48 protein-coding genes (2 of these 48 running past the window's edge) are annotated in these 57,671 nt (G+C 68.5%); 33 read left to right on the forward strand and 15 right to left on the reverse strand.

The window, feature by feature from the left end; translation table 11 throughout:
* A protein-coding gene (locus HV798_RS14980) for a MarR family winged helix-turn-helix transcriptional regulator (protein WP_175192983.1) crosses the window boundary here: on the forward strand, positions 1-374 show its 3' portion. Its footprint begins 109 nt before the window's first position; only the last 374 of its 483 coding nucleotides appear in the window; its start codon lies beyond the left edge, outside the window; its stop codon occupies positions 372-374.
* Between the two features lie 129 nt (positions 375-503).
* Positions 504-1,820 carry an NAD(P)-binding domain-containing protein gene (locus tag HV798_RS14985; RefSeq protein WP_175192982.1) on the forward strand — a complete coding sequence of 439 codons (1,317 nt, stop codon included), beginning with the start codon at positions 504-506 and terminating at the stop codon, positions 1,818-1,820.
* Between the two features lie 7 nt (positions 1,821-1,827).
* Here HV798_RS14985 and HV798_RS14990 read toward each other — a convergent pair whose 3' ends face one another.
* The gene (locus tag HV798_RS14990; RefSeq protein WP_175192981.1) at positions 1,828-2,907 is read right to left on the reverse strand and encodes a type VI immunity family protein; all 1,080 of its coding nucleotides are present in this window, start codon (positions 2,905-2,907) and stop codon (positions 1,828-1,830) included.
* Positions 2,908-3,639 (reverse strand): GntR family transcriptional regulator, encoded by a 732-nt coding sequence (locus HV798_RS14995; RefSeq protein WP_175192980.1) that lies wholly within the window; start codon positions 3,637-3,639, stop codon positions 2,908-2,910.
* A gap of 218 nt (positions 3,640-3,857) precedes the next feature.
* On the opposite strand from HV798_RS14995, the gene HV798_RS15000 reads away from it, so the two are divergent.
* The 9 genes from HV798_RS15000 (at position 3,858) to HV798_RS15040 (ending at position 11,757) form a co-directional block, all read left to right on the forward strand.
* Positions 3,858-4,724, forward strand: coding sequence for a fumarylacetoacetate hydrolase family protein (locus HV798_RS15000; protein WP_175192979.1), 867 nt, complete (start codon positions 3,858-3,860; stop codon positions 4,722-4,724).
* Complete coding sequence (locus HV798_RS15005; protein ID WP_175192978.1) at positions 4,717-5,715, forward strand: ornithine cyclodeaminase family protein; 999 nt, start codon at positions 4,717-4,719, stop codon at positions 5,713-5,715. Before HV798_RS15000 ends, HV798_RS15005 begins: the two co-directional genes overlap by 8 nt.
* A gap of 52 nt (positions 5,716-5,767) precedes the next feature.
* Entirely contained in the window at positions 5,768-6,868 is a 1,101-nt protein-coding gene (locus tag HV798_RS15010; protein WP_175192977.1) for a cupin domain-containing protein, read from the forward strand.
* Between the two features lie 35 nt (positions 6,869-6,903).
* Positions 6,904-7,395, forward strand: coding sequence for an aromatic-ring-hydroxylating dioxygenase subunit beta (locus HV798_RS15015; RefSeq protein WP_175192976.1), 492 nt, complete (start codon positions 6,904-6,906; stop codon positions 7,393-7,395).
* A 22-nt stretch (positions 7,396-7,417) separates the two neighbouring features.
* Positions 7,418-8,686: an aromatic ring-hydroxylating dioxygenase subunit alpha gene (locus HV798_RS15020; RefSeq protein ID WP_025138630.1), complete on the forward strand. Its 1,269-nt coding sequence runs from the start codon at positions 7,418-7,420 to the stop codon at positions 8,684-8,686.
* Positions 8,687-8,688: 2 nt separating this feature from the next.
* Complete coding sequence (locus HV798_RS15025; protein WP_025138631.1) at positions 8,689-9,009, forward strand: non-heme iron oxygenase ferredoxin subunit; 321 nt, start codon at positions 8,689-8,691, stop codon at positions 9,007-9,009.
* Positions 9,006-10,235, forward strand: a complete 1,230-nt coding sequence (locus HV798_RS15030; RefSeq protein ID WP_175192975.1) for an NAD(P)/FAD-dependent oxidoreductase — start codon at positions 9,006-9,008, stop codon at positions 10,233-10,235. Before HV798_RS15025 ends, HV798_RS15030 begins: the two co-directional genes overlap by 4 nt.
* Before the next feature lie 5 nt (positions 10,236-10,240).
* Positions 10,241-10,666, forward strand: a complete 426-nt coding sequence (locus HV798_RS15035; RefSeq protein ID WP_343038563.1) for a nuclear transport factor 2 family protein — start codon at positions 10,241-10,243, stop codon at positions 10,664-10,666.
* A gap of 134 nt (positions 10,667-10,800) precedes the next feature.
* On the forward strand, positions 10,801-11,757 hold the full coding sequence (locus HV798_RS15040; protein ID WP_025138634.1) for a Bug family tripartite tricarboxylate transporter substrate binding protein: 957 nt from the start codon (positions 10,801-10,803) through the stop codon (positions 11,755-11,757).
* A 6-nt stretch (positions 11,758-11,763) separates the two neighbouring features.
* Here the strand turns inward: HV798_RS15040 and arsH are convergent, their stop codons facing one another.
* The 4 genes from arsH to HV798_RS15060 are packed head-to-tail and all read right to left on the reverse strand — an operon-like array spanning position 11,764 to position 15,198.
* Positions 11,764-12,501: an arsenical resistance protein ArsH gene (arsH, locus tag HV798_RS15045; protein ID WP_175192973.1), complete on the reverse strand. Its 738-nt coding sequence runs from the start codon at positions 12,499-12,501 to the stop codon at positions 11,764-11,766.
* Positions 12,498-13,793, reverse strand: a complete 1,296-nt coding sequence (locus tag HV798_RS15050) for an MFS transporter (RefSeq protein ID WP_175192972.1) — start codon at positions 13,791-13,793, stop codon at positions 12,498-12,500. Before HV798_RS15050 ends, arsH begins: the two co-directional genes overlap by 4 nt.
* Before the next feature lie 5 nt (positions 13,794-13,798).
* Complete coding sequence (locus tag HV798_RS15055) at positions 13,799-14,875, reverse strand: ArsO family NAD(P)H-dependent flavin-containing monooxygenase (RefSeq protein WP_175192971.1); 1,077 nt, start codon at positions 14,873-14,875, stop codon at positions 13,799-13,801.
* The gene (locus HV798_RS15060; protein ID WP_175192970.1) at positions 14,872-15,198 is read right to left on the reverse strand and encodes an ArsR/SmtB family transcription factor; all 327 of its coding nucleotides are present in this window, start codon (positions 15,196-15,198) and stop codon (positions 14,872-14,874) included. Before HV798_RS15060 ends, HV798_RS15055 begins: the two co-directional genes overlap by 4 nt.
* A 71-nt stretch (positions 15,199-15,269) precedes the next feature.
* Between HV798_RS15060 and HV798_RS15065 the strand changes: the two genes are divergently transcribed.
* The 3 genes from HV798_RS15065 (at position 15,270) to HV798_RS15075 (ending at position 17,501) form a co-directional block, all read left to right on the forward strand.
* Complete coding sequence (locus tag HV798_RS15065; RefSeq protein ID WP_175192969.1) at positions 15,270-15,626, forward strand: ArsR/SmtB family transcription factor; 357 nt, start codon at positions 15,270-15,272, stop codon at positions 15,624-15,626.
* Positions 15,627-15,641: 15 nt separating this feature from the next.
* A complete protein-coding gene (locus HV798_RS15070; RefSeq protein WP_025138640.1) occupies positions 15,642-16,148 on the forward strand; it encodes an arsenate reductase ArsC in 507 nt (168 codons plus the stop codon).
* Positions 16,149-16,220: 72 nt separating this feature from the next.
* Positions 16,221-17,501: an arsenic transporter gene (locus tag HV798_RS15075; protein ID WP_175192968.1), complete on the forward strand. Its 1,281-nt coding sequence runs from the start codon at positions 16,221-16,223 to the stop codon at positions 17,499-17,501.
* Here HV798_RS15075 and HV798_RS15080 read toward each other — a convergent pair.
* Positions 17,428-18,516 (reverse strand): site-specific integrase, encoded by a 1,089-nt coding sequence (locus HV798_RS15080; protein ID WP_425486147.1) that lies wholly within the window; start codon positions 18,514-18,516, stop codon positions 17,428-17,430. The genes HV798_RS15075 and HV798_RS15080 overlap by 74 nt on opposite strands.
* A 301-nt stretch (positions 18,517-18,817) precedes the next feature.
* On the opposite strand from HV798_RS15080, the gene HV798_RS15085 reads away from it, so the two are divergent.
* Positions 18,818-19,828, forward strand: coding sequence for a DNA-binding protein (locus tag HV798_RS15085; protein ID WP_175192966.1), 1,011 nt, complete (start codon positions 18,818-18,820; stop codon positions 19,826-19,828).
* A gap of 69 nt (positions 19,829-19,897) precedes the next feature.
* Positions 19,898-21,121 (forward strand): hypothetical protein, encoded by a 1,224-nt coding sequence (locus HV798_RS15090; protein WP_175192965.1) that lies wholly within the window; start codon positions 19,898-19,900, stop codon positions 21,119-21,121.
* A gap of 139 nt (positions 21,122-21,260) precedes the next feature.
* Here HV798_RS15090 and HV798_RS15095 read toward each other — a convergent pair whose 3' ends face one another.
* The 3 genes from HV798_RS15095 to HV798_RS15105 form a co-directional block, all read right to left on the reverse strand.
* The gene (locus tag HV798_RS15095) at positions 21,261-22,472 is read right to left on the reverse strand and encodes a hypothetical protein (RefSeq protein WP_175192964.1); all 1,212 of its coding nucleotides are present in this window, start codon (positions 22,470-22,472) and stop codon (positions 21,261-21,263) included.
* An 87-nt stretch (positions 22,473-22,559) separates the two neighbouring features.
* Positions 22,560-23,714, reverse strand: a complete 1,155-nt coding sequence (locus HV798_RS15100) for an MFS transporter (RefSeq protein ID WP_175192963.1) — start codon at positions 23,712-23,714, stop codon at positions 22,560-22,562.
* 10 nt (positions 23,715-23,724) lie between these two features.
* A complete protein-coding gene (locus tag HV798_RS15105; protein WP_175192962.1) occupies positions 23,725-24,951 on the reverse strand; it encodes an MFS transporter in 1,227 nt (408 codons plus the stop codon).
* 232 nt (positions 24,952-25,183) lie between these two features.
* Between HV798_RS15105 and HV798_RS15110 the strand changes: the two genes are divergently transcribed.
* The 3 genes from HV798_RS15110 (at position 25,184) to HV798_RS15120 (ending at position 35,679) form a co-directional block, all read left to right on the forward strand.
* On the forward strand, positions 25,184-33,715 hold the full coding sequence (locus HV798_RS15110) for an autotransporter-associated beta strand repeat-containing protein (RefSeq protein ID WP_175216468.1): 8,532 nt from the start codon (positions 25,184-25,186) through the stop codon (positions 33,713-33,715).
* 153 nt (positions 33,716-33,868) lie between these two features.
* Positions 33,869-34,477: a TetR/AcrR family transcriptional regulator gene (locus HV798_RS15115; RefSeq protein WP_175192960.1), complete on the forward strand. Its 609-nt coding sequence runs from the start codon at positions 33,869-33,871 to the stop codon at positions 34,475-34,477.
* Complete coding sequence (locus HV798_RS15120) at positions 34,474-35,679, forward strand: multidrug effflux MFS transporter (protein ID WP_175192959.1); 1,206 nt, start codon at positions 34,474-34,476, stop codon at positions 35,677-35,679. Before HV798_RS15115 ends, HV798_RS15120 begins: the two co-directional genes overlap by 4 nt.
* 78 nt (positions 35,680-35,757) lie before the next feature.
* Here HV798_RS15120 and HV798_RS15125 read toward each other — a convergent pair whose 3' ends face one another.
* From HV798_RS15125 to HV798_RS15145, 5 genes are all read right to left on the reverse strand, one after another.
* Positions 35,758-36,132, reverse strand: a complete 375-nt coding sequence (locus HV798_RS15125) for a copper-binding protein (protein ID WP_175192958.1) — start codon at positions 36,130-36,132, stop codon at positions 35,758-35,760.
* Entirely contained in the window at positions 36,129-39,359 is a 3,231-nt protein-coding gene (locus HV798_RS15130; RefSeq protein WP_175192957.1) for an efflux RND transporter permease subunit, read from the reverse strand. Before HV798_RS15130 ends, HV798_RS15125 begins: the two co-directional genes overlap by 4 nt.
* The gene (locus tag HV798_RS15135; RefSeq protein WP_175192956.1) at positions 39,356-40,627 is read right to left on the reverse strand and encodes an efflux RND transporter periplasmic adaptor subunit; all 1,272 of its coding nucleotides are present in this window, start codon (positions 40,625-40,627) and stop codon (positions 39,356-39,358) included. The genes HV798_RS15130 and HV798_RS15135 overlap by 4 nt, the downstream gene beginning before the upstream one ends.
* Before the next feature lie 11 nt (positions 40,628-40,638).
* On the reverse strand, positions 40,639-41,931 hold the full coding sequence (locus HV798_RS15140; protein ID WP_175216469.1) for a TolC family protein: 1,293 nt from the start codon (positions 41,929-41,931) through the stop codon (positions 40,639-40,641).
* A 97-nt stretch (positions 41,932-42,028) separates the two neighbouring features.
* Positions 42,029-42,415 carry a hypothetical protein gene (locus tag HV798_RS15145; protein WP_175192954.1) on the reverse strand — a complete coding sequence of 129 codons (387 nt, stop codon included), beginning with the start codon at positions 42,413-42,415 and terminating at the stop codon, positions 42,029-42,031.
* 187 nt (positions 42,416-42,602) lie between these two features.
* Between HV798_RS15145 and HV798_RS15150 the strand changes: the two genes are divergently transcribed.
* The 14 genes from HV798_RS15150 to HV798_RS15215 all read left to right on the forward strand — a co-directional run.
* The gene (locus HV798_RS15150; RefSeq protein WP_175192953.1) at positions 42,603-43,409 is read left to right on the forward strand and encodes a citryl-CoA lyase; all 807 of its coding nucleotides are present in this window, start codon (positions 42,603-42,605) and stop codon (positions 43,407-43,409) included.
* On the forward strand, positions 43,406-44,380 hold the full coding sequence (locus HV798_RS15155; RefSeq protein WP_175192952.1) for a Bug family tripartite tricarboxylate transporter substrate binding protein: 975 nt from the start codon (positions 43,406-43,408) through the stop codon (positions 44,378-44,380). The genes HV798_RS15150 and HV798_RS15155 overlap by 4 nt, the downstream gene beginning before the upstream one ends.
* Positions 44,380-45,528 (forward strand): acyl-CoA dehydrogenase family protein, encoded by a 1,149-nt coding sequence (locus tag HV798_RS15160; RefSeq protein ID WP_175192951.1) that lies wholly within the window; start codon positions 44,380-44,382, stop codon positions 45,526-45,528. Before HV798_RS15155 ends, HV798_RS15160 begins: the two co-directional genes overlap by 1 nt.
* Positions 45,529-45,544: 16 nt before the next feature.
* Positions 45,545-46,240, forward strand: coding sequence for a dienelactone hydrolase family protein (locus tag HV798_RS15165; protein ID WP_175192950.1), 696 nt, complete (start codon positions 45,545-45,547; stop codon positions 46,238-46,240).
* The gene (locus tag HV798_RS15170) at positions 46,237-47,403 is read left to right on the forward strand and encodes a CaiB/BaiF CoA transferase family protein (RefSeq protein ID WP_175192949.1); all 1,167 of its coding nucleotides are present in this window, start codon (positions 46,237-46,239) and stop codon (positions 47,401-47,403) included. The genes HV798_RS15165 and HV798_RS15170 overlap by 4 nt, the downstream gene beginning before the upstream one ends.
* A 22-nt stretch (positions 47,404-47,425) precedes the next feature.
* Positions 47,426-48,400 (forward strand): Bug family tripartite tricarboxylate transporter substrate binding protein, encoded by a 975-nt coding sequence (locus HV798_RS15175; RefSeq protein ID WP_175192948.1) that lies wholly within the window; start codon positions 47,426-47,428, stop codon positions 48,398-48,400.
* Positions 48,400-49,515 carry a mandelate racemase/muconate lactonizing enzyme family protein gene (locus HV798_RS15180; RefSeq protein ID WP_175192947.1) on the forward strand — a complete coding sequence of 372 codons (1,116 nt, stop codon included), beginning with the start codon at positions 48,400-48,402 and terminating at the stop codon, positions 49,513-49,515. The genes HV798_RS15175 and HV798_RS15180 overlap by 1 nt, the downstream gene beginning before the upstream one ends.
* Positions 49,512-49,973 (forward strand): MaoC/PaaZ C-terminal domain-containing protein, encoded by a 462-nt coding sequence (locus tag HV798_RS15185; protein WP_025138663.1) that lies wholly within the window; start codon positions 49,512-49,514, stop codon positions 49,971-49,973. The genes HV798_RS15180 and HV798_RS15185 overlap by 4 nt, the downstream gene beginning before the upstream one ends.
* Positions 49,970-51,541, forward strand: coding sequence for a long-chain-fatty-acid--CoA ligase (locus HV798_RS15190; RefSeq protein ID WP_175192946.1), 1,572 nt, complete (start codon positions 49,970-49,972; stop codon positions 51,539-51,541). Before HV798_RS15185 ends, HV798_RS15190 begins: the two co-directional genes overlap by 4 nt.
* A 34-nt stretch (positions 51,542-51,575) precedes the next feature.
* Positions 51,576-52,562, forward strand: coding sequence for a Bug family tripartite tricarboxylate transporter substrate binding protein (locus tag HV798_RS15195; RefSeq protein WP_175192945.1), 987 nt, complete (start codon positions 51,576-51,578; stop codon positions 52,560-52,562).
* 46 nt (positions 52,563-52,608) lie between these two features.
* On the forward strand, positions 52,609-53,781 hold the full coding sequence (locus HV798_RS15200) for an acyl-CoA dehydrogenase family protein (RefSeq protein WP_175192944.1): 1,173 nt from the start codon (positions 52,609-52,611) through the stop codon (positions 53,779-53,781).
* A 51-nt stretch (positions 53,782-53,832) separates the two neighbouring features.
* Complete coding sequence (locus HV798_RS15205) at positions 53,833-54,798, forward strand: LysR family transcriptional regulator (protein WP_029954053.1); 966 nt, start codon at positions 53,833-53,835, stop codon at positions 54,796-54,798.
* 190 nt (positions 54,799-54,988) lie between these two features.
* Positions 54,989-56,428 (forward strand): amidase, encoded by a 1,440-nt coding sequence (locus tag HV798_RS15210; RefSeq protein WP_175192943.1) that lies wholly within the window; start codon positions 54,989-54,991, stop codon positions 56,426-56,428.
* Between the two features lie 86 nt (positions 56,429-56,514).
* A protein-coding gene (locus HV798_RS15215) for an ABC transporter substrate-binding protein (protein ID WP_175192942.1) crosses the window boundary here: on the forward strand, positions 56,515-57,671 show its 5' portion. It continues 433 nt past the right edge of the window; the window shows 1,157 of its 1,590 coding nt (coding positions 1-1,157); the start codon lies at positions 56,515-56,517; the stop codon falls past the right edge of the window.

Genomic DNA, 57,671 nt, shown 5'->3' on the forward strand with positions numbered 1-57,671 from the left:
GCTACGACGTGTCGGTGGCACAGTGCTATGCGCTGGAAACGCTGGTCAAGCAAGGCCCGCTGCGGCTGCAGTCGCTGGCACAAGAGATGTTTCTGGATAAAAGCACCGCCAGCCGGGTGGTCGATTCGCTGGAACGCAAAGGCTATGTCACGCGGGTGGCCGACGCCGCCGACCGACGCGCCGTGCAACTGGCGCCCACCGCCAAGGGCAGGGCGCTGTACCAGACCATCCGCGCGGATCTGGTCGCCGAAGAGGCCGCCATGATCGAACACATGCCGCCCGAGGTGCTGGACGGCGCCTTGGATCTGCTGGGCCAGCTGACCCGCGCGGCGCAGGCGCACTGTCGCGCCGAGGCGACCCGCCCGGCTGAATAACGCATCCCAAAACAGAATCGTTGCAGGTCCGCCGTGGCGCAAGCGCGGCATTTTTTTCAGTCAAATAGTTGTTAGTACCAATCAATAGTGGGAATCCCCCCACGTGTCTTGAAAGAAGAGGTGTCAATCATGAGCATGGATCATCTACCCATTGCAATCGTCGGCGCGGGGCCGGTCGGCCTGGCTGCCGCGGCCCATTTGCTGGAAAGGGGGCTTGCGCCCCTGGTGTTCGAAGCTGGCGCCACGGCAGGAGCCAGCATCGGCCGTTGGGGCCATGTGCGCATGTTTTCCCCGTGGAGCTTCAACATCGATGCCAAGGCCGCGGCATTGCTGGCGCCGACGGGCTGGGTGGCGCCGCCGGCCGACGCGTATCCCACAGGGCGAGACCTGTTGACGCAGTACCTGTGGCCACTCGCCGAGGTAGCGCCAATTCGCGAGCGCCTGCACCTGAACAGCCGCGTGGTGTCGGTCAGCCGCGCGGGCCACGACGTCATGCGCACTGCGCAGCGCGGGCAGGCGCCGTTCCTGTTGCGGGTGGCGGGCCCCGAGGGCGAGCGGGACGTGTTGGCGCGGGCGGTGATCGATGCGTCCGGCACCTACGCAACGCCCAACTGGATGGGCACGCACGGAATTCCTGCCTTGGGCGAAATGGCGTCGGCGGACCGCATCGCCTACGGCGTGCCCGACGTGTTGGGCGAGGCGCGCCACCGCTATGCCAACCGGCGCGTGCTGGTGCTGGGCAGCGGCCATTCCGCGTTCAACGCACTTCACGACCTGGCCGAACTTGCCGCCGCCGAGCCACGCACCCAGGTGTTGTGGGCGATTCGCGGCGTGTCGCTCGAACGCATCCTGGGCGGGGGCAAGAACGACCAATTGCAGGAACGCGGCAAACTGGGCCTGGTGATCGGGCGGCTGCTGGATGAAGGCAAGATCGCGCTGCATACCGGCGTTCATGTCGACCGGATCGCCGAATCGCCTGAAGGGTTGCGCCTGCATGCCGCCAGCCAGGTTCTGCCGCCGGTGGACGAAGTCATCGTGGCCACGGGCTTTCGGCCCGAGTTGGGGTTGCTATCCGAACTGCGCCTGGAACTGGACCCGGCTACGCAAAGCCCGGTCCGGCTGGCCCCGCTGATCGATCCGAATGTGCATAGCTGCGGCACCGTGCGGCCGCACGGTGCCGCGGAACTGTCGCATCCCGAAGACGGGCTGTACGTGGTGGGCATGAAAAGCTACGGCCGGGCGCCGACGTTCCTGATGTGGACCGGCTACGAGCAGGTGCGCTCGGTGGCAGCGGCGCTGGCGGGCGACTGGGAGGCCGCCGGGCGGGTCGAGCTGGTGTTGCCCGAAACCGGCGTCTGCCACACGCAGTTTCGCCGGCCTGACGCGGTGGCCGAACGCGGACCGGGGTGCGGCACCACCGCATGCGCGAGCGGACGGCAGGGCTAGGGGACGGTCACTGCGTACGGTCCAGCGTATGGACTTGATCCAGCCGTGGCGTGTCCAGCAGCCGGGCCTTGGCATCCAGCAATTCATCGTCGGTCACGTCGAAGCGCTGGAGCCAGGCCTCCCCCTTGAAATCGGTCAGGCGTGGCTCGCCTGCCGCGCTGGCAATCAGATGCAGCCAGAATTCCGCGCTTCGTTGTGCCTTGAGCGCGGCATTGGGCAGCACATACTGGGGCGGCTTGGGGTCGATCAATGTCGCGGCGGTATCCGGTTCATTGCCCGCCTGTATCACGATGCCTGTGCCGTAGTCGTAGAACGCGAACCAGTCGGGGGGCAGCGCCGAGCGCAGCGTATGCAGGCCGCCCGCCTGCTCGACCATTTCGTGATTGATCGCCGTCAGCCAGGAAACGGTCTTGAAGGTGTCGCGCTTGAGCTTGGAGGCGGAAAACACCGGTGCGCCGACATCGACGCCGCGGAACTGGTCGGACACGACGGCCTCGGTCGGCTGGCTGCTGTTCCATTCGGTAGGCGACAGCACGAAGCCGAAGCCGCCGTGTCCGTGAAACGCGTGCAGCCGGCGGGCGAAGGCCACGAACAGGCGTTGAAATGCCTGAGGCTGTTCGACGACTTTCGCAAACGGCAGCGCAAAGCGCAGCACATCCAGCCGCGGGCGTTTCTTGACCTCCCAGGCCGGCGCGGTATCGACACAGAAGGCATACGGCCCGGCGTCCTGACGCTTGGCGCCGCTGGTGTAGCTCAAATCGATCTCTTCGTCTTCGTCGAGGGCATTGAACCAGTCGCGAATGGCGGGCGCCTTGGCGTAGCGCAGGCAGGGCGGGCCGGAAGGAGGTTCGCCGCGCCACAGCCAGGTGAATACGTCGCCGGCCTGGGCCAGGTAATCATCGAAACACTGGGCAATCGCGGCCCGCTTGGCGAGCGTGAAGCCGCCATCGAAGTACAGCGTGCCGGTGACCGTGACCACGGCGCCCACATAGTCTTGTGGACCCCCGCGCATCAGCAGGCCGCCGGGAAACGGGAGCCCCTCCGGGTTCTCGCGCAGCGTGGCGGCAAAGGCTTCCGGGTTCATCATCTACGCCGCACTGTCCGCCAGCAAGGGCCGCGCCGCTGACGCGCCGCGCAGCGATTCCAGCAGCACGCGCTTGTTCTCGCGGCTGCGGTAGGCGTGTTCGCGCATCAGGTTTTCGGCGCGCACGGCTTCGCGCCGGGTGATGGCGCGCAGCAGGTCTTCGTGGTCTGCCTGCGCGCGCAGCACAAACGGCGTTTCCAGCAGGGAAGGGGTGGACGGCAGCGTCAGCGCGGCGGGGCCGGCCAGCGGGGTCTTGTTGTTGTGTTCCAGCGCGGACAGCAGGGCGCGGTTGCCGGCGGCCTCGCACAGGATTTCGTGAAAGCGCCGGTTGATCTGGCCCCAGGCGCGCGCATCGACGGTGGTGTTGGGATCGCGCCTGGCGGGCGCCAGCAGCGCGCGGCCTTCCTCGACGGCTTCGGACAACTGGGCCAGCACGGCCTCGGGCGCGCCGCGTTCGGCCAGCAGCCGGGCCGCCATGCCTTCCAGCACGCCGCGCACATCCACGGCGTCGCCGATTTCTTCCACGGTGAACGCCCGCACCCGGAAGCCCCGGGACGGCAGCCGTTCCAGCAGGCCTTCCTTTTCCAGTTCCGTCAGCGCGATGCGCAGCGGCGTGCGCGACACGCCCAGGCGGGCGGAAAACTGCAATTCGACCACGCGTTCTCCGGGCTGCAAGGCGCCCGAAAGCACCATGTCCCGAAGTTCGGAAATCACTTTGTCGATCTGTGCGGCCATAGCGGAGCGTCGGCTGAAGATTGTCTGAAAGGGGGCTCCAGTGTACCCAGAAAATTGCATGCAATCGCGCAGAGAATTTGGATTTCTACCTTGCGATTAATCAAAATTGCATGCAATAATCCAGAAAAACAGCGTTCAAGCCGCAAATAATTGCCTGAATGCATGCAAAGAAAACTCAATTGCATGCCGTCGGGCACTGCAAAAGCCCAGGAGACAAGATGAAGCTGATCAGCTTCCTGCACGCAGGCCGCCCCGGCTGGGGCGTGTTGCGCGGCACCGAGGTGGTGGTGCTGACCCCCGTATGGCCCGATGTCATCGCCGCGCTGGCGGCCGGCCCCGAGCAGATCGCGCAGGCCGCCCAGGCGCCGGGCCTGTCCTGTATTGCGCTGGCGCACCTGCAATGGCTGCCGCCCGTGCCCGCGCCCCGCAAGATTCTGTGCGTGGGGCTGAACTACGGCCGCCACGTACAGGAGGCCGGACGCGAGCTGCCCGCACACCCCTCGCTGTTTCCGCGGTTCGCGGACAGCGTGGTCGGCCACCGGGAAGCCGTGTGGAAGCCGCGCGCGTCCGACAAGTTCGACTACGAAGGCGAACTGGTGGTGGTGATCGGCCGGGGCGGACGCCACATCGCCGCGGCGGATGCGCTGTCGCACGTCGCCGGCTACACCTGCATGGCCGAGAACTCGGTACGCGATTTCCAGAAGCACAACGCCCAGGTGACGCCGGGCAAGAACTTCGAGCGCAGCGGCGCGATCGGCCCCTGGCTGGTGACCGCCGACGAGATCGGCGACCCCGCCCGCCTGCAGGTCATTTCGCGGCTGAACGGCGAAGTCATGCAGCACGGCGACGTGTCGGACCTGATTTTTCCCATTCCCGAGCTGATCGCCTACATCAGCGCCTTTACCCCGCTGTCCACCGGCGACCTCATCGCCACGGGCACGCCGGAAGGCGTGGGCGCCAGCCGCAAGCCGCCGCGGTTTCTGGCGGCGGGCGATCGGCTGGAAGTGGAAATTCCCGGGATCGGCACCTTGAGCAACATCGTGGCGGACGAACCCGCCGCGCAACCAGGAGACGCGCATGGCTGATGCGCTGCGGTACCTGACGGAACGCGATGTCGTGTCCGTCCTGGATATTCCCCGGGCCATCGACGCCTTGCACGACATGCTGATCGCGCAGGGCCGGGAACAGGCGCGCAATCTGCCCAAGACGCTGGCCACGTGGGGCGACGGCAGCTCAATGCATGCATTGGGTTCGGTGCAGACCGGCGCGGCAGGCTATGCCGGCTTCAAGACGTGGGTGCATACCAAGGCGGGCGGCGGATCGCTGTTCAGCCTGTTCGATGCCGGCTCGGGCGCGCTGCGCGCCATCATCGAGGCACGCGCCCTCGGCATGCTGCGCACGGCGGCGATCAGCGGGGTGGCCACCCGGGCGCTGGCGCCGGCGGATGCCACCCGCGCCGCGCTGATCGGCACCGGTCCGCAGGCCGTGACCCAGCTGGCCGCGCTGGCGGCGGTGCGTCCGCTGCGCCAGGTTCGCGTCTACAGCCCCACGCCCGAGAAGCGGCGCGCCTTCGTGGCCAGCGTGGCGGGCAAGTATGCCTTCGACATCCAGGCGTCGGACACGCTGGAACACGCCCTGGCCGGCGCCGAGATCGTCACGCTGATCACGCGCGCCGTCGACCCGTTCGTGGACGCGGCGCGGCTGGCGGACTGCCGGCACTTGAACGCGGTGGGCGCGATTTTGCCGAGCAAGGCCGAGTTCGCCCAGGACGTGTTCGAGCGCGCGGATGGCGTGGTGGTGGACGACCTGGAAAACGCCCGCCGCGGGTCGCGTGAACTGCGCGAGCGCTATGGCGCCGACGGTGCGCCGTGGCCGGGCGTGACCGTGCTGAGCGACTGGCTGGCGCAGGGGCTGGCGCGGCCTTCGGACGCCCGCCTGACGATCTTCAAGGGCATGGGCATGGGCCTGTCGGACCTGGCGATGGCCCGGGTGGTCTTTGAGCACGCTCGCGACCAGGACCTGGGCCTGGCGCTGCCGCCCCAGACCCGCGAAAACCTGCTGCTGGCGCAGCCCTGATCCGCATTCAATCAACCAAGACCGCCGACGCCGGCGGCAAGAGGAGACAAGCATGTTCGTCGACGTCAGCGGGGCGGCGCCCCGGGAACAGAACAAATGGCCGTCGATCGTGATCCCCAAAGAGGACATCGATCTGGAAATCGCACGCCTGATCGACGCGCCCCGGCCGGACAACGGCCGCCGCGCATCGCTCATCACCCATCCTGAGGCGAGCGCGCCGGGCCTGGGTCTGGCCCCCGGCACGGACGTCACCATCAACGTGGTGAACCCGGGCGAGCGCAGCTTCAACCTGCGCAAGAATTCCAACATGCTGGAAATCTGTATCAGCGGAGAAGGCGTGGCCACGGTGGCGGGCCGCGACATCCGCGTGGGCCATTGGGACGTGTGGAATACGCCCGCCATGCAGGTGCATTCGTATCGCAACGAGGGCAAGACGCCCTGGGTGCGGCTGTCTTATTCCAACGCGCCCCTGTTGGAAAAGCTGGAGATCCATTACGTCGAAGAGTTCGACGGCGCGGTGCCGCCGGCCGACGCCAATACCCGGCCCGCGCCGCCGCGGGCGCCGGACGCCGCCCGCTCGCGCGACCTGGCGCTGCGCGAACAGATCACGCCCGAGGGCGCGTGGCTGCTGGGCTACGAATGGCTGATCGACATCGACGTGCTGGACTCGAAGGCGCTGCACTGGCCCTGGCAGGCGGTGTCGCGCCACCTGCCCACGGTCGAGGACATGGCGCGGGGCTACAACGGCCGCCGCCTCTTCGTGTTGTACAACCCGGCGACGGAACGCCGCATCGGCACCACGCACAGCTTTTTCGCGACCATCTCGTCGTCGCCGCCCGACAACCACCATGTGCCGCATCGCCATAGTTCGTCGGCCATCAACTATTACCTGCGCGGCAATGGCTACAGCAAGGTCAATGGCGTGCGGCTGGACTGGAAGGCGGGCGACCTGATCCTGTCGGCCCCCGGCTGGGCCATGCACTCGCACCACTCGGGCACCGAGACCACGTCGGCACTGACCGTGCAAGACCACCCGCTGCAGATCGCGATGGAATCGCTGATCTGGCAAGAGCGCATGCAGGAACCCATCCTGGCGCTGGGCAGCCAGAGCGGCTTTGAAAGCAACCGCGCGCAATTGGCCGCCGCCTCTTGACCCCGCGCCCCGACGAATCCATATCCGGACCCACCATGACCCTGACTGAACTGTCCGACGCGCCGTCGTTGCGCGCGCGCCTGCGGGACTTCTACGACGACTACGCCTTCTGCCTGGACGAAGGCCGGCTGGAGCAATGGCCGGACTTCTTCACCGAAGACTGCCATTACCGCGTGCTGTCCCGCGAAAACCACGATGCGGGCCTGCCGCTAGGCCTGATCTACTGCATGAATCGCAACATGGTGCGCGACCGCGTGACCGCGCTGCGCGAAACCACCATGTTCGAGCCGCGCTCGCTGCGCCATTTCATCAGCGGCGTGCGCGTGATGGACGTGCAGGGCGAGCACATCGTGTCCCAGGCCAATTTCGCCGTGATGGAGTCGCTGTCCGACCGCGAGCCGACCCTGAACATGGTCGGCCGCTACCTGGACGTGCTGCGCGTCACGCCTGACGGCATTGCGATCAGCCGGCGCGACTGCGTGTACGACAACTATCGCGTGCGCACGTCGTTGATCGTTCCCATCTGAATCCGCTGCAAGGAAACCTGCCATGACCTGTTCCGACTCCGCCGTGCTGGACACGCCTGCCGCGGCCCCCATTCATCTTGAGCGCCGCTGGCCCAAAGAGGGCTACACGCGCATTCCCAACTGGGTCTATACCGATCCGGCCATATTCCAGAAGGAAATGGACGTGTTCTTCGCCGGCCAGACCTGGAACTACGTCGGCCTGGAATGCGAAGTGCCCGACGTGGGCTGCTACAAGCGCAACTGGATCGGCAACCGTCCGGTGATCATGGTGCGCACCGACACCGGTGAAGTCGGCGTGCTGGAAAACCGCTGTGCGCACCGCGGCGCGCAGATCTGCTGGCACAACACCGGCAAGGTGACCGACTTCACCTGCCCCTACCACCAGTGGAACTACGACCTGAACGGCAACCTGCAGGGGGTGCCGTTTCGCCGCGGCGCCATGGGCAAGGGCGGCATGCCCAAGGACTTCGACCCCAAGCAGAACGGCATCCGCAAGCTGCGCAGCGTGAACCGCGGCGGCTCGATCTGGGCCACGTTTTCCGAGGATGCCCCCAGCTTCGAAGACTATTGCGGCCCGGAAGTGCTGGCCGAGATCGACCACATGCTGCCGGGCAAGCCGCTCAAGCTGCTGGGCTACAGCCGCCAGCTGATCCCCAGCAACTGGAAGATGTACCTGGAAAACCTGAAGGATCCGTACCACGCGACCTTGCTGCACACCTTCTACATCACCTTCGGCCTGTGGCGGGCGGACTCGAAGTCCGAATGCATTCCGACCGGCGGCGGCGCGCACAGCGTCATGGTGTCGCACAACGAAGGCAAGAAGAAGACGGAAGCCACCACCGAGATGAGCCGCTTTCGCGACGACCTGGAACTGCTGGACCTGGAAACCGTGACGCCGCGCGCCGAGTTCAACCGCGGGCGGGTGGGCGGCGCCTGGGTGTTCCCGGCGGCCCAGTTCGGCATCCAGGCGAACTCGCTGAAAACCCGCCACGTCATTCCCCGCAGCCCCACCGAACACGAACTGGTGTTCACCTATTACGGGTACGAGGACGACGATGAGGAAATGACCCGCTTGCGGCTCAAGCACGCCAACCTGCTGGGGCCGGCCGGGTTCGTGTCGATGGACGACAGCGAGATGCTGAACCAGGTGCAGATCGGCGTGACCGGCTATCCCGAGGCGCGCGGCATCGTCGAAATGGGCGGCCGCGACACGGAACCGGCCGACTACATGGTGACCGAGGTGCTGATCCGGTCCTTCTACGACTACTACCGCAAGGCAATGGGGCTGTGACCATGGATATCTGGAAACCTGTCGCCCGGCTGGCGGAGATCTCGCCGGACACGGGCACCCTGCGCGTGGTGCACGAGGGCGAGGCGGTCTGCCTGTACGACCTGCAAGGCGAGATCTGCGCCACCCAGGATCGCTGCCCGCACGGCAATGCCAGCCTGGCCGACGGCTACCTCGAAGACGGCAAGATCGAGTGCCCGCTGCACCAGGGCGTGTTCGACATCCGCTCGGGCAAGCCGCAGTGCCCGCCGGTCACGACCGACCTGCGCCGCTACGACGTGCGCGTCGAGGCCGATACGGTCTACCTGAAGGCGCAAGCAACGTGAGCGCGGACGCCATCGTCATCGTCGGCGCCGGCCAGGCGGGCGGCTGGGCCGCGACCACGCTGCGCAGCCGGGGCTTTGTCGGCCGGGTGGTGCTGCTGGGCGACGAACCGCATGCGCCCTACGAGCGGCCCCCGCTCAGCAAGGCGGTGCTGGGCGGACAGGCGCCTGCCGAGAGCACCGAACTGTTTTCGGCGCAGCGCCTGGCGGAACTGGACATCGCCTTCCACCCCGGTATCGCCGCCACGCGGCTGCGGCTGGCGGACAAGCGGGTAGAGACGTCAGATGGCGCCTCGGTCAGCTATGCCAAGCTGATCCTGTGCATGGGCGGCCGGCCCGTGGTGCCGCCGCTGCCCGGCGTGGACAGCCCGGGCGTACACGTGCTGCGTACCCGCGACGATGCGTTGCGGCTGCGGGCGCGGCTGGGGCCGGACCGGCATGTCGTCATCGTGGGCGGCGGATGGATCGGCCTGGAAGTGGCCGCCACGGCGCGCCAGGCCGGCAGCAGGGTGACTGTGCTGGAACAGGCGGCGCGCCTGTGCGCCCGCAGCGTGCAGCCCGGCGTGTCTGCCCATCTGGCCGCCCTGCATGGGGCGCATGGCGTCGACCTGCGGCTGGGCGCCAGCCTGTCGGCCATCCATACGCTGCCCGATGGCCGGCCGGTCGCCGAGCTGTCCGATGGCACCCGGCTGACGGCTGATGCCGTGGTGCTGGGGGTCGGGCTGGCCGCCAACGATGCGCTGGCGCGCGAAGCCGGCATTGCCTGCGACCGCGGCGTGCGGGTCGATGCGCATTGCCGTACGTCGGCGCCGGATGTCTATGCGGCCGGCGACGTTGCCGTGTCGACGCATCCCGCCACCGGTGACGCGATGCGCCTGGAATCGTGGCAGAACGCCCAGGACCAGGGCATGGCGGCGGCCCTGGCGGCGCTGGGCGAGTCCGCCCCGTATGCGCCGACCGGCGCGGTCTGGTCGGAGCAGTACGGCGCCATGGTGCAGATCGTGGGGTTTCCGGCGCTGGCGCAATGCGAAGTGCTGCGTCCGCAAGCCGATCGCCGGATGCTGCTGTCGGTGTCGCTGGATGCCGCCGGCCGCGCCGTGGCCGGCGTGGCGGTGGATGCCCCGCGGGAATTGCGCCAGCTGCGCAAATGGATCGCGCAGGGCGCAGTCCTGGACCCGGCGTTGGTGCAGCGGCCAGACGTGCCGTTGGCCAGCGCCCAGATCGGATGACGAAAATGATGGATCACACCTCCCAGCAAGCCCACGCGGTCAAGGCCGCCTGCGAAGCCGTCGTGCTGACGTTTTTCCACGCGCTGGACACCCGCCGCCATGACGCCGCCGCCGCCTTGATGGCCGCCGACGGCGTATGGCTGCGGCAAGGCCAGCGGCTATGCGGGCCCCAGGAAGTGCTGGACGCGCTCAATGCCCGGGCGCCGGACCGCAGCACGTGCCACGTCATCACCAACCTGCGCCTGCTGGAGCATGGCGAGCGCGGCGCCACCGTGGGCTACTTCCTGATCGCCTACGACAGCGTGCCGCAAGCGCAGGACGGGGCGCCGCGGCTGGCCGCCATTCGGGAATGCCGCGATGTGCTGGTGGACACGGCCGATGGCTGGCGCCTGGCCGACAAGAGCAGCCGCCGGCATCTGCCGCCGGAATAGCCCTATCCAGGAGAGCGACCGAACCGATTTTTCGCATCACAAGAGCGTGCCCGATACACCTAAAACGCCGCGGGCGCGCGCAACAGCATCCCAAAGGAGACAACCTCGTGAATACCCCCAAGATATTGATCTGCATGACGGCCGCCGCAGGCGCGTGGCTGATGACGGCCCCCGCCTCGGCGCAACAGGCCGCCTGGCCTACCCACGCCATCACGCTGGTCGTGCCGTTCGCGGCCGGCGGCGGCGGCGACACGCTGGCGCGGCTGGTGGCCGAACCGCTGTCGCGCGAGCTGGGCCAGTCCATCATCGTCGAGAACCGCCCGGGTGCGGGCGGCAACATCGGCACGTCCATCGCCGCGCGCGCCAACCCGGACGGCTACACGCTGTCGTACGGCACCAACGGCACCCAGGCCACCAATCACTGGCTGTACAAGTCGCCCGGCTACAAACCCAATGATTTCGAGCCGATCTCGCGCTTTACGGTGATTGCGGCGGCGCTGGTGGTCAATGGCGCCGACGAGCGCTTCAAGACCTTGGCGCAGCTGGTGGACTACGCCAAGTCGCACCCTGGCGAGCTGACCTGTGGCTCGGCCGGCAACGGCACGTCGTCGCATCTGGCCTGTGAACTCTTGAACCAGATGGCCGGGCTGAAGGTCATGCACATTCCGTACAAGGGCGGCGGCGCCGCCATGACGGACCTGATGGGCGGGCGGATTTCCTTCCTGATCGACGTGATGCCCAACGTGTCGGGCCAGATCGCCGCGGGCAAGCTGCGCGCGCTGGCGGTCACCACGCCGGAACGCGTCGCGTCCAATCCCGATATTCCCACCATGAGCGAGGCCGGGGTGAAGGGCTACGAGTTCTTCGCCTGGGACGGCCTGTACGCGCCCAAGGGCACGCCGGTTGCCGTGCTGGACAAGCTGAATGCCGCCGTCAACAAGGCGCTGCAGCAGCCCGAGGTGAAAAAGGCGCTGGAATCGCGCGGGGCGATTCCGTCGCCCACCTCGCGTCAGTCGCTGGCGGAGTTCGGCGCCGAGGAATACACCCGCCTGGGCAAGGTCGTGAAAACCGCGGGCGCCGCCATCGACTGATCGGACTCAGGGCGCCATCGCCTCGCGCGCCAGCCGCGCGACTTCCTGCGCTACGCCTTTGCGTTCGCTGTAGCGGTCCGTCAGGTAGTCGCTGCGGTCGCGCACCAGCAGCGTGAACTTGATCAGTTCTTCCATCACATCGACGACCCGGTCGTAATAGGGCGACGGCTTCATCCGGCCGGCGTCGTCGAATTCCTGGAAGGCCTTGGCCACCGACGACTGGTTGGGGATGGTCACCATCCGCATCCAGCGGCCCAGCACCCGCAGCGCATTGACGGCGTTGAACGACTGCGATCCCCCGGATACCTGCATGACGGCCAGGGTGCGGCCCTGGGTGGGGCGGACGCTGCCGGTTTCCAGCGGCAGCCAGTCGATCTGGCTCTTGAAGACGCCGGTAAGCGTGCCGTGCCGCTCGGGGCTGCACCACACCTGGCCTTCGGACCACAGCGACAGCGCACGCAGCTCGGCCACCTTGGGATGGTCGGCGGGCGCGCCGTCCGGCAACGGCAGGCCATGGGGGTCGAAGATGCGCGTTTCGGCGCCCAGCCGGGTCAGGATGCGGGCGGCTTCTTCCGTGAGCAGCCGGCTGTACGAACGCTCGCGCAGCGAGCCGTACAGCAGCAGGATGCGCGGCGGATGCGTGGCGCCGCCTTGCAGCGCCAGGTGGGCATGGTCGGGGGTGTCCAGCAGGGTGTCGTCCAGGCTGGGCAGGGTCAGATCTGTAAGAGAAGCGGGGTGTGTCACGGTGTCGGGTGGTGGGGGGATGGGAAAGAGGGAATCGCGGTGGGGCGGCTGAACCAGGCGGCGAGCCAGAAGCTGGCCGCCAGCACCAGGGCCACGACGACGATGGCGCTCAATACGGTGCCGTAGGACGCGCCGACCGACCACAGCAGCGCGGCCCCGACCGGCGCCGCGGCGCGGGCCAGGGTCATGGGCACGGTCAGCAGGCCGTTGATTGCGCCGTAGGCATGGCGGCTGAGCATCTCGGGCACGACCATGCCGCGCACGATGGTGAATATGCCGTTGGCGCCGCCGTAGACGACGCAGATCGCGGCCACGGTGGGGAAATCGGCGCCGAGAAATGCCAGCACGCCAAACGCCAGCGGAAATACCGTGACGACGGCCGCGCCGACAGCGCGCATCGACGCCTGCGCGGCGAACAGGCTGACCACGATGCGGCCGGCGACCTGGGCCGGTCCGATCAGGGCAATGGCCTGCACGACCGATGCCGTGTCCAGCCCGCGTTCGCGCAGCAGCGGATACATATGGAAGGTGAAGGCGGAAAAAGCCGCCGCGTAGGCGGTCAGCGACACCAGCAGGGCCCAGAACACGGGGCGGCGCAGCGCCTGCCGGACGGCCTGGCGGTTGTGGTCGCGCTGCGTCTGGGCGGTGGCGCCTGCGGCGGGCGGCAGGTCGCGCGCCGGGTCGATGAACAGCAGGTAGGCGCCGGCGCACACCAGTGCGTTCACGGCGGCCAGCACCATCAGGGCCTCGCGCCAGCCCCAATGCGTCAGCAGCCACTGCACCAGCGGAATGAACACCGTGCTGGCAAAGCCGCCCCATAGCGTCAGCGACGTGATGCCGGCACGGGAATGGGCCGGGCCGACGCGGCGCGCGACGACGGCGAAGGCCGGCTCGTACAGCGTGGCCGCCTGCAATGCGCCGATGCCCGCTACCAGCGCGTAGAACGCGGCCAGCGACGTCACCTGCGACCACAGCAAGAGCAGCGCCCCGGCCAGCAGCGACGACAAGCCCATTACCCAGCGGCCGTGGCCGCGGTCAACGGCCACGCCGACCGGAAACGCCGCCAGCGCAGCCAGGACCAGCCCCAGCGTGGCGGCGCCGTACAGATCCGGCTTGCTCCATCCCAGTTCGGCGCCCATGGCTTCGGCGATGAGCGGAAAGCTGTAGTACAGCGACCCCCACGAACAGATCTGGCCGATGCCCAGCGCCGTGATCAGGCCGCGGGCCTTGTCGGGCGGCGGGGCCGAGGCACGATCGCCCGGGCCCGGGCGGGAAGACAGGGGCGAAGTCATGGCGGTCAGGGGGAAGGGGCGTCTTGGAGAAAGGCGGCGACGTCGGCGGCCGTGGATTTGGCGGTACGCAAAATGCCGATCAGCGTGGCGGACGCGAAGCCGGTCCATTCGCCATAGCCGACCAGCCACAGGCCCGGCACGGCGGCAGCCCGCGTGCCGTCCAGCGCGACCTTGCCGTCGGCGTTCAGCACGCCCAGCGGCGCCAGCGGGTCCAGCGCGGGCCGGAAACCCGTGCACCAGATCACGGCATCGACCTCGGATTCGTGGCCGTCGGGCCAGACCACGCCGCCGGGGGTGAAGCGCACGAAGGGCCTCACGGCGTGCAACACGCCGCGGTCGCGCGCCTCGCGCACCGGCGGCACCATCACGATGTCGCCGAAGCCGCCAGGCAGATCGTCGGCGGGCCGGCCTTGCTGCAGGGCGTGCCAGCGCGCCGTGGCGCGTTCGAACAGCACGCGGCCGTCGACGTCGTCAGGCAGGAATTTCGGCGGCGCCTGCGTGACCCAGGTGACGCGAGCCGTTTGCGAGAGTTCGGCCAGGATCTGCGCGCCGGAATTGCCGCCGCCCACGACCAGCACGCGCTGGCCCGCGTAGGGGGCCGGCGAACGGTAATGGGCCGAATGGGTCTGCGTGCCGCGAAAGGTGGACGCGCCATCGATGGCGGGCACGAATGGCTTGCTCCAGGTGCCGGTGGCGCTGATCACCGCGCGGCTGTGCCAGTGGCCCTGGTCTGTTTCGATGACGAAGCCGCCGTCTTGCCGCTGCACGGCCTGCACCTGCACCGGCCGGTGTACGGCGAAACCGTAACGGGCTTCGTAGCGGGTCAGGTAGTCGACGACATGGTCGCGCGTGGGATAGCCGGGCGTTGCCGGCATGGGCCAGCCCGGCAGCGAGCTCCATTGCGCAGGGGAAAACAGCCGCAGCGAATCCCAGGCCTCGCGCCAGGCGCCACCCGGTTGCGGGCGGGCGTCCAGCAAGGCGACGTCAAGGGAGTGCCGCCTGGCGAAGTAGGCGGTGGCCAGTGCGCTTTGGCCCGCGCCGATGATGATGACGTCGGCGCGGCGGGCGGGGTGGGCGGTCATGCCGCCGGGTCCGGATCGGCCGGCAGCGGGGTGCAGGCCACGCCGCTGCAGCATTCCGCGGTCAGGTAGTCGACCAGGCCGAACATCAGGTCGGTGTTGGCGCGGTAGCGCATGTAGCGGCCTTCCTGTTCGACGGTCAGCAGGCCGGCCTGGGTCAGCGCTTTCAGGTGAAACGACAGATTGGTGGGCGGCAGCTGGAGTTCGGTGGCGATCTGGCCGGCCACGCAGCCGGCGGGTGCGGCGCGTACCAGCAGGCGGAAGATGTCCAGCCGCACGCCGGAGGCGAGCGATTCGAAGACGATGACGGCGGTGTTTTTGTCCATGCGGCAATACTACAACTATTGTTGAACAATTAAAACTTTACGTCTTTCGATATTTCCACTACAGTCGAATTATGGAAATGAAAGATGCCGTGAAAGCCCTGGCCGCGATCGCCCACGAATCGCGCCTGACCGTATTCCGCCTGCTGGTGCAAGCCGGGCCCGCCGGCCTGGCCGCCGGCCAACTGGCCGAAAAAACCGGCATTGCGCCGTCGTCGCTGTCGTTCCACCTGAAGGAACTGGTGCACGCCGGCCTGTTGCAGTCCCGCCAGGAAGGGCGGTTCGTCATCTACGAAGCCCGCTTCGAATCGATGGCCGACCTGCTGGCTTATCTCACCGACAACTGCTGTGGCGGCGCGCCTTGCGCGGTGCTGCCGCAGGTGGCGTGTACCCCAGCCCCCGCCGATGCGGGGCGCGCCGATCCCCTCTGATTCTTCTTTCTCATCATGGCTGACAAGGTCTACCACGTACTCTTTCTGTGCACCGGCAATTCCGCCCGCAGCATCATGGCCGAAGCGCTGCTCAACACCCTGGGCAAGGGTCGCTTCCAGGCCTACAGCGCCGGCAGCCACCCGGGCGGCGCCGTCAACCCGTTCGCCATCGAAAAGGTGCGCGTGCTGGACTACCCGCTGGACCGCCTGCGCAGCAAGAGCTGGGACGAATTCGCGGTGCCGGGCGCACCGCAGATGGATTTCATCATCACCGTCTGCGACAACGCGGCGGGCGAGGTCTGCCCCATCTGGCCGGGCCAGCCGATCTCGGCGCACTGGGGTTTTGAAGACCCCGCCGCCGCGCAAGGGTCCGACGACGACAAGCGCCGGGTGTTCGAAAAGGTGTTTCGCCAGATCTCGGCGCGCATCAATATCTTTGCCAACCTGCCGCTGGCCGCGCTGGACAAGGCCGCGATCCACCGCGAACTCAAGCAGATCGGCGCCGAACCGCCGGCCGCCTGACGCACGCATGCCGCCACAGGGCGCCGGCCGGCCGCGGCCGCGCCTTTTTTTTCATCTTCGACAGACGTATTCATGCTTACCGCCATCGCCATCTTCGTGTTCACCCTGGTCCTGGTCATCTGGCAGCCCCGTGGTCTGGGCATCGGCTGGAGCGCCAGCCTGGGCGCGGCGCTGGCGCTGGCCTTGGGCGCCGTGCACCTGGCCGACATCGCGGTGGTGTGGCAGATCGTCTGGAACGCCACGGCCACCTTCATCGCCGTCATCATCATCAGCCTGCTGCTGGACGAAGCGGGCTTCTTCGAATGGGCCGCGCTGCACGTGGCCCGCTGGGGCCGGGGCCGGGGACACGCGCTGTTCGCCTTGATCGTGCTGCTGGGCGCGGCGGTGGCGGCGCTGTTCGCCAACGACGGCGCGGCGCTGATCCTGACGCCCATCGTCATGGCGATGCTGGTGGTGCTGGGGTTCAGCCCCGCGGCCACGCTGGCTTTCGTGATGGCCGCCGGCTTCATTGCCGATACGGCCAGCCTGCCGCTGATCGTGTCGAACCTGGTCAACATCGTGTCGGCCGATTTCTTCGGCATCGGCTTTGGCCGCTATGCCGCGGTGATGGCGCCGGTGAACGTCGTGGCGGTGGCGGCGACGCTGGGGGTCCTGTGGCTGTATTTCCGGCGAGACATCCCGGCGCGCTATGACGCCGCCTCGCTCAAGGCGCCGTCCGCCGCCATACGCGATGCCGCCACGTTCCGTGCGGGCTGGGTCGTGCTGGCGCTGCTGCTGGTGGGGTTCTTCGGGCTGGAACCGCTGGGCGTGCCGGTCAGCGCGGTGGCGGCTGCGGGCGCGGCCATCCTGCTGGCGGTGGCGGGCCGCGGGCACGTCATCAGCACCCGCAAGGTGCTGCGCGAAGCGCCCTGGCAGATCGTGGTGTTTTCGCTGGGGATGTACCTGATTGTCTATGGCCTGCGCAATGCCGGGCTGACGCAGTTGCTGGCCGACGTGCTCAATGCGCTGGCGGGGCAGGGCCTGTGGGCGGCCACGTTCGGCACCGGCCTGATCGCGGCTTTCCTGTCGTCGGTGATGAACAACATGCCGACGGTGCTGGTGGGTGCGCTGTCGATCGACGCCAGCCAGGCCAGCGGCGTGGTCAAGGAAGCCATGGTCTACGCCAACGTCATCGGCAGCGACCTGGGCCCGAAGATCACCCCCATCGGCAGCCTGGCCACGCTGCTGTGGCTGCACGTGCTGGCCCGCAAGGGCACGACGATTTCCTGGGGGTACTACTTCAAGGTGGGCGTCGTGCTGACGTTGCCTGTGCTGGCGGCGACCCTGGCGGCGCTGGCGTTGCGGCTGGGGTGAGGGGCGGCGCGGGCGCAGCGTTCGCGATAGCGTCCGGGTCTTCCAGCAGGCGGGCGCCCCGCGCGGACAGCGCGGCGCCGGCCCGGTGGTAGCCCACGACGCTGGCGACACTGGCATGGCCGGTCAGCGCCATGATTTCCCCCAGTGCCACGCCCTGGCGGCCCGCTTCCGTCACAAAGCCGGACCGCAGGCTGTGCGCGGCGTAGTCGCCATCCAGTCCGGCCCGTGCGGCGCGGTCCTGCACCATGCGGCGTACGGCCTCCGGCCCCAGCGCTTGGCCCACCACGCCGCCACGGCGCACGCGCCGGAACAGCGCACCCTGGGTAATGCCGGCCGCCTGCAGCCAGGCGTCCAGCGCGGTGGCGGCGCGGCCGACGATGGGCTTGTACATGTCGGGCCGGTCGGCGCCTTCCTGGTTGGTCTTGGAATGCGCCAAGACATAGAGAAAGCCTTCGGGCGTGCGGTGCGTGTTTTCAACCGTTGCCCGCACGACTTCCGAGCGGCGCCGGCCGCCGCTGGCCCAGGCGAACAGCAACAGGGCGCGGTCGCGCATGCCGATCAGGCTGTCGTCGCAAGTAGCCAGGATCTGCTCCAGCGGCTCGCGGGTCAGCGCGTCTTTGCGGGTGGGGCGTACGCCGCGCCGGGCATAGGCGCCGCGCGTGCGCGTCATCAGCAATTGCACCGCGCGGCTGTGGCAGGGGTTGGGCAGCCCCTGGGTTTCATGGGCTTCGGACAGCACCGCCAGGCGGTGCTGCACAGTGGCCAGCTTGAACGGCCCCAGGGCGCGTTTGACGCGGGCGGCCACCAGCGCTTGGTCGACGTGGGTCGGCAGGTCGCTGGCCATGCCCGTGGCGGTGGCGTGTTCGACGTGGTCGGCAATGAACTGCAGCACGACCTTGACCGGCACGGGCAGTTGCAGCGCGTGGCCGAAGCGCAGATCGTGCCAAGCCCCCCAATACCGGATGGCGCTGCGGTACGAGGCGAGCGTATTGCCGGAACTGCCTTCGCGCAGCAACGACTGAACCGAGCCCGCGCTGTCACCCAGTTCGCGCAGGGCATCGGCCACCGGGTCCAAGCCTGCGTCCCCCGTCCGATCCGCCATCAAGCCGCGTGAGCGCGGCGAATGGGGCAAAACGGCGCCGCCCGGCCCGGCGGAAAGTGCGTGGGGCTGATGTTTGTAGTTATTCATATGTATGCTGTACTATGTAATACATAAATAGCGAATAAGCGCGGATAAACTTTAATTATCCGCGCTTATTATCCCGCACACGAGCGGCGCGTGGCAAAGGGCGCGCGCCCCGCACAAAGGAATGGCCATGGCCACCGGAATTCAGGAAGCGGACGTCTGGGCAGCGGCGGATGCGCTGCTACAGGCGGGCGAGCAGCCCACCATCGAACGCATCCGCCTGCACCTGGGGCGCGGCTCGCCCAATACGGTGGGCCCGCATCTGAAGGCGTGGTTCCGGGGCCTGGGCAGCCGGCTGGATACGCCGGGGCAGGGCAGCGGCCTGCCTGAACCGCTGGCGCGCATGGCAGGCCAGCTTTGGGAAAGCGCAATGGATGCCGCACGGGGCCAATGGGCTGCCGGCGTCGCGCAGGAGCGCGAGGCGTTGACGCAGGCGCAAGCGGCGTTGCAAGCCGAGCGCGAAGCCTTTGCGCACGAAAAGGCGCGCATCGACATGCGCGAAGCGGACCTGGAAGACGGCATTCGCGCCGCCCGCGCGCAAGCGGCGGGCGCCGAAGACCGGGCCCGGGCCCTGGATGCGCAACTGCGTGAAAGCCTGCGCATCATCGACGCCTTGCGCGGCAAGCTGGAACAGTCGCAGACCAACGAGCGCGACGTCCAGCAGGCCTTGCGCCAGGCCTTGGCCGACCACCAGGCCGCGCTGACCGCTACGCAAGAGCGGCATGCCGCGCACGAACGGCGCTGGCTGGGCGACCTGGATGCACAACGCCAATTGTTGAAGAAGGCACAGGAAAGCCTGGACCAGCAGCGCAAGGCCGCCGTGCAGGAAGCCGCCAGCCAGGCCGAACGGATCGGGGCGCTGCAATCCGAGCAGGAGCAACGGGCGCGCGAGGCCGCCGAGGCGCGGGCCGGGGCCGCACAGCTGGCAGCCGAACTGCAGGCCGCCCGCGACACGCACGCCACGGCCCAGGCCGGCCTGCAGCAACGTAGTGACGATCTGGCGGCACGCATCCAGGAGCAGCAGGCGCAGTTGCAGACCAAGGACCGGCAGATCGACCTGCTGATGCAGGCGGTAGGCCGGCATCAACAGGAAGACGAGGACCGCGCAACACAACGCCGCAAGCGCCAGCCCAAGCGCTGACTCAAGTGCTAACCCAAGCGCGTTTTCTCTGTACCATCGGGTCTGAACCGCCGCCGGGAGCCTTTTCGATTGAAGATCAGACGCTATCTTTTCGGCATCATCGTTTCGTTCGCATTGGCGGGCTTTCTGGCCTTTCTGGGCATCGTGGCCGTCACCGCCGACAACCTGGGCTGGGGCGCGGTGGCCCTGTTGAGCTACGCGGTGATGTTCGGCGGGCCGGCGGCCATCGTGCTGGTCGCGACCTGGGTCGTGTACCTGGTGCGGGATCGGGGCAATGTGCCGGCACGCGTCCATGCCCTGATGTTCTTGCCGACGCTGTTGGCCGTGTTGATCGTGCCCGTTGACGATTCCATCCGGCAGGGGCGGGCGGACCGCTTCCGCCAAGGCAATCCGGCCATCGCCGAGACGCACGTCAATCTTGCCGGCCAGCCGTTGGGGCTGGATTTTCGCCAGGCCTCGTCGTCATCGGGCGGCTCGCAATGGCTGGAACCGGCTTCAGGCGCCCAGACCGGCTTTACCAGCCTGCGGCGCTATCCCAGCCCGGATGTCGTAGCCGCCGGCACGTTTCCGTACGACGGCGATCGCCTGAAAGCCGACGCCACCCGCTACGCGTATTTCAACTTCGACGGCACCCCCACCGGGGTCGATCTGCCGTTGCAGCGCCTGCCGTATCCGGACCTGTCCAGGCTGGTTGCCGCGTTCGCCTATGGCGAGGCGGCGCTGATGGTGCACCAGTATTTTCACTATGCCGACCACGTCGAAGTGGCGCCCGGCCTGGCGCGATTTGCCGGCACGACCGAAGACGCGATGAGCGCGGCCGCCATCGCGGGGCTGACGCTCTTCAGCCTGGAAAACTACACGCCGCAGACGCTGGTGCGCGTGGAAATCAATGGCCAGACGCTGGATCTTCAGGGGCCGGCCCGCAGCCTGGCCGGCATGCATTGCGATCCGCCCCGCGGAAGCAGCCCCGCCGTGGCGGACCTGGACGCGCCGCTGACGGTGCGGTGGCAGACGCGCGAGGACGCCCCGGCCTGGCACGAGGCGAAGGTGGCGGTGCCGCCGTTCGGTGCGGCCAGCAAGGCGGACGGCGGCAAGCCGTCGTTGCCGCAGGTGCGTCTGTATGTGCTGCCCGACGGTTCCGTTGCCGCCGAGCGCTACCGGGAAATCCGCGCGCGCGGCGGCGATCTGGCGCTGCGCACCACCGGCGTGCCGCAGGCGGCCAAGGCGCATACGATGTGCGGCGGCGCGTACGCCAACTACAACTCGCAGACGGTGAAGCTGCTGGCGGATTAGGCGAGGCCGTGGCGGTCAGTGCATACGCCTGAAGGCGGCGGGTGCAGGCCTTGACGGCCAACCCTGGCGCATCGGCATGGCGGCCAAATAGGTGGCCAATCCTGGTGCATCGGCGTGGCGGCCAAATAGGTGGCCAATCCTAGCGTACCGGCGTGGCAGCCAAATACGCCGCCAGCGCGTCGCGCGTGTCCGGCAGGCCGACCGTCATCCGGGCCAGTCCGGCATTGCCGTCGCGAGGATTCCAGACGTCCGGATTCGCATGCAGGGCCTGCAAGACGGCATGCTGCTCGGGCGACAGCCGCGCCGGCAACGGCGGTCGCTGGCCTGGATGAAAGGCTGCTGCCTGGTCGGGAAAGGCCAAGGTCAGGATGCGGCCCCATTCGCTGTTGGCGAGCAGGCCGCCCTGTGTCCGGGCGATCAGCGCCAGCGCCGCGGGCAGCAGTTGCGCGAGGCTCACCTGGCGTTCGATCAGTGTGCCCAGCAAGGTCAGGCGCGTGTGCATGGGAAAGTACGGCGGCCGCTGCGTGAACCAGGCGTCGACCTCTTCCGGGCGAGTCAGGGCCGTGACCAGGATCGCCGTGGCGCGTGCATCGGGCACGAACAAGGCGGCGCAGGCGCGGATGGCGTCGTCGGCATCGTCCAGCCTGCGGGATACGTCGTGGCCCAGCTGGCCCAAGGCCAGGACGAGGCCGGCGCGGTCATCCCGTGCATCGCGCGCGCTGCCCGCATCAAGGCGCGCCTGGATGCGGGCAGCGACGGCGTGGGCCGCAGCGCTGTCGGGGGCCATCACGCCCCATTGCGCGGCGGCGTTGACGGCTTCCCGGCGGATCTCATCGTTGTCGTCCGACAGATAGGCCGCCAGCGCATCCAGCACGTCTCCTGTCATGGCACGCAGCGACAGGAAAGCATGGCACATCAAGGTCGAGATCAGCGGCGAGCCCCAGCCTTCCTCGTCTTCGCCGTCTTCATCGTCGCGCAGATGCAGAATCAGCGTGTCGAGTTCCGCGTCGCTGGGGTAGGGGTCGGCTTGCGGCGGTTCGATCTCATTCAGGCTGCTGCCGACCTGGCCCAGGAAGGCGATCAGCGCGGCAAGCGTGTTCGCGTCGAAGGCGGCGCACACGGTGGCATCGCGCAGCAGCGCCGTGATGACACCGACCGCGGCGGGCGTGGCGGAATAGATCGTGCCCTGGTGCAGGATCGCGCTGTGCAGATGCGTCAGCGCCGCCTGGCGCTCGGCGGCTTGCGGGCTTGCCAGGTTGCGCAGGTGGCCGGGCGTGTCGTCCGCGACGCCATAGGCGTGAAACAGGCGGCCCCAATCGGTGTCGTGCAGCACCGTATTCCAATCGGACAATTGCGTTCTCCCAGATCTTTCGTCAGCGCTGCATCATAGCTGCGAGACCATGGCCGAGGCGCGCGTGCGCGGCAACGTCAGCGCAGGCTAAGGCAAGTCCCGCATCCGGCCCAGTTGCAGCAGCACGGCCAGGGCCGCCAGGCTCAGCCCGCCCAGCGTGGCGAAGGTGGCCGGGGCGCCGGCGCGGGTCATCAGTGCGGCGATGGCCGGCGGCGCCAGGGCGTTGATCAGGTTCATCGGCAGGGCGATCTTCGCCATGGCCGCGGTGTAGTCCGCTTTCTGGAAGAACACCAGCGGCAGCGTGGCGCGGGCCACGGCAAAGGCGCCGCTGCCCACGCCGAACAGCAGCAGATAGCCTGCCACCGGCACCCAGCCGGCGCCGCCCAGCCACATCGCGGCCAGGCCCAGCGGAATCATTGCGCCCGCCACGATGCCGGTCGACAGGCCATCCCAGCGCCGTCCGCCCAGCAGGTCGACCACGCGGCCGCCCACCTTGAACACGCCCAGCAGCGACGCGATGCCCACGGCATAGGCCAGGTCCATGCCCATGGCCTGCATCAGTTGCACGCCCACGGCCTGGATGCCGAAGGTGACGAAGCTGTTCAGGGCGATGGCAGCGACGATCAGCGCAAAGACCTTGCCGTGCCGGCGGGCGGACGAGCGCGCGGCCTTGGCCGGCGCGGCCAGGGTCGCGGGCAGGCCGAAGCCCACCAGCGGGCACACGCCCAGCAGCATCACGGCGGCATAGGCGAACATTGCCGCACGCCAGCCGACCCAGTGGTCGAGAAGGGCGGTGACCGGCAGGAACACGCTGCCGGCCAGCCCGGTTGCCAGCATCAACGTGCCCATCAGGCTGCGGGCCTGGTCTTCGGCGTATTCCGCGATGTAGGCGTAGGCGGCCGTCGTCAGGAACAGGGCGCCGGCCAGGCCGATCAGCGCCCAGGCGCCCCAGAACGTCATCAGGTTGCGCGACAGCGCCAGCACGATCAGGCCCAGCCCGATCAGCCCGGCGCCGGCCGCCATCGACTGGCGCGTGCCATGGATGCGGAAGGCGCGGCCCGCCCAGGGCGCGGCCAGGCCCATGGCTACATACATGACCGAGGTGCCCAGAAAGACCGACGCCGCCGAGGCGCCCAGGTCTGCCGCCACGGGCGCGGCAATCACGGGCAGCACGCCCACCACGCCCCAGCCGGTGATCTGGGTCACAGCCAGCAGGATCAGAACCGTCAGGTGACGCGGCATGGTCGGGGGCTCAGGCCGAGGCGGGCGTCGTGGGGGTGGCGTCGGCCACGCGCGTTTCGCGCAGCGCCAGCAAGGCGGCGCAGGCCAGGCCGGCAATGCCCGCCAACGCCAGGAACGCCGCGCGGTAGCCCGCGTGCTGCACGATCAGGCCCGCCAGCCCGTTGCTGAGCGAGGCGCCGATGCCGAACACCGTCGTGACGGCGCCCAGGCTGGCGTTGAAGCGGCCGGTGCCGTGCGTCAGGTCCAGCACCATCAGGGGCAGCACGGCGCCGAAGATGCCGGCGCCGATGCCATCGAGCAACTGCACGGCGACCAGCCACGCCATGTCGTCCGACAAGGTGTAGAGCAGCCCGCGCAACGGCAGGATCGCGAACCCGATCAGCAAGAGCGGCTTGCGGCCCACGCGGTCGGCATAACGGCCCACCGCCATGGCCGCCGGAATCATCACGAACTGCGCCGCTACGATGCAGGCGGACGTCAGGGGCGTAGCCAGCGCCGGATTGGCCAGCGCCAGTTTCTGGCTGACCAGCGGCAGCATGGCGGCATTGGCCAGGTGGAACAGCGCGCAGCTGACGGCCAGCAGCACCAGCGGGCGGTTATCAAGCAGTTGGCGCAGCGGGACGGGTTGCGGCGCGGCCGCCGGGTCGTCGTGCGCCAGGCCGCGCGCCCGGTCCAGGTCGATGTCTGCAGGAATGCGCAAGGCGGCGGCGACGCTGGCCAGGGCCATCGCGGCCATCAAATAGAACACGGCCACCGGGCCCCAGAAATACGCGAGCACACCCGCCAGAATCGCCGCCGCGGCGTTGCCGGCGTGGTTATAGGACTCGTTGCGTGCGATGCGCGCGGTGAAAGCGCCGCGGGCGCTGAGCCCCAGCGTGATGGCGGCGATCAGCGGCGCAAAGACCGATGACGCCACGCCGGCCAGCGACTGCGTGAACGTGACCCAGGCAAAGCTGGCGTTGACCAGCACGGCCATGCAGGCCAGCGTCACCAGGATGGCGGCGGCCATCAGCAAGGCGCGCTTGTTCGGCGTGCGGTCGACCAGCGCGCCGGCCGGGGTCTGCGCGGCCAGCGCGGCCAGGCCAGACAAAGTCATCACCAGGCCGATGCTGTCGGGCCGCCAATGGTGCACGGCCAGCAGGTAGATGGCCAGATAGGGCCCCAGGCCGTCGCGCACATCGGCGACGAAGAAATTGAGCCAGTCCAACGGACGCGAGGCAGGCGAGGGGGCAGTCAAGACAATGGCCGTCGCAAGGGGGTGACGATGCCAGATTGTCGCTCATCTTCACGTCATTGTTTTGAATATCAAAGTATTCGTTCAAAGCCTGGGTGGGGGCATTAATTCGAATATCGGAAGAAATCGGCCAAAGCCGAAAACGAGGAAAAAATCATAAATAATCGCCGCGCAAGATCAGGCCAAAAGTATTAATCCGAAAAATTAATATCCGTCGATCGGCGTGGAGCACGCGATGCAAGAAGCCAAGTCGTTCAAGCTCGTCCCTCGTCCTCTGACCGTGCTTGTCGGCGCGGCCTTGTTCGGCGGTTGGCCCGCAACGGGCGTGCAGGCCGCTTGCGTGACCAGCGGCTCCACCACCACCTGCAACACCAATGCGCCCAATCCCGCCACGACGCCAATCGGGCAGGGCCCCACCACCGCCAGCGGCGCGACGGTGACGCTGCAGCCCAATGCGCGGCTGGAAGTGACCAACACCAACGCCGTCAGCCTGGGGGACAACGCCCAGATCACCGTGAACGCCGGCGCCGTCATTTCCAATAACGCCACGTCCGGCGCAGGCTTGTGGAGCACCGGCAACAACACAGTCGAATTCGGCTCGAACGGCACGCTGAACATTGCCCAGGGCGGCAAGATCCAGGCGCTGGGCACGCAGGCAAATGCCGAAGCCATCAACGTCATGGGGGCTGGCAACGCCATCATCAACCGCGGCGTGATCTCCGGCGGCAATGCGGCCGCCATCTGGTTCGAAGACCGCACGCTGGGCGCAGCCAATACCGTCGACAATTACGGCACGATCCAGGCGGGCAACGGCACCAGCAGCAATGTGATCGGCAACAGCGGCAGCGGCAATGTCAACTTCATCAATCGCAGCGGCGCCGTCGTAAACGGCAGCCTGACGTTCGCCAGCGGCAATGATTCGCTGACGCTGTATCCGGGTTCGGTCATCACGGGGGGCTTCAATGGCGGCGGCGGCACCAACAGCCTGCTGCTGGCCGGCGAGGCGGGGTCCAGCGATACCTTGCCCGGCGCCATCCGCAACTTCCAGTCGCTGACCAAGACGGGCGACGGCAAGTGGACGCTGTCCGGTACGGTCGGCGGCAATGGCGGCGGTACGCCGCTGGCGGTGGAGGTGCAGGGCGGCACGCTGGCCTTGACGGGCGACAACACCAGCTTCAACGGCTCGGTGCTCGTCGACGCGGCGGGCACGCTGGAAGCGCGTGCGCAGAGCCTGCCGCCCAGCGTGTCCAACAATGGCCTGGTGCTGTTCAATCAGCCGGACAACGGCACCTATGCAGGCACGATCAGCGGCACCGGTGCCATCCGCAAGATCGCGGCCGGCATCCTGACGCTGTCGGGCGCCAACACCTACCAGGGCGGCACGACGATACAGGGCGGCACGGTGGCCGTGGGCGCTGACAATGCGCTGGGCGGCTCGGGCGGCGGCATCACGCTGGACGGCGGCGGGCTGGCGTTCACCAACAGCTTCAGCCTGTCCGGCAGCCGCAGCGTCACCGTTACCGCCAACAACGGCACGCTCGCCGCCAACGCCGGGGTGACCGGCACGCTGACGCAAGCCATCACCGGCGCGGGCAGCTTGACCAAGGACGGCGCCGGCACCGTCGTGCTGACCAGCAATGCCAACAGCTGGGCGGGCGCCACCACCATCGCGGCCGGCACGCTGCAGCTGGGCAACGGTGGCGCGTCGGGCAACCTGCCCAGCGGCAGCGCCATCACCAACAACGGCACGCTGGCCTTCAATCGCAGCGACCTGTTTACCTTCGGCAACCTGATCAGCGGCAGCGGCGGCATTCGCCAAAGCGGTTCGGGCAGCACGATCCTGACCGCGAACAACAGCTACGCCGGCCCCACGGCGGTGACGGCGGGCGCGCTGTACGTCAACGGCACGCAGACGGGCACCGGCGCGGCCACCGTGGGCAGTGGCGCCACGTTGGGCGGCACGGGCGCGCTGGGGGGCAGCGTCACCGTGCAGACCGGCGGCACCTTGGCGCCGGGCAGTATCGGCGCCGCGCCGGGCACGCTTACGATCGGCGGCGACCTGACGCTGCAAAGCGGCTCGGCGCTGGCGTATTCGTTCGGCCAGGCCGGCGTCGTGGGAGGCCCCTTCAATGACCTGACCAACGTGGGCGGCAACCTGGCCCTGGGCGGCACGCTCAATGTGCAGACCTCGGCGGGCGGCTCGTTCGATCCGGGCGTGTACCGCGTCATCAACTACGCCGGTACGCGCAGCGGCACGCTGGCGCTGGGCACGGTGCCCACGCCGGGCAACTATTTCATCCAGACCTCGGTGGACAAGCAGGTCAACCTGGTCAACACCAATGGCCTGACGTTGAACTATTGGGACGGCGCCAATCCGCTGAACAAGAACAACAATTCCGTCGATGGCGGACCGGGCATCTGGATGGCCGACGGGCCGCTGGCCAACGACAACTGGACGGGCATGAACGGCGCCCTGAACGCGCCGTGGAGCCAGAGCGCATTCGCCGTATTCATGGGGCAGGGCGATACCGTGCGGGTCGACAGCACGACTCGCGGCGCCATCCTGACGCAGGGGATGCAGTTTGCCGCCGACGGCTACACGCTGGTCAACAACCTGGCGGCCGACGCGTTGACGCTGGTGGGCGTTGCGGTCACGGGCGGCGGGCCCAACGAGGCCGTGATCCGCGTGGGCAATGGCGTGGCCGAGGGCGCCGGCTACACGGCCACGCTCGCGGCCACGTTGGCCGGCGCGGCCAGGCTGGTCGAGACCGACCTGGGCACGCTGGTGCTGTCGGGCGTCAATACCTATACCGGCGGCACCGCCATCAATGGCGGCGTGCTGCAGGTCAGCCAGGACAGCAACCTGGGCGCGGCGGGCACGGGCCTGACGCTGGACGGGGGCACGCTGCGCGCCGCGGGCAGCTTTGCGTCGAACCGTGCGACCGACCTGCGCGCGGCGGGCGGACGCTTCGACATGGCGGGCGGTTCCACGCTGACGCTGACCAGCCCGGTGACGGGCGCGGGCGCGCTGACGCTGCTGGGCACCGGGACGCTGGCCCTGGCCGGCGATGCGACCTATGCCGGGGGCACCACCGTTTCCAGCGGCACGTTGCAGCTGGGCACGGGCGTGGGCGGGTCGGCCACGGGCAGCATCCTGGGCAACGTGGCCAACAGCGGCACGCTGGCGTTCAACCGCAACAATGCCTACACCTTCGGCGGCACGATCAGCGGCACGGGCGGCGTGACGCAGATCGGCTCGGGCACGACCACGCTGACCGCCGACAACACCTATACGGGCGGCACCACGATCTCGGCGGGGACCTTGCAGCTGGGCGCGGGCGGGGCCACCGGCAGCCTGGTCGGCAATGTCGTCAACAACGGCGGCCTGGTGTTCAACCGGGGCAATGACTATGCCTTTGGCGGCGCGATCAGCGGCACCGGTACGGTGACGCAGCAGGGCGCAGGCACCACCGTGCTCAGCGCCAGCAACAGCTATGCCGGCGCCACCACGGTCAACGCCGGCGGCCTGTTCATCAACGGCGACCAGACCACGGCCCTGGGCGCCACCACCGTCAACAACGCGGCGACGCTGGGGGGCAAGGGCATCATCGGCGGCGACGTCACGTTGACGGGCAACAGCATCCTGTCCCCGGGCGACAACAGCACGGCGCCCGGCACGCTGACCATCCGCGGCAGCCTGACGCTGGGCAGCGGCACCTCGCTCAATTACGCATTCGGCCAGGCCAACGTGGCAGGCGGCCCGTTCAACGACCTGACCAACGTGGGCGGCAACGTCAGCCTGGGCGGCAAGCTCAACGTGTCGCTGTCGCCCGGGGGCCGCTTCGACCCGGGCATCTACCGCATCATCAACTATGGCGGCACGCTATCCAACCCTGGGGGCCTGACGGTGGGGACGTTGCCCGCCGGGTCGAACCCGGCCGATTATTTCGTGCAGACGTCGGTGGACAAGCAGGTCAACCTGGTCAACACCAACGGCCTGACGCTGAACTACTGGGACGGCGACGCGGGGCCCAAGAACAACGGCCAGGTCAATGGCGGGGCGGGCACCTGGGTGGCCCCCAACGGCATCAACGACAACTGGACCGACGCGGGCGGCGCCATCAATGCCCCCTGGAGCCAGGGCGCGTTCGCGATCTTCACCGGCCAGAGCGGTACGGTGCTGGTGGACAGCACCACCAACCCGATCAATGTGCAAGGCATGCAGTTCGCCACCGACGGCTATGTGCTGCAAGGCAATACCGGCAGCGACGCGCTGACGCTGATCGGGGCGCCCGTGGCCGGCGGCGGCCCCAACGAGGCGATAATCCGGGTGGGCGCGGGGTCGGCCGACGGCGCTACCTACGCGGCCGCGATCACGGCGGTGCTGGACGGCGCGGCCAAGCTGGTCAAGACCGACCTGGGCACGCTGGTGCTGGCCGGCGCCAATACCTACACCGGCGGCACCGCCATCAATGGCGGCGCGTTGCAGGTGACGCAGGACAACAACCTGGGCGCGGCCAGCGGCGCGCTGTCGCTGGATGGCGGCACGCTGCGCGCCGCCGGCAGTTTCGCCACGGGGCGCGCCACCACGCTGGGCGCGGGCGGAGGCCGCTTCGAGGTCACCGGCGCCAACGCGTTGACGCTGACCAGCGCGGTCATGGGCAGCGGCGCACTGGGCAAGCTGGGCACGGGCACCCTGACGCTGGCCGCGGACAATGGCTATACCGGCGGCACCACCATCACGGCCGGCACGTTGCAGCTGGGTTCTGGCGCGGGCGGCTCCGCCGCCGGCAGTCTGTTGGGCGACGTGGCCAACAACGGCACGCTGGCGTTCAATCGCAGCAATGCGTACACCTACGCGGGCGTCGTCAGCGGGTCCGGCAGCGTCCTGCAGCAGGGCAGCGGCACCACGATGCTGACCGGCACGAACACCTATACCGGCGGCACCACGATCTCGGCGGGCACCCTGCAACTGGGTGCGGGCGGCGCCACCGGCAGCCTGGTCGGCGACGTGGCCAACAATGGCGCGCTGGCGTTCAACCGCAGCGATACCTACACCTTCGGCGGTCTTGTCAGCGGTGGCGGCACGGTCAGCCAGAATGGCAGCGGCACCACGGTGCTGACCGCCAATAATGCCTACACCGGCGGCACCTCGATTACGGCAGGCACCCTGCAACTGGGCGCGGGCGGCGCCACGGGCGGCATCGTCGGCGACGTGGCCAACAACGGCGCGCTGGTGTTCAACCGCAGCGACACCTATACCTTCGGCGGGCAGGTCAGCGGCGGGGGCAGCGTCAGCCAGATCGGCAGCGGCACGACGGTGCTGACCGGTGCCAACACCTATACCGGCGGCACCACGATCACGGCAGGCACCTTGCAGCTGGGCGCGGGCGGGCCCACAGGCAGCATCGTCGGCAATGTGTCCAACAACGGCACGCTGGCGTTCAATCGCAGCGACGGCTATCTGTTCGGCGGCCTCATCAGCGGGGGTGGCGGTGTCAATCAGCTGGGCACCGGCACCACCATCCTGACCGCCAACAACACCTACACCGGCGGCACCACCATCACGTCGGGCACGCTGCAACTGGGCAATGGCGGCACCAGCGGCGGACTCCAGGGCGACGTCGTCAACAACGGGGTCCTGGTGGTGGCTCGCAGCGATCAGGTGATGCTGAACGGCGTGATTTCGGGCAGCGGCGCCGTCGTGCAGAACGGCAGCGGCCAGACGGTGCTGACGGGCAAGAACACCTACAGCGGCGTGACGGTGGCGATGGCGGGTTCGCTGTTCGTGAATGGCGACCAGAGCGCGGCCACCGGCGGCACCTTCGCGAACGGCGGCAGTACCCTGGGCGGCACCGGCATCATCGGCGGCAACACCTTCGTGGCCGGCACGCTGTCGCCCGGCGACCTGACCGGCGCACCGGGCACCTTGACGATCACCGGCGATCTCACCCTGGACAACGCCGCCACGCTGGCCTACAACTTCGGCCAGGCTGGCACGGTGGGCGGGCCGCTCAATGACCTGACCATCGTCAAGGGCAATCTGGCGCTCAATGGCACGCTCAACGTCGCCACCGCGCTGGGCGGCAGCTTCGACCCGGGCGTGTACCGCGTCATCAGCTACGACGGCACGTTGACAGGCAGCGGCCTGACCATCGGCACCATTCCGTCGCCGTCGTTCTCGGTGCAGACCGCCGTGGCCAAGCAGGTGAACCTGGTCAATACCGCCGGGCTGACCTTGAATTTCTGGGACGGCGCGCTGGCCGCGGGCAAGAACAACGGCACGGTCGATGGCGGCAACGGCTTCTGGCAGAACGCCGCCGGCAACGACAACTGGACCAATTCCCTGGGCGTGCCCAATGCGCCGTACGCCGACGCCACCTTCGCCATTTTCATGGCGGCGCCCGGCACGGTCACGGTCGACAACAGCCTGGGCCAGGTGCGCAGCGGCGGCATGCAGTTCGCCAGCAATGGCTACCGGCTGACGGGCGGGGCAATCGAACTGGTGCCCGACACCGGCGGCGGCACGACGATCCGGGTGGGCGATGGCAGCAGCCTGGGCACGGCGTACATCACCACGATCGATTCGGTGCTGACCGGCGCGTCGCGGCTGGTCAAGAGCGACCTGGGCACCTTGGTCCTGGACGCCGCCAACACTTACACCGGCGGCACCGAGATCAATGGCGGCACCGTGCAGATCGCCAATGACGCGGCTCTGGGCGCGGCCGGCGCCGCGCTGGCCATGAACGGCGGCACGCTGCGCACCACGCAGAGCCTGACGCAGTCGCGGCCGATCACCCTGGGCGCCATGGGCGGCAGCGTGGAACCGGTGGCCGGCACCACGCTGGTCGTGGCCAGCGACATCGGCGGCGCCGGGTCGCTGACCAAGCTGGGCGACGGCACGGCCATCCTGACGGGCAACAACAGCTATGGCAGCGCCAGTGTCGTCAAGGACGGCGTCACCGTCATCAAGGCCGGCACGCTGCAGGTCGGCGATGGCGGCACCCGCGGCAACATCATGGGCGTGGTCAGCAACGACGGCGTGCTGGCCTTCAACCGGTCGGACCGTTACGTCCAGGCCGACCCGATCAACGGCAGCGGCCAGGTGATCCAGCAGGGCAGCGGCACCACCGTATTCAATGCCGTCAACGGCTATTCCGGCGGCACCACGGTGGCGGCCGGGGGGCTGGCCGTGGGCGACGCAGCGAATCCGGGCGCGGCCATCAACAGCGGCGGTTCGGTGACGGTGCAAAGCGGCGCCCGCTTCGGCGGCTACGGCAGCGTCACGGGCAATGTCACCAATGCCGGCACGCTGTCGGTGGCCGATGCCTTTCCCGGGCTGGGCGGTGGCGCGGGCAGCTTCGCCATCCGCGGCAACCTCATCAACAGCGGCGTGGTCGACCTGGCGGGCGCCGCGCCGGGCAACCGGCTGACCGTCACCGGCAACTACCAGGGGCAAGCAGGCGTGGTGGCGCTGAGCACCGTGCTGGGGGCCGACAATTCCCCGACCGACAAACTGGTCATCAGCGGCGGCGCGGCCACCGGCAGCACCACGCTGCGCATCACCAACCGCGGCGGCCTGGGCGCCAAGACCACCGGTGACGGCATCCAGGTGGTGCAGGCGCTGAACGGCGCGACCACGGCGCCGGGCGCCTTCGCCACCGGGGCGGGCGTCTATGCCGGCGCGTATTCCTATCAGCTGTTCCGCGGCGGCCTCGCGGCTGGCAATGAGCAGAGCTGGTACCTGCGTTCCGAGCTGGCCGGTTCCAACCCCAATCCCGGCACCCGGGGCATCGACCCGCCCAGTGTGCCGACCTACCGGCCGGGTGTGCCGATCTACAGCGAGGTGCCTTCGCTGGCACGCGAGCTGGCGGTGCAGCAGATCGGCACGTTCCATGACCGTCAGGGCAACCAGGACCTGCTGACGGGCGAAGGGCGCCTGCCGGCGGGCTGGGCGCGCACCTGGGGCGACCATTTTTCCGAGCGGCGCGACGGCACGGTGCGCCAGTCGTTCAGCGGCAATGTGTTCGGCCTGCAGGTGGGGCAGGACCTCTATGCCCGCCGCACCGACAGCGGCCACCAGGACCGTTTCGGCGTATTCCTGGGCTATGCGCGCGCCGATGGCAACGTGCGGGGCTTCGCGATGGGCCAGGACGACTATCGCGCCGGCAAGCTGGCCATCGATTCCTACAGCCTGGGCGGCTACTGGACGCACGTCGGTCCTGGCGGCTGGTACACCGATACCGTCATCATGGGCAGCCACCTGAAGGTCAAGCCCGATTCCGGCGCGGGCGACACGTCATCCACCAACGGGCGGGCGGTTACGGCGTCGGTCGAGGCGGGGCTGCCGATCACGTTGAATCCCACCCTGACCCTTGAGCCGCAGGCCCAGGTGATCTACCAGAACACGCGCATCGGCACGGTTCGCGATTCGGCATCGGAGGTCAGTTTCGCGCCCAGGAATGCGCTGATCGGGCGAGTAGGGGCGCGGCTGCAAGGCGAGTATCAGGCTGGCGGGGCCACCTGGAAGCCCTATGTGCGGGCCGACCTGTTGCATACCTTGGGCGGCAACGACCGCGTGCGCTTCGGCGAAGACACCACCACGCAGTCGGCCATGGGCGGCACGCAGGCCCGGCTGGGAGTCGGCATGTCGGTCAAGGCCAGCGAACGCGTCAGCGTGTATGCGTCCGCGGGCTACGGCTTCAACCTGGGCGGCGAGCGGCGCGACCTGGTGCAGGGCAACGTGGGGGTGCGGATCAGCTGGTGATGGCGGGCCGGCGTGGGGGCAGTCGGTCGTGCCAGTGGGTCGGGGTCAGCTAGACTACCGATCGGTAGTTAGTCTATATTCCGTGCACCTGAACGCGGCCGTCGGCCGCGCCAGGCGTTTCGGCCCAGCGCCGACCGAACCCGGAATTTCGCCATGACCCGCACCCCCGCCGTCCAGCGCATCCTCGATGCCGCCCTCAGCCATTTCGCCGACCGCGGCTACGAAGGCGCGTCCCTGGCCGACATTGCCGACACCGTCGGCATCCGCAAGGCCTCGCTGTACACCCATTTCGCCAGCAAGAACGCGCTGTACCTGGAGATCTTCGGCGACGCGCTCGCGCAGGAAATGCAGACGGCGCGCCAATGCTTCGCCGACGAACCCGACAGCGCCTTGCCGGGTTCCGCCTACTGCGCCCACCTGGTCGGACGGCACGGCGAATCCCGGCCGCTGCGCTTCTTGCTGCGCGCCAGCTACGTGCCGCCCGACGCGCTGGAAACGGCCATCACCGCCGACTACGAAACCTACCTGGCGCAACTGCGCCGCGACTTCGATGCCCGGCTGCGCGCCTGGGCCGGCCAGCGCGGCAAGCTGGCCCGCGCCGACGCCGCGCGCTATGTCGAGGCCTACCTGGGCCTGATCGACGCGGTGCAGGTCAAGCTGGTCTATACCAACGCCGGGCAGGCGGGCGAGCGGCTGGACGCCATGCAGCGCATGCTGGCCGATGGCCTGGCGCAGGCCATCCGCCCGGTGCGCACGGCATGAACGGCGCCGCCGCCACCCACCGCGCGCCCCTGATCGGCGCAGGCCTGATTCTGCTGCTGGCCTTGCTGACGGCGCTGGACGCCATGGCCATCGACATGTACCTGCCGGGCATGCCGGCCATTGCCGGCGACTTCGGCGTGTCGCCTGGGCGCATCCAGCAGACGCTGTCCATCTTCCTGGCCGGGCTGGCCATCGGCCAGGCGCTGTACGGCCCCTTGCTGGACCGCTACGGCCGCCGCCTGCCTCTGCTGGCGGGCGTGGCGGTGTTCGTGGCCGGTTCGGTGATGGCGGCCGTGGCGCCCTCGGTGGAGTGGTTGCTGGCCGCCCGTTTCGTGCAGGCGCTGGGCGCCGCGGCCGGGCTGGTGACGCCGCGAGCCATCGTGGCCGACCTGTGCGGCGTGGCCGAATCCGCCCGTATTTTCTCGCTGCTGATGCAGGTGATGATGATCGCGCCCATCGCGGCGCCTATCCTGGGCGGCTATCTGCTGGGTCATGGCGGTTGGCGTGGCGTGTTCTGGGTGCTGGCGGGTCTGGGTGCGGCAGGGCTGCTGTGGGGCTGGCGTGCGCTGCCCGATTCCCTGCCGGTGCAGCGCCGCGCACAGCTCAACGGCGGCGCCATCCTGCGGGCCTACGGCCGGCAGCTGCGGCACCCGGCCTTCATGGCCTACACCTTGGCAGGCGGCTTCGTGCTGGGGTCGCTGTTCAACTACATCAGCGCGTCGGCCTTTGTGTTCACCGGGCATTTCGGCCTGAGCGCGACGCAGTTCAGCTATGTGTTCGCGGGCAATTCGGTGGCCCTGGTGCTGGGCGGCATGGTCAGCAACCGCTTGCTGGGACAGGGGCGCGGGGCCGGCGCTTTGACGCTGGCCGGCATCGGGGTCCATGCGCTGGCGGGGCTGGCGCTGTTCGGCGCGGTGCTGGCCGGGCAGGCGCCGTTCGCTGTGTACGCGGGCCTGCTGGCCGTGGCGGTGGGCGCGCTGGGCCTGATCTTCGGCAACCTGACCGCGCTGACGATGAGCCACGCCGGCAAACAGGCGGGCGTGGCGTCGGCGCTGATGGGCACGCTGCATTATCTGATGTCCGCCGCCATCGGCTACGCGGTCAGCCTGGCGCCGCAGGGGCCGGGCCTGCTGCCGGTGGCGATCTTTGCGTGTGGGGTGCTGGCGGCGGGCTTGTGTGTCGTGGCCGGGCGGCGCAGGTAGGGCGGGGCAGGCCAGGGATCTGCAAAAGCGCGACGCGCCGTGGCGTGTCGCTCCATTCCCCGGCCTGCGCCTGGCGCGCTACTGCGGCAGCAGCGTCACGATGGTCGGGTTGCCTTGGAGGTTCTCGACACGGACTTTGACATGCGCGCCGGCTTTGGCCGCATCCAGCAAGGCGGGCGTGGCCGTCTTGTAGGCCATGGTCATGGCCGGCATGCCGATGTTGGCCAGCGCCCCGTGTTGCAGCGTGACCATGCCGGTCGAGGCATCGACCTGCTTGACCACGGCATCGGCCAACGCCTGGTCGGCGCCGCGGGGGGATGACGTGCCGTCCTGCATCGGCATGGCTTTCATGTCCATGCCGGCCATGCCGTCCGCCGCCCAGGCACCGCTGGCCAGGCCCAGGGTGCTTAACGCACCGAGGGCGGCCACAAGAGTCTTCGTCGTTTGCTTCATGGTTGTTCTCCAGAGGGTAGGGGTGGCACGGTCGTGCCAGGGGGAATGACCGGGTCGGCGTCCTGCTGGCCCGGGGTGTCGGCAGGCAAGGCCGTTGCCCGCGCCAGGCGACGCCGTTGCAGCAACAGCCAGGCGGCCGGAATGATGAACATCGAGAGCAGCGGGGCGGTGACCATGCCGCCGACCATGGGCGCGGCGATGCGCTGCATGACCTCGGAACCGGCGCCGTGGCCCAGCATCACGGGCAGCAGGCCGGCCAGCACGACGGCCACCGTCATCGCCTTGGGCCGCACGCGCAGCACGGCGCCTTCGCGGACGGCCTCGACCAGCAAGGCCGGGGTCAGCGGCTCGCCGGCATCCAGCCGCCGTTGCAGCGCGCCCTTCAGATACAGCAGCATCACCACGCCGAATTCCGCGGCCACGCCTGCCAGGGCGATGAAGCCCACGGCCGTTGCCACCGAGACGGCATGCCCCATCAGCCAGATCAGCCAGAAGCCGCCGATCAGCGCAAACGGCACCGTGGTCATCAGCAAGGCGGCGTCCTCGGCCGACCTGAAGGTCAGGTACAGCAACAGGAAAATGATGGCCAGGGTGACGGGAACGACCGTGCGCAGGGTTGCCGAGGCGCGTTCCAGGTACTCGAACTGGCCGGACCAGGTGATGGAATAGCCGGCAGGCAACGCGACCTGCCGCGCCACGGCCTGGCGCATGGCGCCGACGGCCGATTGCAGGTCGGTATCGCGGATATCGACATACACATAGCCGGTCAGGCGGGCGTTTTCGCTGCGTATCATCGGCGGGCCATCGGCTACCGACAGGGCCGCCAGGTCGCCCAGCGTGATCCGCGCGCCCTGCGGGGTGACGACGGGGAGGCGCCGCAGGTTTTCCACCGAATCGCGCACCTCGCGCGGATAGCGCAGATTGATGGGAAAGCGCTCGCGCCCGGTGATGACTTCGCCGATGTTGTCACCGCCCACGGCCGACGAGACGATGTCCTGGACGTCGGCCACCGACATGCCGTAGCGCGCTGCCGCCAGGCGATTGACGTCGACGTCGACATAGTGGCCGCCGTTGATGCGTTCGGCCAGCGCGGACGACACGCCGGGCACGGTCTTTAGCACCGCCTCGACCTGGGCCGCGATGCGGTCGATGCCGGCCAGGTCGGTGCCGGCAATCTTCACCCCGACCGGCGTCTTGATGCCGGTGGACAGCATGTCCAGCCGATTGCGGATCGGCGGCACCCAGACGTTGGACAGCCCCGGAATGCGGACCCGCTGATCCAGTTCGGCCACCAGCTTGTCCGGCGTCATGCCGGGCCGCCATTGGCTGCGCGGCTTGAACTGGATGGTGGTTTCGAACATCTCGAACGGCGCCGAATCGGTGGCCGTGTCGGCGCGGCCGGATTTGCCGAACACGGTCGCCACCTCGGGCACGGTCTTGATCAGGCGGTCGGTCTGCTGCAGCAGTTGCGCCGCCTTGGCGGCCGATATGCCCGGCAAGGCGGTGGGCATGTACAGCAGATCGCCTTCATCGATGCGGGGCAGGAATTCGCCGCCCAGCCGCGAGAGCGGCAAGGCAGTCAGCAGCAGCGCCACGGCCGCCAGGCCCAGGGCCGCCCACGGGCGGCGCAGAGTGGCCTCCAGCAAGGGCCGGTACAGCCGCGTGAGCGCCCGGTTGATCGGATTGCGGGACTCATGCGGAATCCGGCCCCGCACCAGGTAGCCCATCAGCACGGGAACCAGGGTGACGGACAGGCCGGCCGCCGCCGCGATGGTGTAGGTCTTGGTGAAGGCCAGCGGCGCGAACAGCTTGCCTTCCTGCCCTTGCAGCGAGAACACCGGAATGAACGACATCGTGATGATCAGCAGCGAAAAGAACAGCGCCGGCCCGACTTCAGCCGCCGAGCGCGCGATCAGGTCCCAGCGTCGGGCGGCGGTGATCGGCTGGCCGGGGTGCGCCAGCTCATGGGCTTCCAGGTGCTTGTGGGCGTTCTCGATCATCACGATCGCCGCGTCGATCATGGCGCCGATGGCAATGGCGATGCCGCCCAATGACATCAGGTTGGCATTCACCCCCTGGTAGCGCATCACGATGAAGGCCGTCAGCACCCCCAGCGGCAGCGACAGGATGGCGACCAGCGCACTGCGCAGATGAAACAGGAAGACCGCGCAGACGATGCCGACGATGATGAATTCCTCGATCAGCTTGTCTCGCAGGTTGTCGATGGCGCGATCGATCAGCTGCGAGCGATCGTAGGTGGTGACGACCTCGACCCCGGGCGGCAGCGATTGCTTCAGGCTGGCCAGGCGCGCCTTGACCGCATCGATGGTGGCCAGGGCGTTCTTGCCCGAGCGCATCACGATGACGCCGCCGGCCACTTCGCCTTCGCCGTTGAGTTCGGCGATGCCGCGCCGCGCCTCCGGGCCGATCTGGATGCGGGCGACGTCGCCCAGCAGCACCGGCGTGCCGGCTTCGTTGGCGCGCAGCACCACCTGGCGAAAGTCCTCCAGCGACCGCAGGTAGCCCGAGGCCCGAACCATGTATTCCGATTCGCCCAGCTCCAGCACCGAGCCGCCCGATTCCTGGTTCGAGCGCCGCAGCGCCTGTGCGATGTCGGCCTGCGTCAGGCCATAGGCACGCAAGCGGTCAGGGTCGAGCACCACCTGGTATTGCCGCACCATGCCGCCGATGGAGGCGACTTCCGAGACGTCGGGCACGGACTTCAGTTCGAACTTCAGGAACCAGTCGTTCAAGGCGCGCAACTGGCCCAGGTCCTGCTTGCCCGTGCGGTCCACCAGCGCGTACGAATAGACCCAGCCCACCCCCGTTGCATCCGGGCCCAGCGTGACGGTTGCACCCGAAGGCAGCCGGCTTTGCACCTGGTTCAGGTATTCCAGCACCCGGGAACGCGCCCAGTAGGGGTCGGTCTTGTCGTCGAACAGCACGTAGACGAAGGCATCGCCGAACGACGAGTACGCGCGGATCGTCTTGGCGCCGGGCACGCCCAGCAAGGTGGTGGTAAGGGGATAGGTGACCTGGTTTTCGATGACCTGGGCGGCCTTGCCGGGGTAGGACGCCTTGATGATGACCTGGGTGTCCGACAGGTCGGGCAGGGCATCCAGCGGTGTTTCCTTCAGGGAATACACGCCCCAGGCGGCAATGAAAACCGTTGCCAGCAGCACCAGGAACCGATTGCGGATAGACCAATGAATGAGGCGGGCGATCATGGGGCGTCTCCCTGGCCGGCACGGTCTGCCGGGGTGGCGGCGCCTGCCAGCGTGGGCAGCACCGCTTTCAGGCTGGCTTCGGAATCGATCAGGAATTGGCCCGACGCGACGACCTGCTGCCCGTCGGCCAGTCCGCTGAGGATTTCGGTGTCGCCGTCCTGCTCGATGCCGGTCGTGACGTCGACCGGGCGCAGCGCGCCATCGTCACCCCGGGCAATGACCACGGTGCGCTTGCCGGTCGTGATGAGCGCCTCGGACGGCACCAGCAGGCGGGACACCCGAGCGGGCGATTCCAGCCGCACGCGCATCAAGAGGCCGGGTGTCAGCCGCAGGTCCGGGTTGGCGATCTGCAGCCGAGCCTGCAAGCTGCGGCTATCCGGCCGGATGCCGGGCAGGATTTCCTGGATGCGGCCGGTGTAGTGAGTGGCGGGATCGGCCGCGGGGCTTGCATCGACCGTCATGCCGGCTTGCACCCGCGACGCCTGCGCTTCGGGAATGTCGATGATCAGCCACAAGGTCGACAGGCTGGCGAATCGGGCAATCGTCTGGCCCGGCGTGACCATGGCGCCGTTGCGCACGTTCAATTCCGTCATCACGCCCGAACGCGGCGCGGTCAGCGTCAGGTGCGTCTGCACCTGGCCGGTGCGATCCAGCGCAGACACCAGGGCGGCGGGCACGGACAGCGCCCGCAGTCGCGCCCGTGCCGCCGCCAGCAGGGGGCCGTCGCCGGACCGCTTCACGGCCAGGTACTCTTCCTGCGGGCCCAGCCAGTCGGGCACGAACAGCGAGGCCATCGGCGCGCCTTGTTCGATGCGCTGCAAGGGCGCGTTGGCGTACAGCTGTTCGATGTAGCCAGGGGTTCGCGATTGCAGCACGTCGGTTGCGGACTCATCGAACTGCGTGGCGCCGATCTCGTCGAACGCCTGCGCCACGTCGGCGCGGCGCACGCGGGCATAGCGTATGCCCAGGCTCTGCTGCAAGGCGCCGCTGACGGCAATGCCCGCGCTTGGGGCGTCGTCGGCATAGACCGGTTGCAGGGCCATGTCCATGAAGGGCGACTTGCCTGGCTTGTCGAAATGCTGGGCGGGCACCATCGGGTCGTGCCAATACAGCACCTTGCGATCGGTCGGCGCGCCTTGCTTGTCGGCCGCATCCTGCGAGACGGCGGGGGTGGCCGGATGCCGGTTGCCGGCCAGGTAGCCGATGGCCAGCAAGGCGCCGCCCAGCGCCAGCGCCAGCAGCGTACGGGTAAAAAGGGGGATTCTCATTGGGGTTTCCTTCAGGGATGCATGGCCATGGCGGGCGGCACGACCTGGTAGTCGAGCTGCGCCCAGGTCATGGACACGTCGCGTTGCAGCGCCAGCACTTGCAGGCGGGCGTCCAGCCGGGCGCGTCGGGTGGCGTAGACGTCGGCCAACGTGCCGGTGGCGCCCTGGTAGGCGGCCAGGGCCAACTGGGCGGCCCGGTCCGCCGCCGGCAGCAGGGTGTGGTTCAGGTTGTCGATACGCTGCCTGCCGCTGGCCAGGTTTTCGGCCAGCGTCCGGGTGTCTGCCAGCACCCGTCTCTCGGCATCCTGCGAGGCGTAGCGCGCCTGGTTGCCCAGCTCGGCTTTCTGGGCCACGTCGCGGTCTTCCACGTTGGCGTGGTTGAACGTCAGCGGGATGCTGACGCCCAGCGACACGTAGCGTGAATCGCGGCTGCCTTGCAGGTACGAGACGTTCCACGTCCAGTTGGGTGCGCGGTTGCGGTCGGCCAGCGCGGTGTCGGTGTCGGCGACCTTGATGGCGTGGGCGGCATCGATCAGCGCGGGTTGCACCTGGCGCAACTGATCCAGGGTGAACGATTCCACCGCGGATCGCTGCGCGGGCGGGTCCCCGGAAACGTCCGTGATCGGGCTTGCCGTCCAGCGAGACAGGCGAATCAAGGCCGTGCGCCATTGCTGCTCGGCCGCCAGCAATTGGTCCTGCGCCTGGGCGAGCAGGGCCTGGGCCCGGGCGGCATCGGTGGCGCCGGACCGGCCGCCGCGCAACGTGGCATTGGCCCCGGCCGCCTCGCGGCGCATCTGGTCGACCCAGTCGCGTTGCAGCGCCAGGGTCTTCTTGGCGTAGGCCGCGTCCAGCCAGGCCTGGGCGGTCTGCTGCCGCACGCTGGCCCACTGCGCCAGGTAGGCCGTCTTTTCGTGGTCCGTCATGGCCTGGGCCAAGGCGGACTGCAAGCGTCGCTTTTCACCCGATACCCATTCCTGCTCGACGCCGACGCGGCGCATGCTGAGCATGTCCTGGGTGGCGGTGTAGCGGTCGGGGCCGTTGATCGGCAGGTTGTCGATGCCGGCGGTCAGCATCGGGTTGGGCAGTTGCCCAGCCTTCACGGCCGCTTGCGAACTGGCATTGACCGAGGCTTGGGCGGCCTCGATGGCGGGGGATTCAACGGTCGCAAGGCGCACCGCCTCGTCGAGCGTGACGCCGGGGCTTTGGCCGTAGGCAAGCCCATGGCCGAGGATCAGGCTGGCCAACCATCCGGTCAGGCGCAAGCCGCCGCGCCGCGCATGCGGCGAGGAAAATATCGAAAGCATCTTTCGACTCCATGGAGAAGCGCTGCGCCAATGCGCAGGCACGCGTCCGACAAGCGGACGACATCACCCCGTGATGGGGCGTCTGGGAACGATGGAGTTAATTGACGCGGGGAGGCCGCCAGAAATCATCCAGGCGCTGGACGATCAGGGGCTGGGCGTAGTGGAACGTCACGGGGCTGGCGAGCCCGACGTGGCGGTAGGCGGCAGGCGCCGGGGTGGGGTGGTACAGACTACCCAATTGGCATTGGGTGGTCATCTTGCAGGCGGAATGGCCGTGGCCGTCGGGGTGGGACGGGGCCTGAGAAGAGGCCTGGGCCATCGTGGCGCAATCGGGCATGTCGGCCATCGGCGCGCAGTCGGGTCCGTCCGCCATCGCGGCCGGCATCGGCATGGCGTAGGCGCCCGCCAGCCCGCTGGCTGCCATCCCGGTCAGGGGCAGCATCAGGCACAGCAACACGACGAAAAGCCGACGCAGGAAATTCATGCGCGCCAGTATATCGGTTCCCACATGGGAAGGTTGCGGCCTTTTCGAAGGACTATGCGTTTCCCGCATACCGCCAATGGCGTCCATCTATTGGACAGCGCCTGACGCCAAGGCCTATCTTTTGTCTCCAAGACGTGGCCGATGCCGCCCATAGAACAAGCGCCAGCAAAACGGTGCAGGAGACAGCATGGATCACGACCGCAAGCCCATCCGCAGCGGCATGGGCCGCAGCACGCCCGACCGCATTTTCGTCCAGGGGTTCGACCTGGTCGAGGACGTCATCGGCACCCTGAACCTGGGGGACATGGCGTACCTGGAAATGACCGGCCGGCTGCCCGACAGCCGCCAGTCGCGCGTGTTCAACGCCATTCTGGTGACGCTGGTCGAACATGGCATGACGCCCATGGCGATCGTGTCGCGGTTGGTCTATCTGGGCGCGCCGGAATCGTTGCAAGCGGCGGTGGCGGCTGGGCTGTGCGGCATGGGCACGACGTTCGCCGGCACCGCCGAAGGCGCCGCGCGCATGCTGCACGACGCCTGGGAAACGCCGGGTGACCAGGATGCGGACACGCTGGCCCGCCGGATCGTGGCGGATTTTCGCGCCCGGGGGCAGTCCATTCCCGGCCTGGGCCACAACCTGCACAAGCCGCAAGACCCGCGCACCGCGCGGCTGTTCACGATCGCCGAACAGGAAGGCCATGCCGGCCGCTATGTGGAACTGATGCTGGCGATCGGCGCCCATGCCCAGGCGGGGCTGAGCAAGCCGTTGCCGATCAACGCCACGGGCGCCATCGGCGCGCTGTGCTGTGAACTGGGCATTTCCTGGAAAGCCGCGCGCGGCATCGCGGTGATCGGGCGGGCGGTGGGGCTGGTGGGGCACCTGGCGGAAGAACAGGGCAACCCCATCGCGCGCGAGATCTGGCAACGCACCGAAGCCGAGGCCAGCCGCCAGGACGACCCCATTGCCGGCAACGGCCGCCGGGAGGCGCCATGATGCTCAGAAAACATGCGGCCGTGTTGGCAGCCGCTTGCGGCATGTTGCTGGGCGCCCAGGCGGCAAGCGCGGCCTGGCCCGAAAAGCCCATCCGTTTCATCGTGCCGTATCCGCCGGGCGGCGGCACCGACATCGTGGCGCGGGCCGTGGGCAAGCGGCTGTCGGAAAGCCTAGGCCAGCCCGTCATCGTCGAGAACCGGCCCGGGGCCAGCACCATCATCGGCACGGACGCCGTGGCGCGGGCCGAACCTGACGGCTACACCATTGGGCTGGTCACCGATTCGCATGTGCTCAATCCGCTGTTCTACCCGCAGCGTCAGCCTTACGACACGCACAAGGACTTCGCGCCCGTCGGCCAACTGGTGTCGGTGCCGTTCATCCTGGTGGCCAATCCCAAGACGGGCTGGACCAGCGTCAAGCAATTGCTGGATGCCGCGCGGGCACGGCCGGGCAAGATCACCTATGCGTCGATCGGCAACGGCACGCCGCATTACCTGGCCATGGAATTGACCCGCGCGATGGCCAGCGTCGACCTGGTGCATGTGCCGTACAAGGGCGTGGCGCCGGCGCTGGCCGACCTGCTGGGCGGCCAGGTGGACGTGATGTACACCGGCATGTCCACGGGCCTGCCGCAGGTGCGCAATGGCCGGCTGACGGCGTTGGCGGTGTCGGGGCCGAAGCGTTCGCCGATTGCGCCCGACATTCCCACGGTGGCCGAGTCGGGCCTGCCGAATTTCGCCTTCATGACCTGGTACGGCGTGGTGGCGCCGGCCGCCACGCCGCCCGACCGGGTGCAGCGCCTGAGCGCCGAGCTGCGCCGGGCGATGCAAGACCCGGCGCTGCGCGAACAGCTGGATCAATTGGGCGTCGAGGCGGCGCCGTCCGACCCGGCGGCGTTCGCACGCTTCATGGACGACGAGTCGGCCAGGTACGAACAGATCATCAAACTGACGGGCGCAAAGGGCGAATAGTGGAACTGACAGAAGAGCAGCGGCTCATCCGCGACACGGTAGGCGCGTTGGCGCAGGCGCGGTTCGCACCGGCCGCGGCCAGCGCCGACAAGGAGTACCGGCCGCCGATCGAGAACCTGAAGGTGCTGGCCGAGCATGGCTACACGGGTGTGTTCCTGCCCGAAACCTACGGCGGCGCCGGCCTGGGCTTGCTGGAAACGGTGCTGATCGTCGAGCAACTGGCGCGTTCCTGCGCCAACACCGCGATGCTGTTTTCGTGCACCGACGGCGCCACCCCGCGCGCCATCCTGCATATCGGGTCCGACGACATCCGGCGCCGTTACCTGCCGGCCTTTGCCCGGGCCGAACGCTACGCGGCCTGGAGCATGTCGGAAGCGAACGCCGGATCGGACGTGGGCAACGTGCAGACCCGCGCGGTCTTGCGCGGCGACCACTATGTGGTCAATGGCAGCAAGCTGTGGTGCAGCGGCGCCCAGGTGGCCGATGTCTTCCTGGTGCTGGTGCGCCTGTCGGACGAGCCCGGCATGAAAGGGGTAGGGGCCTTGCTGGTCGAGCGCGGCGCGCCGGGTTTCTCGGTAGGGCGGCATCTGGACCTGCTGGGCCTGCGCGGCACGGGCATGGCCGAGCTGGTGTTTCAGGACTGCCCGGTGCCGGCCGGCAATCTGTTGCTGCCGCCGGGCCGGATGAAGGATCTGCTGCAGGTGTTCGACGCCGACCGCATCATCGGCAACCCGCCCATCTGCCTGGGCCTGGCGCACGCCGCGCTGGCGCAGGCGGCGCAGCACCTGAAAGACCGGGTGCAGTTCGGCCGGCCGCTGGCCGACAACCAGGGCCTGCAATGGAAGCTGGCCGACATGGCGATCGACCTGGAAGCGGCGCGGGCGCTGGTGTACGCGGCGGCCGCCAGCCTGGACCGCGGCCAGCATTCGGTCGCCCAGGTGTCCATCGCCAAGACCTATGCCAATGAAATGGCGGTGCGGGTCACCAACCAGGCCATGCAGCTGGCCGGGGCCTTCGGCCTGTCCGAAGAGTATCCGTTCGAACGCTACTTCCGCGATGCGCGCGGCATGTCCATCGGCTACGGCACGACCGAGATCCATCGCAATGTGATCGCGCGCGAAATACTGAAAGGCAATTACCTGGCCTGACGCCAACGAGGATTCCATGCATTCCCGATACGAACCTATCGCAGCCGGCGACGGCCGCACGTTTTCCGCCTACGTGGCCGAACCGGCGCACGCCAACGGCCATGCGGTGATCATTCTTCAGGAAATCTTCGGCGTGACCGACACGATCCGCGCGCTGGCGGACCGCTACGCTGCCGAGGGCTATCTGGCGCTGGCGCCCGACCTGTTCTGGCGCCTGGAACCCGGCGTGGAACTGCCGCACGACAAGGCCGGCGTGGCCAAGGCCTTCGAATACCTGGAACGGTTCGACGAAGACACGGGTATCGACGATATCGGCCGCACCGTGGCGCAGGTGCGCGCCAGGCCGGACTTCGCGGGCAAGGTGGCGGTGCTGGGCCTGTGCCTGGGCGGCAAGCTGGCGTTTCGGGCGGCGGCCACGCTGGACATCGATGCCGCCGTGACGTTCTACGGCGTCGGGGTGGAGGCGCATCTGGACGAAGCCGACCGGCTGGCCTGCCCGCTGATGCTGCACTATGGCGGCCGCGACCGCTACGCGCCGCCCGCCGCCGTGGACCAGATCGAAGCCGCGCTGCCGCCCGCGCCGCTGGCCGTGCTGCACCGCTATCCAGAGGCCGATCATGGCTTCTATACGCGGGGCGGGGGCATGGACGCCGACATTGCGCACGAACGCACGCAGCGTTTCCTGCAACAGGCGCTGGGAGCCGCATCATGACGGTACTGCGCGGCCTGCGGGTCCTGGACCTGGGCAATTTCATTACGGCGCCGCTGGCCAGCATGCTGCTGGGCGAGCTGGGCGCCGACGTCATCAAGATCGAACGGCCGGACACGGGCGACCCGTTTCGCGCGTTCAAGGGCGGCCTGTACAGCACGCAGTTCCAGGCGCACAACCGCAACAAGCGCAGCCTGTCGCTGGACTACACCCGGCCAGAAGGGCTGGCCGTGCTGGACCGGCTAGTGGCGCAGGCCGACGCGATCATCCTGAACATGCGCCCCGGCGTCGAAGACAAGCTGGGACTGGGCGCCGAGCGCCTGCAGGCGCTGAACCCGCGCCTGGTGGTGTGTTCGATCACGGGCTTCGGCGCCAGCGGGCCGTACGCGTCGCGGCCGGCCTACGACAACGTGGGGCAGGCCGCATCAGGCTGGCTATCCATGTTTCATGCCGGCGCGGACCCCAAGGTGGCCGGCCCGGCGGTGTCGGACGCGGTGGCCGGCCTGTATGCCGCGCTGGGCGTGCTGGGCGCGCTGGTCGAACGCGCGCAGACCGGGCGCGGTCGCAAGGTGGAAGTCAGCATGCTCGAGGCCATGATCGCCATGGCCTGTGAGCCGCTGGCCGCGATGATGGCAACCGGGCAGGCGCCCTCGCTGTACGGCCGGGCAGCCATGTCGCAGTCGTATGTGGTGACCTGCCGCGACCAGCGCCGCATCGGCCTGCACCTGTCGTCGCCGGAAAAGTTCTGGCGTGGTCTCGTGGCCGCCATCGAACGGCCCGATCTGCTGGCGGCGTATCCCACGCGCGCCGAACGGGTCGAGCGCTACCCGGCGCTGGCCGCGACCCTGGCCGAGATATTCGCCGGGCAAGACCGCGATTACTGGGAACCGCGGCTGGAACGCCACGACGTGCCGTTCATGCCCGAACGCCGGCTGGACGAACTGGCGGACGACCCGCAGGTGCAGCACCAGGGCGTGTTCTACGAGCAGGTTCATCCGCGCCATGGCGCCTTGCGCGCGGCGCATCGGCCGGTGCGCTACGACGGCGACAACCGCAGCGATTTCCGGCCGCCGCCGGACCTGGGCGAACACACCGCCGAGGTCCTGCGCGAAGCCGGTCTATCGGCGCAGGACCTGGACATTCTGCAGCAGGCCGGGGTGGTCTGACCCGCAACCAAGAGAGGCTTTCATGTTCACTCGAATGCAATGCGCGCGCGGCCTGGCCGCGCTGGCGCTGGGGTTCCCTTGCGCGCTCGCTTTGGCGGCGTGGCCCGACAAGCCGGTGCGGCTGGTGGTCTCGTCGGGTGCGGGCGGCACGGCCGACATCCTGGCGCGGGCCGTGGCCGAGAAGCTGACGACGTCACTGGGCCAGACCTTCGTCGTAGAAAACAAGCCCGGCGCCGGCGGCCACCTGGGCGCGTCGCAGGTGGCGCGGTCGCGGGCGGATGGCTATGTGTTCCTGGTCAGCGGCAGTCCGACGCATTCGGTCGGGCCGCACCTGTACAAGAACCTGACCTACGACCCCATGCGCGACGTGCCGCCGGTGGCCATGGTGGCCGTGGCGCCCAACATGCTGGTGGTGGGGCCTGACGTGCCGGCCAATTCCGTGGCGGACCTGGTGGCCCTGGCCCGGCAAAAGCCCGATGAACTGACCTATTCGTCCGCCGGCCGCGGCACCTCGGGCCATCTGGCGGGCGCCATGCTGGCCAGCCTGGCGCATATCAAGATCAAGCACGTGCCCTACAACGCCGGGCCGGAGGCGGTGACGGCGGTCATGGCGGGCAACGTGTCCATGACGTTCTTCACGCTGCCCGGGGTGCTGCCCCAGGTGCAGGCGGGCAAGCTGCGGGCGCTGGCCGTCACCTCGCGCTCGCGGACCCCGCTGGCGCCGTCGGTGCCGACGGTGGCCGAGGCGGGCTATCCCGATTTCGAGGCGCTGGCCTGGTACGGCCTGTTCGCGCCCAAGGACACGCCGCCCGACGTGGTGGCGAAGTTGAGCGCCGAGATCGGCCGCATCGTGCAGCAGCCCGACATGCAGGCCCGGTTGACCCAGCTGGGCACCGAACCGCACTACCTGGACGCCGAGCAGGTCAAGGCGTTCGTGGCGGTGGAATCGCCCAGGTGGAAGGCCTTGATCGACACCTTCGGCGCGGAGCAGGACTGATGAATCGCCATTTTCCCGACGCCGAACCCATCACCGGCTGGCGCGTCTTTGTGCGCCGCCTGGCCTATGAACGCGCGGTGCAATGGAGCGACCTGACCGAAACGGCGGCCACGTTCGTGGTGCTGCGCATCGAAACGGCCTCGGGCTGCGCGGGTGCAGCCGAAGTGGCGGTCAAGCCGACCTGGGTGGGCGCCACGGCCGCCAGCCTGGTCTGCGCGCTGGCCGAGATGTTCGAACCGCTGGTGCGTGGCCACAACCTGTCCGACCCGCGCCAGCTGCGCACCGTGCTGGACGCCATTCCCGGCAACCAGCCGGCCAAGACGCTGATCGACAACGCCTGCTGGGACTGGCTGGGCGCCCGTACCGGCGTGCCGCTGTGGCGCCGGATGCAGGGGCGGGCGCAGGTGCCGGTGTCCTGGGCGGTGACCCGGCAACCGCCCGCCGCGATGGCGCGCGAGGCGGCCGACATGATCGCGCGCCACGGCTTTCGCACGCTGAAGATCAAGGGCGGGCAGGGGATGGCGCTGGATCTGGCTTGCCTGGACGCCGTGCGGCAGGCGGTCGGCGATGGCGTCGCCCTGTACGTGGATGCCAACGGCGCGTATCCGGCGGCCGACGCCGCGGGGTACGCCAGCGCCCTGAGCCGGGCCGGCGCGGTCATGGTGGAGGACCCTTGCGCCTTCGTGCCGGACCAGGGCTACACGGCCTTGCAGCAATCGGTGAACGTGCCGCTGCTGGTCGATTTCGGCATGACCGGGGTGCGCGATGCGCATCTGTTCCTGGAACGCGGCGCGCGGGCCTTGAGCCTCAAGCCGGGGCGGTTCGGGCTGTCGGACGCGCTGCACATGCGGCAACTGGCGCAGGCCGCGAACGCCACGGCGGTAGCCGGGCTGATGGGCGAAAGCGCATTGGGCACCTGGGCGGGCCTGCAGTTCGCCGCCGCTTTGCCGCCCGCGGCCGTGCCGGCCGAATTGACCTGGTTCCTGGCGATGCGCGAACAGATGCTGGACGACGTGCCCGTCGTGGAGCAAGGCGCGATCGCCATGCCCGATTGGCCGTCCGTGTGCGAACGCATCGACTGGGCGGCGATGGCCGATGTGGAGGTGACGCGATGAATCCGGTGCCATTCCTGGAACTGACCGTGGGGTCCACCTACACCAGCACCGCCCGCACACTGACGCAGGCCGACCTGTCGCTGTCGTGCATGTTGACGGGTGACTGGCATCCCATTCACGCCGATGCCGACTATTGCCGCGAACACGGTATCGAAGGCCCGATGTTCCACGGGCCCTACGGCATCCTGCTGGCGATGGGCATGTCGACCCGGCTGCCGGAATTCGCCGAGCCGGTGATCGGCGCCCTGGGCCTGCGCGACTGGCGCTACCGGCGTCCCCTGGTGGCGGGCGACACCGTGCGCGTGCGCACGTCCATCAGCGCCGCGCGGGTGGTGTCCGGTGGCGGGCGCGCCATCGTCGAACGTCATTTCGCGCTGCTGGATTCCCAGTCGCGCATCGTTCAAGAGGGCTACGGCAGCACGCTGCTGCGCCTGGCCAACGGAGAAGACACACCATGATTCTGGGCGACATCATCGAGCGCAACGCGCGCTGCTATCGCGACCATCCGGCCTTTCTGTTCGAGGGCCGCCGCATCACCCATGGCGAATTCGCCGAACGCGTGCGGCGCCTGTGCAACGCCCTGATCGCGCGGGGGCTGCAACGCGGCAGCCGCATCGCCATCCTGGCGCAGAACTGCCCCGAATACCTGGAGCTCTATGCCGCCGCGGGCATGGGCGGCTTCATCGCCGTGGGCATCAACTACCGGCTGGGCGTGGCTGACCAGGCCGCCATTCTGCGCGACTGCGAGCCGGCGCTGCTGATTCATGAGCCCGAGTATGCCGAGGCCGTGGCGGCCTTGCGCCCCGCGCTGCCGCCGCAGGCCCAGGTGCTGTGCCTGGGGGCCGGGCAGGGCAGTGACGCTGGCCAAGGGGCCGACCGCTACGAAGCCGCCCTGGCCGCCGCCAGCACGCAGCCGCCGCCCTGGCGGGCCCAGGCCGACGACACCCTGCTGCTGATCTACACCAGCGGCACCACGGGCGTGCCCAAGGGCGTCATGCTGGCCAATGGCGCGCAGGTCGAGCAGGCCCGCATGCTGGCGCTGACCCACGCCAGCGGGCAAGACGACCGCATGCTGATCGTGATGCCGCTGTATCACATCGGCGGCACCACGGAACTGCTCAGCTACCTGATTGGCGGCGCGACCATCGTGCTGCATCGCCGCTTCGACGCCCGCGACATCCTCGCCAGCATCGCGGCCCATCGCGTGACGGCGGCGCATTTCGCGCCCATCATGATCCAGGCGCTGGTCGATGCGCAGGCCGAGGCGCCCGTCGACGTGTCCAGCCTGCGGGTGGCCTGCTATGCGTCGGCGCCGATGTCGGTGGCCTTGTCGCGGCGGGCGCGCGCGACCTTCGGGCCGATCTTCATGCAGACCTACGGCATGACCGAACACGGCCCGGGCACTGTGCTGCTGAAGCACCAGCACCTGCCCGACGGCTCGGCCGCTGAGGCGGCGCGCATGGCGTCGGCCGGCCAGCCGATCCTGGGCGTGGACCTGCGCATCGTCGACGATGCCGGCGCCGTGCTGGCCGACGGCCAGGTGGGCGAAATCCAGATGCGTTCGGCCGCGATCATGCAGGGTTATTGGCGCAAACCAAGCGAAACGGCCGCGGCGCTGGTGGATGGCTGGATGAAGACGGGCGATGTCGGCTATGTCGATCCGGACGGCTACCTCTTCATCGTCGACCGCAAGAAAGACATGATCATCTCGGGCGGCGAAAACATCTATTCCCGCGAGGTCGAAGAGACGCTGATGCGGCATCCGGCCGTACGCGAGGCCGCCGTCATCGGCGTGCCGGACGAGAAATGGGGCGAATCCGTCAAGGCCTTCGTGGTGCGCCAGCCGGGCGCCGACGTCGACGAAGCCGACCTCGTCCAGCACTGCCGCGACCACATCGCCAGCTACAAGAAGCCGCGCAGCGTCGAGTTCCTGGATGCGCTGCCGCGCATGGCCAGCACCAGCAAAGTGGACAAGAAAGCCTTGCGGGCCCCGTACTGGGACCGCGCCGGCAGACAGGTGGCCTGACGGCCATCCCGAAAAGACCAACGAGGAGACAGGCATGGGCAGCTACAGGATGTGGGCGGCGGGCATGGCCGCATTGGCGCTGAGCGCGGGGCAGGTGACACAGGCGGCGCCGGGCGAGGCGTTTCCGACAAAGATGGTGCGCATCGTGGTGCCGTTCACGGCCGGCGGGCTGGCCGACGTGCTGGCCCGCGGCCTGGCGCAGGAATTGGGCGTACGCTGGTCGCAGCCCGTCATCATCGAGAACCGGCCGGGCGCCAATACCATCATTGCAGCGGAATACGTGGCGCGCTCGCAGCCCGACGGCTACACCTTGCTGATGGCCAACGACCCGACGCTGTCGTCCAACCAGTACCTGTACCGCAAGCTGCCCTACGACCCCGTCAAGAGCTTCACGCCGGTGGCGGGGGTGGCGCAGACCCGCGAAATCCTGCTGGTCGCCAAGGACTTTCCCGTTCAAAGCGTGGCTGACCTGGTGGCGCAGGCCAAGGCCCGGCCCGGCCACGTGACCTACGGGTCGTATGGCCAGGGCAGCAAGGCCCACCTGGACGCCGCGGCGTTTTCCGCCCAGGCGGGCGTCGAACTGAATCATGTGCCGTACAAGGGCGTGGCCGACGTGATGACGGCGCTGGCGGGCGGGCAGATCAATATGGCCATGGTGGGCGTGCCGCCGTCCATTCCCATGGTCAAGGGCGGCAAGGTGCGCCTGTTGGCCGTGGCCGCGCCGCAGCGGATCGCGGCGTTTCCCGATACGCCCACGTTCGCCGAGCTGGGCTTGCCCCAGATGGTGTCGCAGTCGTGGTTCGGCGTGGTGGCGCCCGCGGGCACGCCGCCGGCCGTGGTGGCCGACATCGCGGCGGCCGTGCGCCAGGTGATCGCGCAGCCCGCCTTCCAGGAAAAGACCATCACCAGCGTGGGGCTGGAGCCGCTGGACCTGGGGCCGGACGCGTTTGCGCGCTTTCTGGAACGCGACCGCCAGGAATACGAACACGTCATTCGCGGCCTGAACGTCAAGCTGGACTAGGGACGCGAATTTCATTGATACCCAGGCCCAAACCCCCGGAGGCCCCATGGATTTCGAATTGCCATCCGAATTGCGCCAGCTGCGCGATTCCACCCGCCGTTTCGTCGCTGAAGCGCTGATGCCGCTGGAGGCCCGCTACGCCAACGAGCCCGACATTCCCGATGACGTGCGCCGCGGCTTGCAGGACCAGGCCAAGGCGCTGGGATTCTGGGCCTTTGACCTGCCCGAATCCGTGGGCGGCGGTGGCATCGGCGCCGTGGGCCGGTGCGTGGTGTTCGAAGAACTGGCCCGCTGCAACGTGCCCGCCTTCCGGGCGCCGACCGTCTTCACGCCTTACCTTGGGCCGGTGCTGTTCCATGGCGACGCCCGCCAGCAGGCGCAGTACCTGATGCCGGTCGTTCGTGGCGACAAGCGCACCTGCTTTGCGCTGACCGAGGCCGAAGCCGGCTCGGACCCCGCCGGCATGAAAACCACCGCGGTGGCCGACGGCGGCGATTTCGTCATCAACGGCGCCAAGATCTTCATCACCGGCGCCGACAAGGCCGATTTCGTGCAGCTGTTTGCCCGCACGCGGGTCGATGGCAAAGACCAGGGCGTGTCGTGTTTTCTGGTCGACCGCGGCACGCCGGGCATGCGGCTGGGCCAGTCATTCGACCTGATGTCGCCCGACAAGCCCTGGGAACTGCTGTTCGAGAACGTGCGCGTAGCGGCCAGCCAGGTCGTCGGCGGCGTCGGCCAGGGCTGGCAACTGGCCCGGGAATTCCTGGACGCCGGCCGCCTGTCCCATGGCCCCAAGGCCATCGGCCGCGCCCAACGCGCACTGGACCTGGCCATTGCCTACGCCAATACCCGCCACACCTTTGGCCAGCCGTTGGCCCAGCGTCAGGCGATCCAATGGATGATCGCGGATTCCACCGTCGAGCTGCATGCCGCGCGTACGCTGGTCCATCACGCGGCCTGGAAGGCCGAGCAGGGCTTGAACTATCATCTCGAAGCGTCCGCCGTGAAGCTCTTTGCCGACGACATGCTGGTCAGGGTGGTGGATCGGGCGATCCAGATCCACGGCGGCGTGGGCCTGTCGCGCGAACTGCCGCTGGAACTGATGTTTCGCGACGCACGCAGCCGGACCATCACCGAAGGGTCGTCCGAAATGCAGCGCACCATCATTGCGACGGGCGTGCTGTCCGGGCGGGAAAGGGTGGACCGCTTCGATACCTGACCCCTCCGACCCGCCCGCGGCGCGGCCGGCCACCGCGTGACGGACATTGCGATGAATATCGAGAACATCGACCTGAACCTGCTGGTGGCCTTCGACGCCATGATGCAAGAGCGCAATGTCACTCGCGCCGGTTTGCGCATCGGCCTGACGCAGCCGTCGATGAGCCACGCGCTGGTCCGCCTGCGGCAGCTGTGCGGCGACCCCCTGTTCGTGCGGGTGAAGAGCGGCATGGAACCCACGCCCTTTGCCCATCGCATCGCGCCCAGCGTACGGGCCGGGCTGGCCGTGTTGCAGGCCGGGCTGCAGAACGCTGTGCCGTTCGACCCCGCGCAGTCCGGCCGTACCTTCGAGGTGCTGCTCAGCGACCTGGGCGAAGTCGTGTTCCTGCCGCGCCTGATGCAGCATCTGAAGGCGGTGGCGCCCGGCGTCAGCCTGCGCATCCGGCAACTGCCGCGCGAAAGCTATCGCGAAGCGCTGGAAGCCGAAGACGCCGACCTGGCCATCGGCTTTCTGCCGGCCTTGACCGCCGGCTTCTATCAGCAACGCCTGTTTGGCGACCATTACGTCTGCCTGATGCGCGCCGGGCATCCCCGCATCGGCCAGCGGCTGGACATCGAGCAATTCGCCGCCGAGTCCCACGTCATGATTGAGCCGGCGGGGTCGCGCTACCGCCGCGCCTCGCCGCAATCGTCCACGACCACGCTGATCGAGCAATACCTGGAAAAGCAGGGCCTGCGCCGCCACATCGCGCTGCGCGTGCCGCATTTCACGGTGGTGCCGGAAATCATCGAAACCAGCGACCTGCTGGCCGTGCTGCCCGGCACGGTGGCGCGCATCATGGCGCCGCAACGGCGCATCAAGATCCTGCCGCTGCCGCTGGAAAACCCGCCCGGCTTCGAGGTCAAGCAGTTCTGGCACGAACGCAGCCACCAGGACGAAGGCACCCGCTGGCTGCGCGGCGTCATCGCCGACCTGTTCATGGAAGACCGCTCGCCGGTGTTGCCGTCGGCCGACTGATTCCGGCCATCTGCGCTGCGGGGCCGCGGCGCAAACCCCTTCATTGCATTGCCTCGGGACGTGAGAACGACCCGGGAAATCCCTGACGCTGCCCGCGTTGCCGTAATTGCCAGCGCCCCGCTAGAATATTTTTATGAAGTATGTGGGTATTGCATAACAATACCTTAACGATTCTAGCCGGAAGGAAGTCATGCAAGCAGCGCAATACGCCGACCTGGATGGGTTGGCGCTGGCAGAGATGCTGGCCAACAAGGAAGTGAGTTCGGCGCAGTTGATGGAATGCGCCCTGCAATTGGCAGAGGAACGCGGCGCGCCCTTGCGCGCGCTGGTGCATCTGCGGCCCGAGCAGGCCCGCCAGGAGGCTGCCCACTGGCAGGCGCGGGGGCCGTTTGGCGGCATTCCCTTTCTGTTGAAGGATTCGGGCCTGGCCAGCCGGCGGTTTCCGTCCAACCTGGGCTCGCGGCTGTTTGCCGATATCGAATACGCCTACGACGCGACGCTGGCCGAACGCTTCGACGCCGCCGGCTTGATTCCCTTTGGCCGCAGCACGGTGTCCGAACTGTGCATGGGGCCGTCCACCGAATCGAGCGTGCACGGCGGCCCCACGATCAACCCGCGCGCCAACGACCGTTCGACGGGCGGTTCCAGCGGCGGCGCCGCGGCAGCCGTGGCGGCCGGCATCGTGCCGGTGGCCCACGGCAGCGACGGCGGCGGTTCGATCCGCATTCCGGCCGCCTGCAACGGCGTCTTCGGCTTGAAGCCCAGCCGCGGCCGCGTGCCCATGGGGCCGGCGCGCGGCGAGGGCTGGGGCGGCATGGCGTGTGATGGCGTCATCACACGCACGGTGCGCGATACCGCCGCGGCGCTGGACGCGATCAGCGGCTATGCCTCGGGTGCGCCGTATGCCGCGCCGCCCCGGCCGGGTTCGTATCTGGATGCGGTACGCGAGCAGGGGGCAGGGCGCTTGCGCATTGCCGTCTGGCGCGACGCCTTCAACGGCATTCCCATCGCCGATTCCTGCCGCCAGGCGCTGGAAGATACCGCGCGGTTGTGCCGTGAGCTGGGCCACGAGGTAGTCGACGGCCCGTTGCCCGATTTCGATTACGGCGCCTTCGTGCGCGCCCATGGCACGGTGCTGGCCACCAACATCGTGCTGGCGGTGGACGCGCGGCTGGCCGTGCTGGGCCGCGCCTTACGCGATGACGACCTGGAACCCGTGATCCGCGACGGCCTGGACATCGGCCGGGGCATCGCCGCCACGCAATACGTGGATGCCATCCAGCGCTTCCATGCCATCGGCCGGGCCTTGAGCCAGGCCATGCAGGGAGTGGACCTGGTGCTGTCGCCGACTCTCACGCAATTGCCGGCGCGCCTGGGCGAGCTGGCGCTGACGGGCGGCTTCTGGGCGTTTCGCGAAAAGGTCTCGCGCTACGCCACCTTCCTGGCCTTCGTCAATGCGTCGGGGCGGCCGGCGGCCAGCTTGCCGGTGGCGGCCACGCCCGACGGCGTGCCGCTGGCCTGCCAGCTGATCGGGCATTTCGGCCGTGAAGACCAGATTCTGCGGCTGGCGGCCCAGATCGAGCGGGCCGCGCCCTGGCCGGCGCATGCCGTGACGTTGCCTGGCCGTTGATTCAACGGCGGCTGATCGGTTGGCGGCTGGCGCAGCCGCCGTCGACCCAGCCGTTCGCGCAGTTCACCATCATCAAGGGGAAAACAATGAAACGATTCTTGCGCGTCTGCACGGCCCTGGCCCTGGGCTGCGGCATGGCACTGGTTCAAACCCAGACCCAAGCTCAGACCCAAGCCCAGACCACGGCGAAATTCGTCATGCACGCGCCGCTGCGTGTGCTGGACCCGGTGCTGACGACCGCCTATGTCACCCGCAACCACGGCTATCTCGTCTACGACACGCTGTTCTCGATGGACGCCTCGGGTCATCCGCAGCCGCAGATGGTGGACACCTGGACGGTGTCGCCAGACAAGCTGACCTACACCTTCACGCTGCGCCCCGGGTTGATCTTCCATGACGGCAGCCCGGTCAAGGCGGAAGACGTGGTGGCGTCCCTCAAGCGCTGGCAGGCGGGCGACCCGACGATCGGCAACCGCCTCGCCCAGGCCACGGCGTCGCTGGCGGCGCAGGGCAATGACACCGTGGTGCTGACGCTGAAAGCCCCGTACGGCCTGGTGCTGGATTCGCTGGCCAAGGAAGGTTCGCCGGTGCCGTTCATCATGCCCAAGCGCATCGCCGACACGCCCGCCACGCAGGCCATCACCGAGGTGGTCGGCTCGGGCCCCTACAAGTTCGTGCAGGCCGATTTCCAGGCGGGCGTGAAGGCCACCTACCTCAAGTTCGACGGCTACGTGCCGCGTAAAGAGAAGGCCAGCGCCTTTGCCGGCGGCAAGGTGGCGCGCATCGACCGGCTGGAACTGGTCAACATTCCCGACAGCCAGACGGCCGTCAACGCGCTGCAACGCGGCGAGATCGACTTCGTGGAAGACGTGCCGCCCGACCTGATGCCGCAATTGAAGGACGCCAAGGGCATCACGCTCAAGTCGTACGGCAAGAATTCCAATATGTTCACGCTGCGCATGAACTGGCTGCAGCCGCCGTTCGACAACGTGAAGGTGCGCCGCGCCGCGTTGGCCGCCCTGTACGAGACCGATTACCTGGACGCCCAGATCGGCGACCCGGACGTCTACCAGGTCTGCGGCGCCGTGCTGACCTGCGTGTCGCCTTATGCGTCGGAAGAGGGCGCCACGCAGATCCACAAGCCGGACCTGGCCCGGGCGCGCCAACTGCTCAAGGAAAGCGGCTATGCCGGCCAGAAGGTCGTGATTCTGCATCCGACCGACCTGCCGATCTTCGCCAACAT

The sequence above is a fragment of the Achromobacter deleyi genome, from assembly GCF_902859705.1.
In the GTDB taxonomy this organism is placed as follows: Bacteria; Pseudomonadota; Gammaproteobacteria; order Burkholderiales; family Burkholderiaceae_B; genus Achromobacter; species Achromobacter deleyi.

Bases quoted from the DNA above. Each gene is read 5' to 3' on its own strand.
- HV798_RS14985 (WP_175192982.1), top strand. From the start codon at position 504: ATGAGCATGGATCATCTACCCATTGCAATCGTCGGCGCGGGGCCGGTC.
- HV798_RS14990 (WP_175192981.1), bottom strand. From the start codon at position 2,907: ATGATGAACCCGGAAGCCTTTGCCGCCACGCTGCGCGAGAACCCGGAG.
- HV798_RS14995 (WP_175192980.1), bottom strand. From the start codon at position 3,639: ATGGCCGCACAGATCGACAAAGTGATTTCCGAACTTCGGGACATGGTG.
- HV798_RS15000 (WP_175192979.1), top strand. From the start codon at position 3,858: ATGAAGCTGATCAGCTTCCTGCACGCAGGCCGCCCCGGCTGGGGCGTG.
- HV798_RS15005 (WP_175192978.1), top strand. From the start codon at position 4,717: ATGGCTGATGCGCTGCGGTACCTGACGGAACGCGATGTCGTGTCCGTC.
- HV798_RS15010 (WP_175192977.1), top strand. From the start codon at position 5,768: ATGTTCGTCGACGTCAGCGGGGCGGCGCCCCGGGAACAGAACAAATGG.
- HV798_RS15015 (WP_175192976.1), top strand. From the start codon at position 6,904: ATGACCCTGACTGAACTGTCCGACGCGCCGTCGTTGCGCGCGCGCCTG.
- HV798_RS15020 (WP_025138630.1), top strand. From the start codon at position 7,418: ATGACCTGTTCCGACTCCGCCGTGCTGGACACGCCTGCCGCGGCCCCC.
- HV798_RS15025 (WP_025138631.1), top strand. From the start codon at position 8,689: ATGGATATCTGGAAACCTGTCGCCCGGCTGGCGGAGATCTCGCCGGAC.
- HV798_RS15035 (WP_343038563.1), top strand. From the start codon at position 10,241: ATGATGGATCACACCTCCCAGCAAGCCCACGCGGTCAAGGCCGCCTGC.
- HV798_RS15040 (WP_025138634.1), top strand. From the start codon at position 10,801: ATGACGGCCGCCGCAGGCGCGTGGCTGATGACGGCCCCCGCCTCGGCG.
- HV798_RS15050 (WP_175192972.1), bottom strand. From the start codon at position 13,793: ATGACTTCGCCCCTGTCTTCCCGCCCGGGCCCGGGCGATCGTGCCTCG.
- HV798_RS15055 (WP_175192971.1), bottom strand. From the start codon at position 14,875: ATGACCGCCCACCCCGCCCGCCGCGCCGACGTCATCATCATCGGCGCG.
- HV798_RS15060 (WP_175192970.1), bottom strand. From the start codon at position 15,198: ATGGACAAAAACACCGCCGTCATCGTCTTCGAATCGCTCGCCTCCGGC.
- HV798_RS15065 (WP_175192969.1), top strand. From the start codon at position 15,270: ATGGAAATGAAAGATGCCGTGAAAGCCCTGGCCGCGATCGCCCACGAA.
- HV798_RS15070 (WP_025138640.1), top strand. From the start codon at position 15,642: ATGGCTGACAAGGTCTACCACGTACTCTTTCTGTGCACCGGCAATTCC.
- HV798_RS15075 (WP_175192968.1), top strand. From the start codon at position 16,221: ATGCTTACCGCCATCGCCATCTTCGTGTTCACCCTGGTCCTGGTCATC.
- HV798_RS15085 (WP_175192966.1), top strand. From the start codon at position 18,818: ATGGCCACCGGAATTCAGGAAGCGGACGTCTGGGCAGCGGCGGATGCG.
- HV798_RS15100 (WP_175192963.1), bottom strand. From the start codon at position 23,714: ATGCCGCGTCACCTGACGGTTCTGATCCTGCTGGCTGTGACCCAGATC.
- HV798_RS15110 (WP_175216468.1), top strand. From the start codon at position 25,184: ATGCAAGAAGCCAAGTCGTTCAAGCTCGTCCCTCGTCCTCTGACCGTG.
- HV798_RS15115 (WP_175192960.1), top strand. From the start codon at position 33,869: ATGACCCGCACCCCCGCCGTCCAGCGCATCCTCGATGCCGCCCTCAGC.
- HV798_RS15120 (WP_175192959.1), top strand. From the start codon at position 34,474: ATGAACGGCGCCGCCGCCACCCACCGCGCGCCCCTGATCGGCGCAGGC.
- HV798_RS15125 (WP_175192958.1), bottom strand. From the start codon at position 36,132: ATGAAGCAAACGACGAAGACTCTTGTGGCCGCCCTCGGTGCGTTAAGC.
- HV798_RS15130 (WP_175192957.1), bottom strand. From the start codon at position 39,359: ATGATCGCCCGCCTCATTCATTGGTCTATCCGCAATCGGTTCCTGGTG.
- HV798_RS15135 (WP_175192956.1), bottom strand. From the start codon at position 40,627: ATGAGAATCCCCCTTTTTACCCGTACGCTGCTGGCGCTGGCGCTGGGC.
- HV798_RS15140 (WP_175216469.1), bottom strand. From the start codon at position 41,931: ATGCTTTCGATATTTTCCTCGCCGCATGCGCGGCGCGGCGGCTTGCGC.
- HV798_RS15145 (WP_175192954.1), bottom strand. From the start codon at position 42,415: ATGAATTTCCTGCGTCGGCTTTTCGTCGTGTTGCTGTGCCTGATGCTG.
- HV798_RS15150 (WP_175192953.1), top strand. From the start codon at position 42,603: ATGGATCACGACCGCAAGCCCATCCGCAGCGGCATGGGCCGCAGCACG.
- HV798_RS15155 (WP_175192952.1), top strand. From the start codon at position 43,406: ATGATGCTCAGAAAACATGCGGCCGTGTTGGCAGCCGCTTGCGGCATG.
- HV798_RS15165 (WP_175192950.1), top strand. From the start codon at position 45,545: ATGCATTCCCGATACGAACCTATCGCAGCCGGCGACGGCCGCACGTTT.
- HV798_RS15170 (WP_175192949.1), top strand. From the start codon at position 46,237: ATGACGGTACTGCGCGGCCTGCGGGTCCTGGACCTGGGCAATTTCATT.
- HV798_RS15175 (WP_175192948.1), top strand. From the start codon at position 47,426: ATGTTCACTCGAATGCAATGCGCGCGCGGCCTGGCCGCGCTGGCGCTG.
- HV798_RS15180 (WP_175192947.1), top strand. From the start codon at position 48,400: ATGAATCGCCATTTTCCCGACGCCGAACCCATCACCGGCTGGCGCGTC.
- HV798_RS15185 (WP_025138663.1), top strand. From the start codon at position 49,512: ATGAATCCGGTGCCATTCCTGGAACTGACCGTGGGGTCCACCTACACC.
- HV798_RS15190 (WP_175192946.1), top strand. From the start codon at position 49,970: ATGATTCTGGGCGACATCATCGAGCGCAACGCGCGCTGCTATCGCGAC.
- HV798_RS15195 (WP_175192945.1), top strand. From the start codon at position 51,576: ATGGGCAGCTACAGGATGTGGGCGGCGGGCATGGCCGCATTGGCGCTG.
- HV798_RS15200 (WP_175192944.1), top strand. From the start codon at position 52,609: ATGGATTTCGAATTGCCATCCGAATTGCGCCAGCTGCGCGATTCCACC.
- HV798_RS15205 (WP_029954053.1), top strand. From the start codon at position 53,833: ATGAATATCGAGAACATCGACCTGAACCTGCTGGTGGCCTTCGACGCC.
- HV798_RS15210 (WP_175192943.1), top strand. From the start codon at position 54,989: ATGCAAGCAGCGCAATACGCCGACCTGGATGGGTTGGCGCTGGCAGAG.